Genomic DNA, 57112 nt, shown 5'->3' with positions numbered 1-57112 from the left:
CAACAGCAGCAATACGCAGAAATGAAACTGCGCAAGGGGCTCGGGCGGCGCATCAAGATGCTCCCGGCCATGAAGGCGAGAGAGGCCTTCGCGCTTGCGCGCACGGTCGTCATCCCCTCGCGTGCGGAATCGATGCCCTATATCGTGCTTGAGGCACTTGCCGCCGGCAAGCCCTGCATCGCGACACGGGTCGGCGGGATTCCGGAGGTTTTCGGCGCCGACAGCGGTGCGCTTGCCGAACCCAACGTCGCTTCGCTGGCAGCGATCATGGCCGCCACGATCGTCGAGCACGACTGGCCCGAAAGAACGATGCCGGATCCCAAGGCGTTTAAATCCCGCTTCGCCGCGTCGGTCATGACAAAGAACGTGATGCAGCTGTATCATGATCTGGCAGGCGATGCGGCCCGGGCGCGAGGACAGCTCGTTACAACGTAAGCGTTTCTTAGTGGCTTTCTGCTATCCGGGCGCAGGGACTTCACCGCCAGGAAGAGACCATGAACCACTACGAAAGGCCCGAGGCATTCAATCCGGAAGCGCTTCGCAAGAAGATCTCCGAGATCCGGACGGCCGCCCCCGAAGAGACGATCGGGGAAAAAGGCGCCACGGAGCTAAATCCGCTGGCACGACAGATCGCGCTTCAGTTCCGCGCCGACACCTATTCGCCCACCATGATCACGGGCCTGATCCGGCTGCTCGATTTCTGCGTTCTCTTCGCCATCGGCTATGGCATCAACGCCTACTATGTCCGGCCGGCCGTCGAACAACTGCCCGTCTATCTTGCAATTCTGGCCGGGGGCTCTGCACTTGCCGTCGCGGCCATCCAGATCGCCGATGGCTACCAGGTGCCGGCGCTGCGGGCATGGCTGCGAATGACGCCGCGCGTTCTGGGTGCCTGGGCGACCGCCTTCGGCGCTATTGCGCTTGCGCTTTTCTTTCTGAAATCCGGGCATCAATATTCCCGCGTCTGGATCGCGGGGTGGTTCATCGGCGGCGCGCTCTTCCTTATCGCTCAGCGCGCCTTCATCGCCTATTCGATCCGCCATTGGTCGCGCAACGGCACAATGGAACGTCGCGCGGTGATCGTCGGCGGTGGCCAGCCGGCCAAGGATCTGATCCGCACGATCGAACATCAGCCGGACAATGATATCCGTATCTGCGGCATCTTCGACGATCGCGACGAGCGGCGATCACCAAACATGATCGCCGGATACCCGAAATTGGGGACGGTCAACGAACTCGTCGAATTCGCCCGGCTTGCAAGAATCGACATGTTGATCATCTCGCTGCCGCTGACTGCTGAAAAACGCATCCTCGAACTGTTGAGGAAGCTCTGGATTCTCCCGGTCGACATACGGTTGGCTGCGCACGCCAACAACCTGCGCTTCCGGCCGCGCAGCTATTCCCATGTCGGACAGGTGCCTATGCTCGACATCTTCGACAAGCCGATCGCCGATTGGGACTCCGTGGCGAAGCGCTGTTTCGACATTTTCTTCAGCGTCGCCGCCCTTCTTTTCCTTTGGCCGGTGATGCTTGCCGCTGCTGTCGCCGTCAAGGTCACGTCTCCAGGGCCGGTCATCTTCAAGCAGGCCCGACACGGCTTCAACAACGAGACGATCGAGGTTTACAAGTTCCGCTCGATGTATGCGCATATGAGCGACCCGACCGCTCGCAGCGCCGTCACCAAGGGAGACCCGCGGGTGACCCCTGTCGGCCGTTTTCTGCGCAAGTCTTCGATCGACGAACTGCCGCAGATCTTCAACGTGTTGAAGGGCGAGCTTTCACTGGTCGGCCCGCGCCCACACGCCGTTCTGGCGCAAACGCGAAACCGCACCTATTCCGATGTCGTCGAGGGCTATTTTGCCCGCCATCGCGTCAAGCCCGGGGTGACCGGCTGGGCACAAATCAACGGTTGGCGCGGCGAGATCGACAATGACGAAAAGATCCGTTTCCGCACCGCATTCGATCTCTACTACATCGAAAACTGGTCGCTGCTCTTCGATCTGAAGATCCTTGTTCTGACGCCGTTCCGGTTGCTCAACACGGATAACGCCTATTGATCTCCGCGAGCGCATCCCCGCCAATTGTCCTCCGCCCCCAGCTTGCCGCGATTTCGCTGCTCGCTTCCGGCTTCGTGGCAATCGCGGTTTTTCTTTCCGGCTTCGTCATCGCCGAGCCGGCGCCTTACGAGCTCTTCATGGCGTGTCTCATCGGCCTGTGGGCGCTCTTCGGGTTGAGGATTTCCCGCTATGTAGCGCCGTTGCTATCGCTCCTCGTTCTCTTCATGGTTGGCGGCATCCTGTCGCTGACCACGATGTCGGACCTTGCCACCGGGCCCATGTACATGGCCGTCTCCGGCTTCCTCGCGCTCTCGGCTGTCTTCTTTGCGGCTATCATCGAAGATCGGCACCAACGACTGCGGCTGATCTTCAATGCCTGGGTTGCTGCTGCTGTCATCACGGCGCTCCTTGGCATTCTCGGCTATTTCGGTGCCATACCGGGCGGGGCCAACTTCACGCTCTATGACCGCGCGAAGGGAGCGTTCCAGGATCCGAACGTTTTTGGCCCCTTTCTCGCCGCGCCGGCGCTTTATCTCATCCATGGCCTACTTACCCAGCCGATCCACCGCGCTCCGCCTAAGATCGCCGGACTTCTCGTCCTGGCACTCGGCGTTTTCCTCTCGTTCTCGCGAGCGGCCTGGGCACTCAATCTCTTCTGCGTCGTCGCCTTTGTCTTCGTCATGCTGCTGAAGGAGCGGAGCGGCCTCTTCCGTCTGCGTATCCTGGTGCTGGCTTTGTGTGGCGCCCTCTTCATCGTCGCCGCGCTCGCCGCAGCCCTGCAGTCCGAGCAGGTCGCGACCCTTTTCTCAAACCGTTCCCAGCTTGTTCAGGAGTACGACGGCGGGCATCTTGGGCGGTTCGACCGGCACCGGATCGGCTTCCTGATGTCGATGGAAAAACCGCTCGGCATCGGCCCTCTGGTCTTCAGTACCATTTTCCCGGAGGATGAACACAATATCTGGCTGAAGTGCCTGACGTCCTACGGCTGGATCGGCTTGATCGCCTATGTGACGCTGATCGCATGGACGCTGTCGCTGGGCTTCCGCTTCCTCCTGCACGACCGGCCATGGCAGCCGTACCTGATGATTGCATGGGTCACGCTGATCGGCCATGTTGGTATCGGCAACGTCATCGACACCGACCATTGGCGCCATTTCTACATGCTGCTTGGCGTCATCTGGGGATGTGCCGCCCTCGAATATCGCTTTCAATGGCGCGCCCGCGCCGGAAGGCACCTATGACCATGGACACGTCCGCAACCGACGGATCGTCGGCTCAGCCGCTGCGCCTTCTCGAAGTGCTGGAGCCGAGCGGCGGCGGGTCCGGCCGGCATTTCCTCGATATCTGCCGCGGCATGCAGGCCCGCGGCCATCACGTCGAGGCGATCTATTCGCCGGTGCGAGCGGAAGACGGCTTCGTTCGTGAGCTCAAGGCAATCGATTTGCCCGCCCTTCACGCGGTCGCCATGGAGCGTGCGCCTGGACCGTCCGACCTGTCGGCCTTCCGCGCCATTCGGCGCATCAGCCGAACCGCGGGACCGTTCGACATCGTGCACGGCCACAGTTCCAAGGCCGGCGCCCTCACACGCCTGCGGCTGCCCGGGCGCCACGCGCCGCGCGTCTACACCCCGCATGCCTTCCGGACAATGGACCCGGCACTCGATCATGCCGGCCGATTGATCTACGGCGCCATCGAGTGGGCCTTGGCCTGGTTTTTCACCGATCACCTCATCGCCGTTTCCGATGACGAGCGCAGGCATGCACTGTCGCTCGGCATGCCCGAACAGCGAATATCCGTGATCGTCAACGGAGTTTCGCCCCCCTCGCCCGACATGGCGAAGACGGTTCGCGCGAGCTTCGGAATTCCCGCCGACGCATTCGTCTTCGGCTTCATCGGCCGTCTTTCCAGCCAGAAGGCGCCGGAGCGGCTGATAGATGCCTTCAAGGGCGCGGCATCGTCGGTCAAGAACAGCTACCTCGTGATGGTCGGCACCGGCGAACTGGAGGACGAGGTTCGCCGCGCGATCGCGGCAAGCGGGCTGCAAAGCCGCATTCACCTGACCTCCGCCTTTACCGGCCCTCAGGCTGTGGCCGCCTTTGATCTTCTCGTCATGCCGAGCCGCTACGAAGCGATGTCCTATGTCATGCTGGAAAGCGCGGCCGCGGGCAGACCGATCATCATCTCCGATGTCGGGGGCGCCAGAACGGTAATCGAGAATGGCGAGAATGGCTTCATCATCCCCAGCAGCGATGATGTATCGCAGCTCACGAAAACGATGATCGCGGCTGCAGATCCGGAAAGCTATCCTGCCCTCCTCCAGGCGGCCGAGGTCCGCAAGGATCGTTTCACGCTCGACGTAATGCTTGACCGGACGGAAGAACTCTACCGACGTCTAGCCATACGCCAGCGCGCTTGAGCGACAAGCGGTCGGTACGACACATCACGACGGCAGCGGTGTCGGGGCGAAACGAGATTGAGGGGTGTTCTTCACGAGAAGCGTCGGATGCTGGCGTGCCCGGCCCGGGAGGCCCGGCATCCGACCGTGTTGGTCTATTCTTCCGCTTGTCGCTCTTCCTGCTGCTGTTTCTGCTGCAGAAGGATCTCTTCCGCTGGCGTCGACTGTTCGGCCTTGGTGACGCTGGCCGTGGTTATTTCCTTGTCTACAGATGCAGTGGTCTTGGAGTGCCCCACGCACTCGGCGGAGGCTACCGTTGTCGATAAAGCGAATGCGGCTGCAAATACGAGGATGGTCTTCATAAGGCTTCTCCTGGTTGTTGCAGGCGCAGTCTATCCGGCGCTCACGCCGCGACCAAATCACAAAACCGTTCTCCGGTTCGATCGTGATCGGCGGCAGTAGCGCCGCGAGAAGGAGAGTACGCACCCCCACGTACCGGAGCGTGCCCGTTGCACGACGCGGACGTTTATCGCGAACTTAGGAAGTTTTGCCTGGACTTGGGGAGTTTGCCGCAACGGCGCCTTGGCCGTATGGTGTTCGCGAAGGACGTTGCCACGTGATTAAATGGTCGGAGCGACTGGACTTGAACCAGCGACCCCTTGACCCCCAGTCAAGTGCGCTACCGGGCTGCGCTACGCTCCGAACCGAGAAAACCCCTATAGTCTCAACGCTGGGAGCGCAAGCCCGAAATTGATCTGTATGTTGAAAAGAGAACAATCCGTGTGGAAATGACGAGATCGGCGCCTGCGCTAAAATCCGGCCGCGTTAAAGCAATATTTACCACGGTGGGCCGCGCCTCAATTCTCCCTGCATTTTGCCCCGTTCTGCGCGCATTTAACCCACCAAAATGCGAGATGGATAAAGCAGGCCTCACATTTTCGGCGCTTATTCTCGTGCTCATCGCCCTCATTATGAGCATCCTCGCGGTCGATCGAAGAGTGGTGGATGTGGCGCCGGACAGGCCGGCACTGGTGATCACCAACCAGGCTCATCCGTGAAGGAAGCGACCGTTCGCGCTTGAGCATCACGGTGTCCGGGAGAATTGCTAGCCGTCGCAACGAACCTGGGAAGCCCGCATGCGCTTTGCCAGACCTCCGTGAAACGTGCCTTCGCCCAACACCCGCCCTTGTTCTGCCATTCCGAAGCCCGCCGATGGGAACAAAAGCTTAACCGAGCCGTTCGACCTCCATCGACGCAGTGTCACCGAACAAACTTGGGCGAAACTCCGGAAGGGAAGCCAAAAAAGGTGAAAATTCCAGATGCCCCGAAAAATAGACGCAGATAAGCTCCAGAAACTGGCGCTCCTGCTTGGTCAAACCGTCGCCGCCTTGCGAGTGAATGAAATCATGATGTGCCGCCTCCTCGAATGGGCCGCTTCACAGAGCGATGACCCGCAAGGCTTTGTCCGGGAGACGGTGGAGAAGACAAGAGAGGACTTGCAGAAGGCGGGCCAGGCAGACGGGAGAATGCTGACGGTCTTAGCCGCCCATGAGGCGCTGGAATATCTCGACGAGCTCTCAGCGAGGATGCAAGGCGCACCTACCACCAAGCCTCCGGCAAGAGGTTTTGCATTCCTTGAACATCTCCCTTTCCCCGCGTTCGTCTTCACCCCCGACCAACATACGAACGGCACTTCGAAGGCGCACGAACCAAACAGCCCGCAGCGCCGCGCGTCTAGTTAGGTCGCTATAGAACTTCTAGAAGCGGTTAGCCGATCAATGGCCCCCTCGCTGGCCGCGATCACCGCACCTGATCGAGCAGCCGTTTGCATTCCAGAAGATCGTAAAGCGCTTCCTGCAAAAGCGCCCTGTCTTCCTTGCTTACGGAAGCCTTGCCGATCGATATCTCTGCGTCGTCGCCACCGCCGCCGCCGAAAGAGAAAAACCGCCGGCCTGCCGGTGCCTTCGCGCGGCCGACGATCTGGTCTTCTTCCGCGACACCGACTTTTGGCGGTTGCGGCTCCTCGTTGCTGGACGCCGCAAGTGCTTCGACAGTTGCGAGATCGCCGCTTGCGATCGCCGCGACGAACTTGTTGCCGTTGGCCTTCAAGAGCTTTTGCACGCCCTTGATCGTGTAGCCATGATCGTAGAGGAGATGGCGAATGCCCTTAAGGAGATCGACGTCCTCCGGGCGGTAGTATCGCCGACCGCCGCCCCGCTTCATCGGCTTGATCTGCTGGAAGCGTGTCTCCCAGAAACGCAAGACGTGCTGCGGCAGATCGAGCTCGTCTGCGACCTCGCTGATTGTGCGGAAGGCGTCCGGGCTTTTGTCCATATCATCCCCATTTACAGATCACGCGGCGCACCGCAATGGACGGATCACCGCGCGATGATCGCACGAGTCGCGCCCATTTCAATGGGTTATGGACGGGTTTTCAACCACATTTGTGGTTTTGAGCAAGGGGTCAGGAGGCGGGAGAGGCCGGCCTCTGCTTGGTCTTGCGGCTCAAATGCGCCTTCAGCACGCGTTGCTTCAGCACGTTCGACGCCTTGAAGGTCATCACCCGGCGCGGAGAAATCGGCACTTCCTCGCCGGTTTTCGGATTGCGCCCGATGCGCTCATTCTTGTCGCGCACCTGGAAAGTCGCAAAGGAAGACAGCTTCACGCTCTCGCCACGCACGATTGCGTTGCATATTTCATCAATGACCGTTTCCACGAGTTCGGCCGACTCTGTGCGAGATAGGCCCACCTTGCGAAAAACCGATTCAGCCAAATCCGCCCGTGTTACTGTTTTTCCGCTCATCTTCCCCCACCGATGTCTGGCATGCCGAGCGAAGGAAGACTATTGCCCTTGCCTTTTCCGGTCAAGCGCCTGCGGTGCTTCATTATTTTCTTTACCACCGGATGAGAACAGAGCCCCAGGTGAAGCCGCCGCCCATGGCCTCGAGCATGACGAGGTCGCCCTTTTTTATCCGCCCGTCGGCGGCCGCGGTATCAAGAGCGAGCGGAATGGAGGCGGCCGAGGTATTGCCATGGACGTCGACCGTCACCACAACCTTATCGAGCGGGATGCCCAGCTTCTTTGCAGAGCCATCGATGATGCGCCGGTTGGCCTGGTGCGGAACCAGCCAGTCGACGTCGTCCGCCGTCGTCCCGGTTGCCTCGAAGGCTGCCTCGATCACATCCGTGATCATGCCAACGGCATGTTTGAACACCTCGCGCCCTTCCATCCTGAGATGGCCCACGGTGCCCGTTGTCGACGGGCCGCCGTCGACGTAGAGTTTGTCACCATGAATTCCGTCGGAGCGTAGCTGCGCCGTCAGCACGCCGCGGTCGGCGTTCGTGCCTGCGCCTTCCTGGGCTTCGAGGATGATCGCGCCGGCGCCGTCGCCGAAGAGTACACAGGTCGTTCGATCGGACCAGTCGAGGATGCGGGAGAAGGTCTCGGCCCCGATCACCAGAGCACGCTTGGCGAGGCCGCCGCGGATGTAGGCGTCCGCTGTCGTCACCGCATAGACGAAGCCGGAACAGACCGCCTGCAGGTCGAAGGCGGCGCCATGCCGCATGCCGAGGCGGTTCTGGATATTCACGGCCGTCGCCGGAAAGGTGTTATCGGGCGTCGATGTCGCAACGATGATCAGGTCCAGATCGTCGGCGGTCAGATCGGCCCTCGCAAGCGCGGCACGCGCAGCGCTTTCGCCGAGCGAGGCCGTCGTCTCGCCCTCGCCCGCGATGTAACGCTGGCGAATCCCGGTCCGCTGCACAATCCATTCGTCGGATGTGTCGACCTTCGATTCCATCTCCTTGTTGGTCATCACTCGCTTCGGCAGCGCTGCCCCGAAGCCGCGAACGACGGAACGGATCATTTACTCAAACCTCATCATTCATGCCGGCGGGAGGGACTCAGACGGCTGGGCGCCGTGATATTTCGCCAGATCGCTCTCTATCTTGGCCTTGAGGCCGTTCTTGACCATGTCGTACCCGACATCGATCGCGGCCGCGAAACCCTCAGCATCGGTGCCGCCATGGCTCTTGATGACGACGCCGTTGAGGCCGAGGAACACGCCGCCGTTGACCTTCCGCGGGTCCATCTTTTCGCGCAGCCGATCGAAGGCACCCTTGGCGAACACGTATCCGATCTTCGCGAGCAATGTGCGCGACATCGCCGCGCGCAGATATTCGGCTATCTGGCGAGCCGTTCCCTCGGCCGCCTTCAGGGCGATGTTGCCTGAGAAGCCTTCAGTAACGACGACGTCGACGGTCCCGCGGCCGATATCGTCGCCTTCGACGAAACCGTAGTAGTCGATGCCCTCAATGTTGGCTCCGCGGATGAGCCGCCCGGCCTCCTTGACCTCTTCCTGGCCCTTGATTTCTTCCACTCCGACATTGAGCAAGCCGACCGAGGGATGTTCGACCTCGAACAAGGCCCGCGCCATCGCGCCGCCCATCAAAGCGAAATCCATGAGCTGCTGCGCGTCAGCGCCGATCGTCGCGCCTACGTCGAGCACGATGCTCTCCCCTTTCAGCGTCGGCCAAATGGCGGCAATCGCGGGACGCTGGATCCCCTGCATCGTCCTGAGACAGAAGACGGACATCGCCATCAGCGCGCCGGTATTACCTGCGGAGACGACCACGTCGGCCTCGCCAGCATTGATCGCGTCGATTGCCTTCCACATGCTCGATTTGCCGCGTCCGCGCCGGAGCGCCTGGCTGGGTTTTTCGTCCATGCCTACGGCGATTTCACAATCGTTGAAGGTGCTCGCCGCATTCAGCTTCGGATATTTGGCCAGAAGCTCAGCGCATCGCGCTTCCTGACCGAACAAGACGAATCTTATGTCCGGGTGACGTTCGAGCGCTCTTGCTGCGCCCGGGATGACGACTTCAGGACCATAGTCGCCCCCCATCACGTCAAGTGAAATTCTGACCACGCGTGTCTTATCCTTTTTTCCTGCCCAGGCAACGCGTCTCACCCTGCGCATCTCTTTTCACGCGGGGCGATCCTTGTTCCTTCTGACGCTTGAGCCAACATGCGACGTCTCGGCGCATCGGCCCCCATCGGCTGGAGTCGGGCCAAAATACTGCTTTTCGTCTGCGTGACAACCGAATTGTAAGCGCGGCTTTCGCCGTTTCAATCCTTTTTCCAGTCCTTCAGCGCCGCAAACGGGTTCGGCCGCTTGTCATCCGCGGCAGTGCTTTCGATGCGCTCACCGAAGACCGCGCCTTCCTTGCGCGGATAGGGATCGATGGCAAGCGCGACATGTTCGCTGACCACGACGCCCGCATCGATGGTATCGCCGGCAAAGGTGTCGGGAATGTCCGGACCATCCGGATCGAGCACCATCTCGCCGCCATCATTGTGCGCCTCTCGTGCAAGCCGCGATCCTTCCGGCACGAAAATCGCCTCGACAGGCTCGTTTATCTCCGCCTCGACCGGTTCGAGCGTCACCACGCAGGACTGGACAATACGAGCAGCGACATCGCCCTTGATCTTCACGCCGTCCTTCTTCCAGCGCGCGATCTGGAGGTCGGCGGCGAGCGAGAGCACTTCTTCGACATTCCAGAGCTTGGCAAGCGCCCGGCGCTCGGCTTCGTTTGCCGAAAGATGGACGCTGACGGCGTTTGCCGAGATGTGCCCCACCTTCACCGGGTAGGAGAACGCCGGTTTGCTATCGTCTTTCATGGCAAGCTCCTTCCTCGCGGCATCGGAGCACGGTGCCGCGCATACAACCGCCGAGCGCTATCGTCGCGCGGCATTGATATCGATCTATTACGCACCAGCCGGCGGTATGCGCAACTGGCCCGCTTCGACCACCTCTTCCGGCGTTTCTGACAGGGCGGCCTCGACCGCCAGAAGATAGGCGGCCAGTCCATCCATCGACGGCCCTTCGCGGGAATCGGGATGAAAGTTGCGAAGGAGCGCAGCGGCCAGGGCCTGGCCGTCCCTTTGCTCGAGCGCGGCCGCGTAGGACTCGAGGCGGCCGTAGAACATGCCGGCAAACTTTTTCATCTTCTTCGGAACGCCCGCGTCGCCGACACCGAGTTCGCGGATGGAGTGGTCTACGTCTTCGAAAAAGGCATCTACGATTTCCTGCGCGATCTCCTGTCCGGTGCGCGCGGAGGCGCGTGTCCGCCGAAAATAGAGAATCAGGATTGCCGACAACATCTCGAAACGGCCCATGACGGTATCGGGCACAGCAAGGTCGGTGTACAGAAACGGCTGGCGTGCGGCGGCTGTCAGCAACGCATACTGACGCTCCACAATCGCAATATTGCCGCTTTTTCTCTTGAACAGTCCAAAAATCATCACAAAGCCCAGTTCTGGCTTTCTCGAAATGTGGGCGGCGCCCACGACGTTATTGCATGATAGCCGAAGCTGGTTTACCGAAGCAGGCACGAATTGCAATGGCGGACCTGCCATCGTTACTCCAGGGGAACAGTCCTTGTCGAAGCGGTATCTGATATCAAACCTGAATGTTCTGAGCCGTGCCGTGCTCGTGGCTTCCCTTTGCACCACTACGCTTGCCGCCTGCACGACAGCGAATATGGGCGAGGTCCTGCATCAGGGCTATGTCGTCGATCAGGAAACGCTGAACCTCGTTCCGGTCGGATCGAGCCGCGAGCAGGTGCTGCTCTCTCTGGGCACACCTTCGACCACCGCCACCTTCGACAACGAAGTCTTCTATTACATCTCGCAGACACGCAGGCGGCCTGTCGCATTCATGAAGCCGAAGCTCGTCGACCAATCGATCCTTGCCGTCTATTTCGACAAGGAAGGCGTCGTCAGCCAGCTGGCGCATTATACCATGAAGGACGGCAAGGTCTTCGACATGCTGTCGCGCACGACGCCGACCGGCGGCAAGGAAACCAGCTTCCTGGGGCAGCTCCTGAGCGGTCCGGGCGCCGGACAGGCAGCGGCGCGAAACCTCTTCAAGGACTTTGGCAAAGGTCCGTAAGCCGCGACATAGTAAGGTACAATCCACAAAGAAGCCCGCGAACAAGGTTCGCGGGCTTCTTGGTTTTTACGCAACCGCGGTCAGGCGAGAACAGCCAGCAACAGCAGTGCCACGATATTGGTGATCTTGATCGCCGGATTGACCGCCGGGCCGGCCGTGTCCTTGTAGGGATCGCCGACCGTATCTCCGGTGACCGAAGCCTTGTGGGCATCGGAACCCTTCATGTGACGCGTGCCGTTCTTGTCGACGAACCCGTCCTCGAAGCTCTTCTTCGCATTGTCCCATGCCCCGCCGCCGGAGGTCATCGATATGGCGACGAAAAGACCATTGACGATGACACCGAGGAGGGACGCCCCGAGCGCGGCGAAGGCCGAGGCCTTCGAGCCGGAAAGCAGCAATACCCCGAAATAGACGACGATCGGTGCCAGCACCGGCAGCAGCGAGGGAATGATCATCTCGCGGATCGCTGCCTTGGTCAGCATGTCGACGGCGCGGCCGTAGTCGGGCCGGTCCTTGCCTTCCATGATGCCCGGTTTTTCCTTGAACTGCCGGCGCACTTCCTCGACGACGGCGCCGCCTGCGCGGCCGACCGCCGTCATGGCGATGCCGCCGAAAAGATAGGGGATCAGACCGCCGAAGATCAGGCCGGCGACGACATAGGGGTTGGACAGATCAAACGAGATCGCACCCACGTCGGCGAAGTAAGGATGCTTGTCGCCATTGGCGGCGAAGTAGGTAAGGTCGTTCGAATAGGCGGCGAAAAGCACGAGAGCGCCAAGCCCTGCGGAACCGATCGCATAGCCCTTGGTCACCGCCTTGGTCGTGTTGCCGACGGCATCGAGCGCGTCGGTCGACTTGCGAACCTCGGGCGGCAGGTGCGACATCTCGGCAATGCCGCCGGCATTGTCCGTGACCGGACCGAAGGCATCGAGCGCCACGATCATGCCGGCGAGGCCGAGCATGGCGGTGACCGCAATGGCGGTGCCGAAGAGGCCGGCGAGCTGATAGGTGGCGATGATGCCGCCGACGATGACGATCGCCGGCAGTGCGGTCGACTCCAGCGAGACGGCGAGGCCCTGGATCACGTTGGTGCCGTGACCGGTAACCGAGGCCTGAGCAATCGAATTCACCGGCCGTTTGTTGGTCCCGGTGTAGTACTCGGTGATCACGACGATCAATGCGGTGACGACAAGACCCAGGATGCCGCAGATGAACAGACCCCAGCCGGTGACGTCCTTGCCGGCGACTGTCCCGATCGAACCCCAGCCGATCGTCAGCGACGTGGCGGCGCCAAGGCCGATGATCGACAGGGCACCGGTGACGATCAGGCCGCGATAAAGCGCGCCCATGATCGAGCCGTTGGTGCCGAGCTTGACGAAGAAGGTGCCGATGATCGAGGTGATGATGCAGGCGGCGCAGATCGCCAGCGGATAGACCATCACGGTCGCGAGCAGCGGCGTACCCGCGAAGAAGATCGATGCAAGCACCATGGTCGCGACGACCGAAACCGCGTATGTCTCGAACAGGTCCGCTGCCATCCCCGCGCAGTCGCCGACATTATCGCCGACGTTGTCCGCAATGGTCGCGGGGTTGCGCGGATCGTCCTCCGGAATGCCAGCCTCCACCTTGCCGACGAGGTCGCCGCCGACGTCGGCGCCTTTTGTGAAGATGCCACCGCCGAGACGGGCGAAGATCGAAATCAGCGATGCCCCGAAGCCGAGCGCCACGAGCGCATCGATAACCTCGCGCGAGGCAGGGTCGTGCCCGAAGCCCGCGGTCAGGATGAGGTAGTATACGGAGACGCCGAGCAGGGCCAGGCCAGCTACCAGCAGGCCGGTGATCGCGCCCGACTTGAAGGCGATATCGAGACCGGAGGCAAGGCTGACCGATGCGGCCTGGGCCGTGCGGACGTTGGCCCTGACAGAAACATGCATGCCGATGAACCCGGCCGCGCCCGACAACACCGCACCGATCAGGAAGCCGATCGCGGCTGCACCGGAGAGAAGAAACCACGCGGCGATGAAGACAACGACACCGACGATGGCAATGGTCCTATATTGACGTGTGAGGTAGGCCTGCGCCCCCTCTCTGATAAAGCCTGCGATCTCCTGCATGCGGGCATTCCCCTGGTCGGCGGCAAGCACCGACTGCGTTGCCCAGATGGCATAGGCCACCGCGAGCAACCCGCATGCGATAACGCCTAAAAGTAAGGTCATTTCGCATTATCCTCCGTTTCAACCTGCAGGTTCACTCCCTCCCGCAGGCCCCTCATTCCGCGAATCGCGCGCCGCATCCTCAAGCGGCACCCCTCGCGGCGCGGCCAGAGTGCGGGCGCGAATGGGGATCGTCAAGCCCCTGAAACTACCGGCGTGATCGCGTTTGGGGGAGTTGGAAGATTTTGCTGAGGCCGAAGTACCGGCGGTCAGGCGGGACCGCGCTTGTTCCGCCGCATCAGCGCGAAAAGGAGGACGAGGCAGATGCCAGCGACCGGCCAGACAACGGCGTTGAGCACGTCCCATCCATAGGCGGAGAGCACCTCGCCGGAGGCGAAGGACGCGCTGGCGACCGTCGAAAACAGCATGATATCGTGGAAGCCCTGAACCTTGTCCGCTTCATGCGGCCGATAGCTTTGCGCCACAATTGCGGTCGAGCCGATAAACGCGAAATTCCAGCCGAGCCCGAGGAGAACGAGCGCACCCCAGAAATTCCAAAGCGCCACGCCCATATGAGCGATCGCCGCGCAAACCAGAAACAGCACAAAGCCGCAGGCCACGATACGCTCCGCGCCGAAGCGGGCGATGAGCCAGCCCGTTGCAAAGCTCGGACCGAACATCGCGAGCACGTGCCATTGTATTCCCAGCGTCGCAAGATCAGTCGAGAAACCGCATCCGACAACCATGGCGACCGGTGCGCCTGTCATCATGAAGGTCATAAGCGCATAGGCGGAGATGCCGCAGATCATGCCTGTCAGGAACCGCTGGTTGCCGACGATCTCGCGAAGCGGCCGAACTGGTGCAGTGGCGTGCAGGCCCGTAGCGCTTTTGAGATCCGGCAGGCGAAGGGGCACAAAAAAGAAGATCGCGGCAAGGCAGACCGGCAGGAGGGCCACGAACGCACCGGCAAACCATACCGGCGCGAAGTAGTCGCCGGCGAAAATGACGATCTGCGGCCCGAGTATCGCCGAGATGATGCCGCCGCCCAAGATCCAGGAAATTGCCTTCGGCTTGTAGAAGGAGGGCGATGCGTCGGCTGCCGCGAAGCGAAGTTTTTGCGTGAAGCCGCTGGAGGAGCCGAGAACGGCCAGGCCGAAGGTGAACAGCCAGAAATTGTCACCGAAAAGCGCCGCGGCGGCGATCAGCCCGCCCAATGCGGCGATAACGGCGCCGCCAATGAAGGCGAAGCGCCTGCCGACCAACCGAGACAGCGTCGCGGCGAGAACGACGCCGAGCGCCAAGCCGACGTTAAAGCCGGTAAGCGGTGCCGTCGCCAGCGACTTGTCTTCGCCGAGAAGCTGGTGACCGGCGACACCGCCGACCGCGAAGCTGATCGGCCCGACCACGCCGAGCAGCGCTTGTGCAAACGTCAACAGAAAGACGTTACGGCGTGCCTCGCGGAGAACCGCCCCCATGTCGTCCGCAGTCGCTGCCACCATTTTGCTATTTCCGCTGGCCGCGGACCTGTTTGGCGATCCGGTCGAGGACTGCGTTGACGAGCTTGGGCTCCTCGTCCTCGAAGAACGCCTTGGCGATCTCGACATATTCGGTGACGATTACCGGAACCGGGACATCCTTGCGCTCGAGCATCTCGAAGGTGCCGGCGCGCAGGATCGCACGGACGGTGGAATCGAGCCTGGACAGTGCCCAATCGTCCTGGAGGGCGGCGCCGATCAGCGGGTCAAGCGTGCGCTGGTCGCGCACGACGCCCGACACGATCGACCGGAACCACGAGGCGTCCGCCTTGAGGTAGGTCTCTCCGTCCAATTCCCGGCCCAGCCGGTGCTCTTCGTATTCGGCGACGATCTCCAGCACGCCGGTGCCGCCGATATCCATCTGATAAAGCGCCTGGACGGCAGCGAGGCGCGCGGCACCACGCTGGTTGACCTGTTTCAGCGGCTGATCCGAGGGAGTCTTCGTCACTTTTCTGCGCCCAACTTCTTCTTCAGTTCGATCATGGTCAGCGCCGCGCGCGCGGCGAAACCACCCTTGTCGCCCTCCGACCGGCGGGCGCGTGCCCATGCCTGGTCATCATTCTCGACCGTCAGAATGCCGTTGCCGAGCGCAAGGCTTTCGCTGACGGCGAGATCCATAAGGGCACGCGCGGATTCGTTCGCGACGATGTCGAAATGGTAGGTCTCGCCGCGGATAACCATGCCGAGCGCGACGAAACCGTCATATTCCGTGCCGCCCTCGTCGGCGCCGTCGAGCGCCATGGCAATCGCCGCGGGAATTTCCAACGCCCCCGGAACTGTCACAATATCATAAGTCGCGCCGGCTGCATCGAGCGCGTGCTTTGCACCGTCGAGCAAGGCGTCGGCCATATCATCATAGAAGCGCGCTTCCACAATCAGGATGTGGGCGGACGTGGTCTTCGCCATGGATCACCTGTCTTTGAAAATTTTGGGGCCGGACCTGACCGGCGCAGGCGGCGGTAAAAACACGCCCGGCGCAGAATGGCAAGCAAATTCCGCCAGCCGGAGGCCATTTGCCGCGCCGACGCCCCTGTGGCGCGGGGGGCCGACAGCTCTTCCGTCTCCGGGCGACGAAAAAAACAACAGCGGCCGAAGCGGGCGCTGCAGCACTTGGCCCTGCGGACTTGCTACAAGGGTGGGCTGCCGGACGTATTCGCTTGCAACAGCTTTGATTGCACCTAAACCTTAGGTGCAGTAGCGTCGATTCTGCAAGGCGGGGCTGTCCCTCACTTCAACGATGAACGTGGCGACATTGGCGTCGCGAAGATTAGGAGGAAGACGATGACGAATTCGCGAAAGCCTATCGTCAACCTGAAGAACCTCAAACTCGAGCACTGGCAGCGCGGCTCGTTTTTCGAGTCGAGCGACGCTTCTTTCGGCGCTCTCCTCGGCCTCAAGGATCTGGGCATCGGCTACGGCGAGGTGCCGCCGGGCAAATCCGGCTGCCCCTTTCACAACCACCATGTCGAGGAAGAGCTGTTCATCATCCTTGAGGGAGAAGGAACCTATCGCTTCGGCAGCGAACGTCACGAAGTCGGTCCCGGCGACGTGTTGGGCGCGCCAGCCGGCGGCCCCGAAACTGCGCATCATCTGATCAATACGGGCACCACGGCGCTCAAATACCTTTCCATCTCAACGATGGCGGCTACGGAGATCTGCGAATATCCCGACTCTGGCAAATTCCTGGCAAAGACACGGCGCCCCGGTTCGCCAAACGCTTCCTTCCGTTTTATCGGCCGCGCCGCGTCCACAACCGACTACTGGGACGGCGAACCGGGCGCCTGATATAACTCGCAAGAATCTGGACCTAAAACATGCACAGCGTTCCCACAATCGAAACCGAACGACTTCTGCTGCGCCCCTACCGGCGCGACGACTTTCCCGCCTATACCGCCTTGTTCGCGGACGAGGAGGTCACGCGCTACATCGGCGGCATACCCTATTCGCGCGAGCAGTCCTGGACACGCTTCCTGCGCCAGGTCGGCATGTGGCATTATTTCGGCTTCGGCTTCTTTGCGATCCAGGAGAAGGCAACCGGCACCTTTATCGGCGAGGCCGGTTTCCACGACGCACATCGTCTTATCACGCCCTCCCTCGAAGGTACGATGGAAATGGGCTGGGCGCTTTCCCCCAGAACACATGGCCAGGGGCTGGCCACAGAGGCGGTAACCGCGGCGCTCGCCTGGGCCGATCGGCACTTTTCGACCCTGAAGAAGACCTGTGTCATCGACATCGGCAATCAGGCATCGATCCGGGTGGCCGCCAAGCATGGCTTTGCGGAGTTCTGGCGCACGACCTATCACGGCAACCACGTCATCCTGTTCGAACGGCACCGGAAGTCCGCAGCCTAGACGGCCCCGCCGGACCTCGAATATGAACATTTTTTAATTATTTTTCAGGTCGTTATGCCCTCGAAAGAGCCACATTCCGGCTCATTTTGCCATCGTTGAAACGACGTAACTCCCGGTCGCGCGACGGGGGCGCCGCCTCAACCAGTCGAAACAGTCGAGCGCCTTTTCGCTGTGGGTGACTTCACCCGCAAAGGATTGGTGCTGGCCCCTGCGGGACGCATCGGCTTGTTGAATAAGCCACAGCCCCGCGGGCAACCAAAGGAGCATGACAATGAACCGCTTTGCGAAAATCTCCGTCATCGCCACCCTGTCCGCCTTGAGTTTCGGCGGCATCTCCTACGCGGCCGGTGTCGAAATGAACTGGCCGGACCAGATTGACCGGACCGTTCGCAACTTCAAGGGCGATAACTTCAGGATCGTCGATGTCGACACGCTGAGCCGCATGAACGAGACCCGCGCCAGGATCGACGCAGAAACGCCGCAACAGCTAGCGGCACTCCATACCGCTGTCGACGGTAACAGGGCGCTCGCCGCCAAGCTCAAGGCACGCAATGTCGAGATGAACAACATCGCGGGCGCATCGCAGGCGGCCGACGGCGGCCTCACGCTCTATGTGCGCTGAAACCCTGCCCGAACAACGGTGTCCGCCCCCGCTTGTGGGGGCGGATCCATTTCTGCCACCGCTATTCCGCCTTGGGTGCGGGAAATTCTGCCAGCCGCGCCGCATAACGCGCCATCGTGTCAACCTCGAAGTTGACGAGATCGCCGGCGCGCCGCTCGCCCCACGTGGTGACTTCGAGCGAGTGACGGATCAGGAGCACGTCGAACTCGACACCATCCACCTTGTTGACGGTGAGCGAGGTTCCGTCGAGGGCGACCGAGCCCTTGGGTGCGACGAACCTGGCAAGATGCTCCGGCGCGCGCAACCGGAAGCGCACCGCGTCGCCTTCGGGCTCCACGGAGAGGATTTCGGCCTTGTCGTCCACATGACCGGACACGAGGTGACCACCAAGCTCGTCACCGATCTTTAAGGAACGCTCGAGATTGATGCGTGTGCCCTTTCGCCATCCGGCGATCGTCGTCAGCCGAAGCGCCTCCTCCCATGCCTCGACCTCGAACCAGCGCTCGTTGCTGCCTGCCTCCGGCAGTGCCGTGACGGTCAGGCACACGCCGGCATGGGCGATCGAGGCGCCCATATCGATCGTCTTCGGATCGTAATTCGTGGCAATGCGAAGCTTGATGCCTTCCCTCAACGGTGTGACAGCCTCAACGGTGCCGATATCGGTGACAATGCCTGTGAACATCAGATGTTTCTCTCGTAATCCTCGAAAATATCGTCGCCGTAACGCGCCGTCCGACGAAGCACGAAACCGGCCGGAATGGACTGCCGATCAAATGGGGATCGGATCCCATCTTCGCCAATGGTGATCGGACCGGTGAAAAGCAGGATGCGATCGACGAGGCCGGCATCGAGGAACGCGCGAGCCGCCCGCGCGCCGCCTTCGACCAGCAGCGAGGAAATGCCGCGCGAGGCAAGCGCCGTCAAAAGGTCGGGGATGGCGTCGACATTCAGGACCTCGGCGCCTGCAGCTTCGAGCGCGGCGCGGCGGGTGGCAGCATCCTCATCGAGGCTTGCGTCTGCCACAACAATCACCGGAACCTCTTGCGCCGAACGGACGAGTTTCGAGCGGACTGGCAGATCGAGGCGTCGGTCGAGAACGATGCGGATTGGAGACCGGTCTTCGAGGCCGTGCAAGCGCACGGTTAGGTCCGGGTCATCGGCAGCCGCAGTACCTATTCCGACCAATATCGCATCGGTCTCCGCGCGCAGCACCTGCACCTGCGCACGCGAAATCGCTCCCGTAATCCGAACCTGGCCTTCCCCCGTGCGGCCGATCATCCCGTCCTGGGAAACCGCAAGCTTCAGAGCCACATGCGGGCGTTTCATGCGCTGACGCATGAGGTAGGCTTCAAGCGCCTGCTCTCCACCGGCATGGAGCGCGCCGATGTCGACGGCGATGCCGGCGCCGCGCAGCATCACCACGCCGCGTCCAGCAACACGCTCGTCCGGGTCGAGGATAGAAATGACGACGCGGGCGACGCCGGAGGCGATCAGAGCGTCGGCACAGGGTGGCGTCTTGCCGTGATGCGAGCAGGGCTCGAGGGTGACATAGGCGGTTGCTCCCCTCGCCTTCTCTCCGGCTTCCGCGAGCGCCTGCGTCTCGGCATGCGGGCGTCCCCCCGGCGCCGTTACCGCCCGGCCCACGATCGTTCCGTCCTTGACGATGATGCAGGCGACCGAAGGGTTCGTCGACGTCAGGCCGAGATTGCGGCGGGCGAGGCGCAGCGCCGCCGCCATGAACCTTTCGTCCTCGCGCGCCGGCGCTGTCATGCTTCGCTCCGCTTGGGCCTATTCGCCGGGATCGCGCGCGATCTTGGCGCTGATTTCCGCGATGACTTTCTCGAAATCTTCCGCATGCGAGAAATCTCGATAGACCGACGCGTAGCGGACGAAAGCGACATCGTCGAGGCTCTTCAGGGCCTCGAGCACCTGCAGACCGATTTCTTCGGAGGGGATTTCCGTCTCCCCCGAGCTTTCGAGCCGGCGGACGATACCCGACACCGCGCGCTCGATGCGATCCCGATCGACTGGGCGTTTCCTGAGAGCAATCTCGAATGAACGGAGCAGCTTGTCCCGGTCGAAAGGCACCTTCCGGCCGGTTTTCTTGATAATCATCAGCTCACGCAGTTGCACCCGCTCGAAGGTCGTGAAGCGACCGCCGCAATCCGGGCAGATGCGGCGGCGGCGAATGGCATTCCCGTCCTCTGCCGGACGGGAATCCTTCACCTGGCTGTCTTCGGAACCACAATAGGGGCAGCGCATGCAGCCGTCCGATCACATGTAGCTGTACATCGGGAACCGGTCGGTGAGCTTGACCACCTTCTCGCGCACGCCAGCTTCCACGGCGGCGTTGCCCTCGTCGGAATTGGCGACCTTCAGGCCGTCAAGCACCTCGACGATCAACTCGCCGATTTCCTTGAATTCCGCTTCCTTGAAGCCGCGCGTCGTGCCAGCCGGCGCACCGAGGCGGACGCCCGAGGTGACGAAGGGCTTTTCCGGGTCGAAGGGAATGCCGTTCTTGTTGCAGGTGATGTAGGCGCGGCCGAGAGCGGCTTCCGCACGCTTGCCGGTCGCGTTCTTCTTGCGCAGGTCGACGAGCATCAGGTGGTTGTCCGTACCGCCCGAAACGATGTCGAGGCCGTTCGCCTTCAGCGTTTCGGCGAGGGTGCGGGCATTCTTGACGATCTGGGCCGCATATTCCTTGAAGGAGGGCTGCAGGGCCTCGCCGAGGGCCACGGCCTTGGCCGCGATCACGTGCATCAGCGGGCCGCCCTGGAGGCCGGGGAAGACGGCCGAGTTGATCTTCTTGGCTACCTCTTCGTCATTCGTGAGCACCATGCCGCCGCGCGGACCGCGCAGCGACTTGTGCGTCGTCGTCGTCGCGACATGGCAATGCGGGAACGGAGAAGGATGCTGGCCGCCAGCAACGAGACCGGCGATATGGGCCATGTCGACCATCAGCCACGCACCGACTTCATCGGCGATTTCGCGGAAGCGCTTCCAGTCCCAGATGCGCGAATAGGCGGTGCCGCCGGCGATAATGAGCTTCGGCTTGTGCTTGCGGGCCTTTTCGGCGACGTCGTCCATGTCGAGCAGGTGATCGTCCGCGCGGACCCCGTAGGAAACGACGTTGAACCACTTACCGGACATGTTCACCGGCGAGCCGTGGGTCAGGTGACCACCGGAGTTGAGATCGAGGCCCATGAAGGTGTCACCGGGCTGCAGGAGCGCCAGGAACACCGCCTGGTTCATCTGCGAACCGGAATTCGGCTGGACGTTGGCAAAGTTGACGCCGAAGAGCTTCTTGGCGCGTTCGATCGCCAGTTCCTCGGCAATATCGACGAACTGGCAGCCGCCGTAGTAGCGCTTGCCCGGGTAGCCCTCGGCATATTTGTTCGTCATGATCGAGCCTTGGGCTTCGAGCACGGCCCGCGAAACGATGTTCTCGGAGGCGATCAGCTCGATCTCGTGGCGCTGGCGCCCCAGCTCCTTCTCGATCGCACCGAAGATCTCCGGATCACTTTCCGCGAGAGAGCGGGTGAAGAATGCGTCATTGGTCTGTGCAAGCATCGGCTCGAGGCTCCTCTCAAAGGTGGTCGTTCTTTAGCTTCCTCGCACGCGGAGAGCAATATCCGCTGTGCGGTTTGCGCCATTTCCACCATCCGCCGCGCCGAACGACAGAGCGAGCATGCCAAGAAAAAGGCCGCGCTCGTTGAGATGCGCGGCCCTTATCTGTGAAGACGGGAGTTTGCTTATTGCGGCAAAGCGTCCTGGTCGATGGCGCCTGCCGACTGTTCGATTCCCGTTGTCGTCTGGAGCGCGAGCTCGGCAGCGCCGTCGCGCTGATAGATATCGTCGCGGAACTGCACGACCCGGTCCTTTGCCGACCAGGCGGTGACATAGGTGAAGTAAACCGGCACTTCCTCTGCGAGCGTGATCGGCGTGTTGACGCCGGACTTGATCGTCGCCTCGATCTGCTGACGCGACCAGCCGGGCGTTTCCTTCAGCAGCCAGGTCGAGAGGTCGCGAACGTTCTGCACGCGCACGCAACCGGAGGATTCGAAACGCATCAGCTTGTTGAACAGGCCCTGCTGCGGCGTGTCATGCATATAGACCTGGTGTTCGTTGTGGAAGTTGATCTTCGTCGAGGACATAGCGTTGATCTTGCCCGGGTCCTGACGGAACATCAGGTTCGGCGCCTTTTCCGCGTTCCAGTCCACGGTCTCGGGGGAGACTTCATTGCCGCTGCCGTCGAAGAGACGGATAGCATTGCGCTCGAGGTAGGTGGGATCTTTGCGCATCAGGGGCATGATGTCCTTCTGGACGATCGAGCGCGGCGCGGTCCAATAAGGATTGAGGATGACCTCGTAGATCTTCGAGTTGAGGATCGGTGACTGGCGGTCGATCTTGCCGACGATCGCGGTGTGGCGCAGCGCCACCCGACCATTCTCGACAGCCTCGATATAGGCGGCCGGAATGTTGACCATCACATAGCGGCGACCGAGATCCCCGGACATCGACTGGAGGCGGACAAGGTTGGTTTCAAGCTGGCCGAGGCGGGTCGTGGCATCGACGTTCAATGCCTTCAGCGTGTATTCGCCGATGACGCCGTCAGCCGGCAGGCCGTGACGCGCCTGGAAGCGCTTCACCGCACCGTCGACGTAGGAGTCGAAGGAAGAGGAGATACCGGCCGAACGCGGCAGGTCGCCGGAAACCATTAGGCGCTGGCGCAGCTGCTGAACGGAGGGATCGGTAACGCCCAGCTCGAGCCTCACCGAGGTCGTGACCGTCGGCCAACCACCGGCGGCAACGATCTGCTGATAGTCATAGATCGCCTGCTGGAGATGGCCGATCGTTTCGGGCCCGAAGACCGGCGTGTTGGAAAGGACCGCCGTCGCCGTGCGCGATGCCTTGGCGTCGAACTGGTCGTCCCAGGAGCCGCGGCGCGGTGAATTGATGAGCTCGTTCAGAGCGTCCTGCGCGCTGGCGGCGCCTGCCCATGCGGCAGCACTGAGCGTTGCGGCCGAGCGCAGAAATGCACGGCGCGAGAAAGCATCAATTCCGTTCTTTTTCGACATAGTCCCACCATCTCAATGCGCGCAAGACGCGCGCTGCCCGAGCCCTAACACGACATGGTTAACAAAGGTAAACCCGCGTGCCACCCGGCTCTCCCATTGCCTTCACGATAATGCGAGCGAGAGCCCTCTCCCGGCAGGCCGATGGCGAAACGAATCATCGTCTTCGGCGCAAGCGCACCTGCCGCATGCAAGCGTCGCTGTCATAGCAATATGGCCAATTCGTGTCTCGGGCCGGCCGGGCGGATAGCACGAGAAGAGTCTGACAACAACCGTATCTGGCAAAAAACGGCAAGGGTCGGACACGCAGGGATTGCGCCCGACCCTTGAACTGGAGGTGTGCGATTTGCTCAGAGGCGATAGAGGATCTGATCGTTCCAGAAGCGGTCGAGACGCTGCAGGAGCTTGTTCATCTGGGTGAATTCGTCGGAACCGATGCCGCCAACCTTCTGGATCGAGCCGATGTGGCGCTCGTAGAGCTTTGCGACGGTTTCGGCGATTTCCTGGCCCTCTTCGGTCAGGCTGATGCGGACCGAGCGGCGGTCAACGCGGGAGCGCTGATGGTTGATGAGACCCAGATCGACCAGCTTCTTGACGTTGTAGGAAACGTTCGAGCCGAGATAATAACCACGCGAGCGGAGTTCGCCGGCGGTCAGTTCGGAGTTGCCGATGTTGAACAGCAACAGCGCCTGGACGGCATTGACATCGCTGCGGCCCTGACGGTCGAACTCGTCCTTGATGACGTCGAGCAGGCGGCGATGCAGACGCTCGACGAGGTGAAGGGATTCCATGTAGAGACCACGGATCGTTTCTTCCTGCGGGTCTCGGGGCGCAACTGCCTGCGGCTTCATTTTCGTGTTCATTTGACTGCCTCACTGTTTTGTTTGGCGGTGTCTGTTTGTCTTCCCGCCTTGAGTGAGACCCTATCGAATACGTATAAAATTCTACTTAAACCGCAGCCTTAACATGAACTTACCGTCGGGCGAGCCTGTCTCAGGGTGAATCAACCCTTACCTTGCGCACTTGCCGCAATCGCTGCACGAAAAGCGCAACACGGAAAAGAACGAAGGTCACGGCGACAGCCCCGTGGAGCACGAAGAGCAAAGGCCGCGCGCCGAACATGCCGGGGTAGAATTCGTGGACGGCGATCTCGATCGCCGCGGCGAGGACCCAGACGACCGGCCCCCAGGAAACCAGAAGCCACAGGCCGATAGCGGCGACCGGGTAGACAACGGCAAGGGCGGTCGCCGCGGCGCGCCATTCCGGCGGCAGCAGATCGAACCGCCCGGCACCATTATGGGAGAAGCCGATGAGCAGCGCCCAATAGTTCAGGGCGAACCAGAAGCAGGACGCCGACACCAGGCGCAGGAACCAGCCGAAGAGCACTTCGGTCAGCGACGGCTTCGGCACATGAGCAGAATCGTGAAGCATGCGCGGCAACATAGGCCGAGTGCCTCGTCAGATCCACCGGCAAGAACTGGCGGCTGCCCCCGGTCTTAGGGAGAGCCGGGAGCAAATGCCGCATGCGGGGGCGACGCTGTTTGGTTTTCAACCGACGGCGGTACATGGTAAAGCGCGTTCACAGTGCAGACGAAAGAAGGAAGCGGCGTGATGAACGACAAGACGAATCTTGTGGACAGGATAACCGGACACCGCCGCATGCGCCGCAACCGCAAGGCGGACTGGACGCGGCGGCTGGTGCAGGAGAACCGCTTGACCGTCGACGACCTGATCTGGCCGATCTTCATCGTGCCGGGCAGCGGCATCGTCCAGCCGATCGACGCCATGCCGGGCGTGAACCGCATGAGCGTCGACAAGGCGGTCGAAGCGGTGAAAGAAGCGGCCGACCTCGGTATCCCGGCGGTTGCCACATTTCCGAATATCGACATGGCGCTGCGCGACGAGACCGGCTCCAACAGCCTCGCCGCTGACAACCTCATCAATGAGGCGACGCGGGCGATCAAGAAGGCGGTGCCGAACATCGGCGTCATCACCGACGTCGCGCTCGACCCCTTCACCAGCCACGGTCATGACGGGATCCTCCGTGACGGCGAGATCGTGAACGACGAGACCGTGGAGGTCGTCGCCAGGGCCGCGGTGACGCAGGCCGATGCCGGATCGGACATCATCGCCCCGTCCGAGATGATGGACGGGCGCGTCGGCGCGATCCGGGAGGCGCTCGACGCCGCCGGCCACCAGAATGTCGGCATCATGTCCTACGCGACGAAATTCGCCTCCGCCTTCTACGGCCCCTATCGTGAGGCAATCGGCACCGGCGGTCTGCTCAAGGGCGACAAGAAGACCTACTACATCGATCCGGCCAACGGTACCGAGGCAATCCGCGATGCCGCGCTCGATGTCGAGGAAGGTGCCGACATGCTCATGGTGAAGCCCGGCCTCCCCTATCTCGACATCTGCTGGCGGATGAAAGAGGCCTTTGGCCTGCCGGTTTTCGCCTATCAGGTGTCCGGCGAGTATGCGCAGGTGAAGGCAGCCGCGGCCAATGGCTGGATCGATGGCGAACGGGTCATGCTGGAGACGCTGCTTGCCTTCAAGCGGGCAGGCTGCGACGGGATCTTGAGCTATTTTTCGGTCGAAGTGGCGCGCATCCTGGCAAAACGCTGACTGACAGGCTGCATTTCAGCCATGCATTGTTTTGTCGAGGCTCATTCCCCATATCTGATCGGCAACAATATGAGGCACGCGGATGAGCATGCACAACGAACAAGTGAGATTCCCGAGCGATGACTGGCGCGCCTACCGGGGCGTGCTGTCGCGGCGAGTATTTGCCTTCATCATCGACTATGTGATCATCGCCCTGCTCTGGATTCCGGCCGCGGTCGTCGTGTTTTTCCTGGGCATTCTGACGCTCGGCCTCGGGTTCCTCCTCTATCCCGTGCTCTTCGCGCTTGTGGCTATGCTCTATTTCGGGCTGACGGTCGGCGGCCGCGATCAAGCCTCGCCAGGCATGAGAATCATGGGCGTGGCGATCGCCCGCACGGACGGGCGGCCGATGGATTTTCTGACGGCCATCGTCCATCTGGTGATCTTCTGGATCGGCAACGCGCTGCTGACGCCGCTCATCCTGCTGATCGGCCTCTTCACCGACCGCGGCCGGCTCTTGCACGACCTTCTGATCGGCACGGTCACGGTCCGCAGTGACGCCTATTAATGCCTGCGGGCTAGCTCCGTGCTTTGCAACGCCAATCCGTGAGGAATGCCTAAACGAGTGAGTTGACGTTTTTCATTCTTAGGCCATGCTATTGCGATGAGTAACCGCACGAAGAGTGGCCTCCACATTCGATGAACACGCAGACCGCACCGTCTCCACAATTCTACCTGACTGCGCCGGCACCCTGCCCGTACCTGCCGAACGAGATGGAGCGAAAGGTCTTCACCCACATGGTGGGTGAGCGCGCCCCTGAACTGAACGATCTCCTCACGCAGGGCGGCTTCCGCCGCTCCCAGAATATCGCCTACCGGCCGGCCTGCGAAACTTGTCGTGCCTGCATCTCCGTCCGCATCCTTACGAACGAATTTGCGCCGACGCGTTCGATGCGGCGGGTGCTCGCCACCAATCGCGACGTGATCTCGGCCGAATACCCCGCGGAACCTTCGAGCGAACAATACAACCTCTTCCGCCGCTATCTCGATCGCCGGCATCAGAAGGGCGGGATGTCCGACATGTCGGTACTCGACTACGCCATGATGGTCGAGGACACGCATGTGCACACGAAGATCATCGAATATCGGTTGCGGATCGAAGGCGACGGCATCAACGAAAAGGCCAAGGGCCCGTTGATCGCAACGGCGCTGACCGACCGAATGAGCGACGGCCTGTCGATGGTCTATTCCTTCTTCGATCCCGCACTCTCGGAGCGCTCGCTCGGCACCTACATGATCCTCGATCATATTCGCCGTGCGAAGGAGCGCGGTCTGCCCCACGTCTATCTGGGCTATTGGGTCAAGGGCTCGCGCAAAATGGGGTATAAAACAAAGTTTTTGCCGCAGGAGCACCTTATGGCCCGCGGTTGGGAGCGCTATTGTGGTGACGATGACGCATCCACCGAAACGGACTGAGAATTGACCCCTTCCTTTGATGCCGCCCGGCACCGGCGCGGTCTTGCCATCACCGGCCTCGGCGGCCTCGCCCTTTCCTTCGACATTCCGCTCATCCGTTCGGCGAACGGCGAAGTCTGGTCGATTCTCGCGCTCCGCAGCCTTTCGACCTTCATCGTCGCACTGGTTGCCTGGTTTGTGCTCAATCGCGTCCTCGGCCGTCGCGTTTCCTTGATCCCCGGCAAAGCGGGCCTGGTCGCCGGTCTCTTCTACGCCATCAACTCCTTCACCTTCCTGCTCGCCGTGTTCAACACCTCGACGGCGAACGTCGTCTTCGTGCTGGCCTTCACATCCATGTTCGCGGCGATCCTTTCCTGGATTTTCCTCAAGGAACGGCCCTCCAACGCCACGCTGCTGACAATGGCGGTTATGGTTTTCGGCGTCGGGATCATCGTACAGGACGGGCTGGAGAGCGGACACCTCTTCGGTGATGCGATGGCCGCCTGCTCGGCTTGCCTGCTGGCGGGCGCAATCACCATCGCCCGCAAGAGCGGCCGGGACATGGCGCTGGTGCCGCTGACGACCGCGATCTTCCCGGCCATCGCCGCCGTCCTGCTCCTTCCGCCGAGCGGCATTTCGATTGCAGAACCCGGCTACATTCTCTTCAACGGCCTGGTGATGATCCCCCTCGCCTTCTTCTGTCTGGCGACAGGCCCGCGGTATCTTTCCGCGCCGGAGGTCGGCATGTTCTATCTGCTGGAGACGATCCTCGCTCCGATCTGGGTGTGGATCGTCTTTTCGGAAACGCCTACAACGCAGACGCTCCTTGGAGGAGCCATCCTGGTCCTTGCCCTCATCGGCCATTCGTTCTGGCAAATGCGCAACAAGGCGATGAAGGCGCACAAAGCGCAGATTCAATGTGCGGAGCTAGGATAGGCACACCTCCGGCGCGCCGCGCAATCACTGCGCCTCGCCGGGTGCGGGCTCGACGGAAACACTCTGCATCTGCGAGCGCATTGTCCAGAGTTCGCGATTGGTATTGATCCACTCGGCCGCGATATCGAGCGGCGCCGGATCGGCCGTGATTGTCCCGCCATCCTGACCTTGCCGGACGACCAGTCCGGCAGCTTCCATGGTGGCAAGATGCTCGCAAAGGTCGTCCCCCTTCACGCCCACGGCATCAGCGATCTCGGCCACGCGCGTCGCGCCTGCAAGCAAGACCTCGAATATGCGGCGGCGCGTCGGATCGGCAAGAGCCAGCAAGGTTGCGTCAAGAGCGGTGGCCATGACATTGACCTCCCTGGAGAGGAACTTGAACTTGGCACGCGGTCACGCCGGCGGCGCCTTGACGGCGTGTTTTCTTAGCCGATTTAACGACAAAATATGTGGCAATTCAAAGTGCGGCAGCGACCTTTGTGCGCCTGAAGGAGGCACGGCGACGAAAATCAGCCGTTGAACTTGCCGCTCCGCGGGAAGCCCTTCGGCACGACCCTGCCGGCTGCAGCACGGTCGCCGAGCCACTCGATCAGTTCGTCCTTCATCTTGGTGAAAACCCGGCCGGCACTGTCTTCCCAGGTGAGACCCTCCGCGATCGTAAAGCACCGAATGTCGGAAATGCCGCCATCCTTGTAGCGCTGCAGCCGGACGCCCTTGCCGCGCGCCATTTCGGGGATCTGCACCAATGGGAAGACAAGCATCTTGCGGTTTTCGCCGACGACGGCGACGTGATCGCCCTTGACGGGAACAACGAGTTTCGCCTCGTCCGGCATGCCGACATTCATCACCTGCTTGCCCTTGCGGGTATTGGCGACGATATCGCTTTCGGTCACGACAAAACCGTTTCCTGCAGCGGACGAAATGATGAGCTTGCGTGCCGGATCATGGACAAGGGCAGTCAGGACGTCCTGATCGTTTTCCATGTCGACCATGATGCGCAAGGGTTCGCCATGGCCGCGCCCGCCGGGCAGCTTGTCGCCGCCGAGCGTGTAGACCTTGCCGCCCGTCGTGAAGACGAGAATCTTGTCCGTCGTCTGCGCCGGAAACGCCACTTTCAGCGCATCGCCTTCCTTGAACTGGAGCGACGACGTGTCGGAGATGTGCCCCTTCAGGGCGCGGATCCAGCCTTTCTCCGAAATGACGACGGTGATCGGTTCCTTTTCGATCATCGCCTGCTGAATGGCCTCGACGTCAGCCTCCGGCGCGTCGGCAAAAGTGCTGCGGCGCTTGCCAATCTCGGTCGCCTTGGCGAACTTCTTCTTGACCTCGCCGATTTCCCAGGCAACCGCCTGCCACTGCTTCTCATCCGAGGCGAGCAGCGCCTCGATCTCCGCCTTTTCCTTCGACAGCGCGTCGAATTCCGTGCGGATCTCGAATTCTTCGAGCTTGCGCAAGGAGCGCAGGCGCATGTTGAGGATCGATTCGGCCTGGAGGTCGGTGAGCGTGAAGCGCTCCATCATCACCGCCTTCGGCTCGTCCTCCTCGCGGATGATGCGGATCACCTCGTCGATATTGAGATAGGCGACAAGATAACCGCCAAGAATCTCCAGCCGGCGGTCGATTGCGGCCAGCCGATGGCGCGAGCGCCGCTGCAAGACTTCGCGGCGGTGAGCCAGCCACTCCGTCAGCACCTCGTTCAGCGCCATGACGCGCGGCACGCGGCCCATCGAGAGCACGTTCATGTTGAGCGGGATGCGGCTTTCGAGCTCGGTCAGCTTGAACAGCGATTCCATCAGGATGCCGGCATCGACCGAACGGCTCTTCGGCACGAGCACGATGCGCACGTCTTCGGCCGATTCGTCGCGAATGTCCTCGAGCAGCGGCAATTTGCGGGCGACGAGCAGCTCGGCGATCTTCTCGATCAGCCGCGACTTTTGGACCTGATAGGGAATCTCTGTGACGACGATCTGATAGCCGCCGCGGCCCAAATCCTCCGAGACCCAGCGCGCGCGGACCCGGAAGCCGCCACGACCCGTCCGGTAGGATTCGATCATGCTTGCCCGGCTTTCGACGATCACGCCGCCTGTCGGCAAGTCCGGACCCTCGATGCCCCCCTTCTGGGGGTTGGCGGGATCGAACAGCAGGTCCTCGACCGTCGCATTCGGGTGGCGGATGAGATGGAGGGCCGCGTCGCAAAGTTCATGGGCGTTGTGCGGCGGAATGGACGTCGCCATGCCGACGGCAATGCCCGAGGCGCCGTTCGCGAGTAGATTGGGGAAAGCGCCGGGGAGCACGACCGGCTCCTGGTCTTCCTCGTTGTAGGTCGGGCGGAAATCGACAGCGTCCTGATCGATGCCTTCAAGGAGAAGGGCCGCGACCTCCGTCATCTTCGCTTCGGTGTAACGGTAGGCGGCGGCATTGTCGCCGTCGATATTGCCGAAATTGCCCTGCCCGTCGACGACCGGGTAACGCTGGGAAAAGTCCTGCGCGAGACGCACAAGCGCATCATAGACGGACTGGTCGCCATGCGGATGGAACTTACCGATGACATCGCCGACGATGCGCGCGCATTTCTTGAACGAGGAATTGGGCCTCAGCCCCATCTCGCTCATGGCATGGATGATGCGGCGGTGGACGGGTTTCAGACCGTCACGGACGTCCGGCAGCGCGCGATGCATGATGGTTGACAGCGCATAGGCGAGATAGCGCTCTTCCAGCGCCGCCTTGAGGTCAACCGGCTGAATGTTGTCGTCCCCGCCCGAAGGCGGCAAAAGGCTTTGTCCCATGCCCTCTTGCTACCGCAAGCGGCCGCCAACAGCAAGAATTTCAGGGGCACTGCGTTGTGGAGAACGCCGCCTCCGGAACGTGTACGACAGCCGACGGCAGTAAGGTTCCGGAAAGTATGATCCGCGGGGAACAAGCGCCATCCAATCAGACGAATATAATTTTGCCCTGTTTCGTACTAGCTTCGGGGGTGCTGATTTGGCCGATTTGAAATTGAGGATTCGAGTGAGGGTATCCGCGTTCGAGGCATCAGGCTGCAAGGGGCAGCCGACCGTCGCAGGGATTGTTCAGGCTCCGTCGGGGGCGAGTTGACGGATCCCGCAGAGATCACTCAGATTAGCGATAACCGATCCCACCAACAGCTTCGCATCAAACATTTTTGATAAGGAACTCGATAATGACGCATACGCGCAAGATCCGCCTGATGATGGCGAGCGCCGCCCTTCTCATCCTTACCGGCCCCGCCTTCGCCCTGGACGGCGCGGACATGATGAAGAAGCTTGATGCGGCGCTGTCCGCCAACGGCTCCTCGATCCGCTTCGACAAGGCCGACGTGAATGGCGACGTCGTCACGGTGACCGGCGTCAAGCTGCAGACGGCGGCGAACCCCGGAGAGGCGCTCAATATCGGCGTCGTCACTTTCGAAGGTGTCGAAGAGAATGAGAATGGCGGCTACTACTCCGAGACGGTTACCTTCCCGGATATAAATGTCAGCCAAGACGGCTCCAGCTTCTCCGCAAGGAACCTGTCGATCGGCGGGCTTTCGATCCCGGGCAATGCGTCCGGGGACACGATCAACGACATCCTGCTCTACGAAACGGCAGGAACCGGACCGATCGTAGTCAATGTCAAGGGCAAGGATGTCTTCACCACCGAGAGCACGGACGCCAATCTGACGCGGCAGGAAAATGATGCCGGCTTCGACTTCGACGCGACGCTTGCCGGCCTCAAGGCGGATCTCTCGGACGTCGAGGACCCCAAAGCCAAGGAAGCGATCGAAAAGCTGGGGCTGACCACACTCGACGGCGAAGTCACCATGAAGGGCAGTTGGGAACTGAAGAGCGGCAACGTCGCGCTTAATGAATACGCCCTCGACTTCAAGAATGTCGGCCGGCTGAACATTGCCATGGACTTTTCCGGATACACACTGCAGTTCATGAAGGCGCTGCAGGAGGCGACAAAGGCCGCTGAGGCCAATCCGAACAAGGAGGAGGCCAACCAGGCAATGGGGCTCGCGATTATGGGCCTCATGCAGCAGCTCACGTTCAACAGCGCCTCGATCCGTTTCGACGACGCTTCGATCACCAAGAAGGCGCTCGACTACGCCGGCAGCCAACAGGGCGTCTCGGGCGATCAACTGGCGCAATCGCTGAAGGGGCTGGTGCCGATCATGATGGCGCAGCTCAACATACCGGAGTTGCAGAACCAGGTGACGGCTGCCGTCAACGCCTATCTCGACGGGCCGAAGAGCCTGACGATCAGCGCCAAGCCCGAAAAGCCGGTTCCCTTCCCGATGATCGTGGGTGCCGCCATGGGCGCGCCGAACACGATTCCCTCGGTTCTCGGCGTGAAAGTGACGGCGAACGACTAACCGCTCCTGCATGTATCCTTAAATCGTAGTCGATTTAAGGATAAAAACATGCAGCAATTCGAAGTGCTACAGCGTCCTTTGCGCGTCTCATAAGACGCGGCGCTCTAGGCGCTCGCCAAGCGAGCGTTCGGTTCTGATCGAGCCCGGCAACGCACCGCCGGGCTTTTTCTATCCCGATTGATTAATGATATCATCCACTGCTTGATGCTCCGAAGCGATCGCCTATCTATTTTTGCGTATGATTGCCGACAATTGCGCATTCCCGACCGATGAAACGGAAGGAGGACGCCATGGGACTGAAGCATTCGGATATCACCGCCATCCTGGGCCCGGTCGACGAAACGCTGATGGCCGAGCTGCTTGCGACGGGCGCGACAGCGAGCGAACTCGCGGAGGCGATTGCTTGGGTCAACAATGACGAGGCCCTGATCGGCGAAGGTCGCCATCTTCCGGCCGGCCGTGTCGCAGCATTGATCGACATCCTGACCCCGGAGGAAGGCGACGAGGAATTATAGTAGCAGCCCGGCTTTTCAGGGTGCCTGTGAGCCGGAGGACTGAAGGACGTGGATGACGTGATGACCGCGGTGATCCGCTAGCCTGTTGCGGGGGCAATCAGCGATCACCTTACAGTTTCCGTGTTGAGGGAGGAGCACATGGCTGCCAAGGAAGTCAAATTCAATACCGATGCCCGAGACCGCATGCTGCGCGGCGTCGACATCATGGCCAATGCCGTTCGGGTCACCTTGGGCCCCAAGGGCAGGAATGTGGTCATCGACAGATCCTTTGGAGCGCCGCGGATCACCAAGGACGGGGTCTCGGTCGCCAAGGAAATCGAACTCGAGGACAAGTTCGAAAACATGGGCGCTCAGATGCTGCGCGAAGTGGCTTCGCGCACGAGCGACGTCGCCGGCGACGGCACGACCACCGCGACCGTGCTTGCCCAGGCGATCGTCAGGGAAGGCGCCAAGGCCGTCGCCTCGGGGATGAACCCGATGGATCTGAAGCGCGGCATCGACCTTGCCGTCGAGGCCATCGTCAAGGAACTCAAGACCCACGCCCGCAAGGTTTCAAAGAATGCTGAAATCGCCCAGGTGGCCACGATATCGGCCAATGGTGATGCGGAAATCGGGCGTTACCTGGCAGAGGCGATGGAGAAGGTCGGCAACGAGGGCGTGATCACTGTCGAAGAGGCAAAAACCGCCGAGATCGAACTCGAAGTCGTCGAAGGCATGCAGTTCGACAGAGGTTATCTTTCCCCCTATTTCATTACCAATCAGGACAAGATGCGGGTCGAGTTCGAAGATCCCTACATCCTGATCCATGAAAAGAAACTCTCCAACCTCCAGGCCATGATCCCGATCCTCGAATCGGTGATCCAGTCCGGGAAGCCGCTTTTGATCATCGCCGAGGATGTCGAGGGTGAAGCCTTGGCAACGCTGGTCGTCAACAAGCTGCGCGGCGGCCTGAAGATCGTTGCCGTCAAGGCGCCCGGCTTCGGCGACCGTCGTAAGGCCATGCTCGAGGATATCGCAATCCTCACCGGTGGCACGGTGGTTTCCGAGGATCTCGGCATCAAGCTCGAGAATGTGACGATCGATACGCTCGGGCGAGCCAAGCGGGTGATCGTCGAAAAGGAGACGACGACCATCGTCGATGGCGCGGGCGAGAAAGCGGATATCGCCGGACGGATCAGCCAGATCAAGGCACAGATCGAGGAAACGACGTCGGACTACGACCGAGAAAAGCTGCAGGAGCGGCTCGCCAAGCTTGCCGGCGGCGTCGCGGTCATACGCGTCGGTGGCTCGACCGAAGTGGAGGTCAAGGAAAAGAAAGACCGCGTCGACGACGCCCTGCATGCGACGCGGGCCGCGGTCGAGGAAGGCATCCTCCCCGGCGGCGGCGTTGCCCTGCTGCGCGTCGTCAAGACGCTCGACAACGTGCCTACCGCCAATGACGACCAGCGCGTGGGCGTCGAGATTGTCCGTCGTGCCATCGAGGCACCGGTGCGCCAGATCGCCGAGAACGCGGGTGCCGAAGGTTCGATCGTCGTGGGCAAACTGCGCGAGAAACCGGATTTCGCCTACGGCTGGAACGCGCAGACCGGAGAATTCGGAGACCTATTCGACATGGGCGTGATCGATCCGGCCAAGGTCGTGCGCGCGGCACTGCAGGACGCCGCCTCGGTGGCCGGCCTGCTGGTGACGACGGAAGCGATGATCGCCGAAAAGCCGAAGAAGGAAGCGCCGCCTCCGATGCCTAGCGCGCCCGGAATGGATTTCTGAGGCAGGCCGGCTATCGCTTCTCGATGGCGCACACAAAAACCCGGCGAGGCCATCGCCGGGTTCGATGATCGATTCGAGATCGCGGTCTACCCCTGACCCGGCCCACTTCCCGCAAGCGGGGCGCGGGGTTTCGGGCCATCATGTGCCCTTCTCCCGTCAAAACGGGGATAAGGTGCCGGCGGTCGGACGGGGGGGGCGGCGACTGAACCAAGCGGTTCACGCGGGCTCTGTATCGATGCCCGCGTCGACCAGTTCCTTGAAGCCGCCGATGTTGAATACTGCAGTGTAGCCCATGTCCTGCAGCGTCTTGCCGGCAAGGGCCGAACGGCCGCCGGACGCACAATGCAAAAGGACCGTCTTGTCCTTTTGGAAGGCTGGATTGTGGTATTGACTTTCCGGATCTGCGCGAAATTCCAGCATTCCCCGCGAGACGTTCACGGCGCCCTTGATCTTGCCGGTCTGCTGAACCTCTGTCGGATCGCGGACATCCACGATGAGCACATCGCCGGAGCGCATCTTCTCGGCCGCCTCGGTGGGCGACAATTTCGGAACAGCACTATTTGCTTCCGCCAGTAGGTCCTTGACGTTCTTCGCCATCGTTCACTCCACCCAAAACGCTGCCATGGCGCAGCGAAGAAAGGAAACGCTTCGGCGGAAATCCTGTCAAGGCGAGCAACGGGATGGCAACTTTCGGGTGGCGGCAGCAGCAAGCACGCTCGACCACAAAAAACCCGGCGGTAGAGCCGCCGGGCCGTTCTTGCGCGTTTAAGAATCTTAGTCCTTCTTCTGCGGAATCGGGCGGATCGCCAGTTCGCGCAGCTGCGTCGGCGTCGCCGGCGACGGCGCGCCCATCAGGAGATCCTGGGCCTGCTGGTTCATCGGGAACAGCGAAATCTCACGCAGGTTCTTGGCGCCGACGAGCAGCATGACGATGCGGTCGATGCCGAAAGCCATGCCGCCATGCGGCGGCGCGCCGTACTGGAAGGCGCGGTAGAGCCCGCCGAACTGCTCCTCGACTTCCTGCCGCGACTTGCCCGTCAACTCGAAAGCCTTGACCATCAGCTCCGGCAGCTGGTTACGGATGGAGCCGGACGCGATCTCGAAGCCGTTGCAGACCATGTCGTACTGGTAGGCCTTGATGGAGAGCGGGTCGTCGCCGTTCAACGCCTCAAGGCCACCCTGCGGCATCGAGAACGGGTTGTGGGCGAAATCGATCCTCTTTTCTTCTTCCAGCCATTCGTAGAATGGGAAGTCGACAATCCAGCACAGTTCGAAGCGTTCGCGGTCGACGAGGTTCAGTTCCTCACCTGCCTTCGTGCGGGCTTCGCCGGCAAATTTGTAGAACTTCGCCGGTTCGCCGGCGACAAAGAAGCAGGCGTCTCCATCCTCGAGACCGAGCTGCGTGCGAATTGCGTCGGTGCGTTCTTCGCCGATGTTCTTGGCAAGCGGGCCGGCGCCCTCAAGCTTCTCGCCCTCCTTGCGCCAGAAGATATAGCCGAGACCCGGCTGGCCCTGGCTCTGGGCCCAGGCGTTCATGCGGTCGCAGAACGCTCTGGAGCCGCCGGTCTTGGCCGGAATCGCCCAGACCTCGACCCGCGGGTTGGACGCGATCATGTTGGCGAAGACCTTGAAGCCTGAACCGGCGAAGTGCTCAGTCACGCCCTGCATCTCGATCGGGTTGCGAAGGTCCGGCTTGTCGGAACCATACTTGCGGATCGCCGTGTCATAGGGAATGCGCGGGAACTTTTCGGTCACCGGCTTGCCGCCGGCGAAATCCGCGAAGATCGAGCGGATCATCGGCTCCATCGTGTCCCAGACGTCTTCCTGTTCGACGAAGCTCATTTCGAGGTCGAGCTGGTAGAATTCGCCCGGCAGACGGTCCGCGCGCGGATCCTCGTCGCGGAAGCAGGGAGCGATCTGGAAATAGCGGTCGAAGCCCGCGACCATCAGAAGCTGCTTGTACTGCTGCGGTGCCTGCGGCAGCGCGTAGAAGGTGCCGGGATGAATGCGGCTCGGCACGAGGAAGTCGCGCGCGCCTTCCGGCGAGGAGGCCGTCAGGATCGGCGTCGTATATTCAGTAAAGCCGATCTCGCTCATGCCCCGGCGCATGGCCGAAATGATCTCGGTGCGCTTGACGATATTGCGGTGCAGCGTCTCGCGGCGGAGATCCAGGAAACGGTATTTGAGGCGGACATCTTCCGGATAGTCCGGCTCGCCGAAGACCGGCAGCGGCAATTCCTTGGCCGCAGACAGAACCTCGATCTCGCGAGCATAGAGCTCGATCTCGCCCGTCGGCATGTTCTTGTTGACGGTTTCGTCCGTGCGCGCCTTCACCGTTCCGTCGATGCGGAGGACCCATTCGCCGCGCACCGTCTCCGCTGTCTTGAACGCCGGGGAATCCGGGTCGGCGACGACCTGCGTCATGCCATAATGATCGCGCAGGTCGATGAAGAGCACGCCGCCATGGTCGCGGACGCGGTGAACCCAGCCGGAGAGGCGAACGGTGGAGCCAACATCCGACTTGCGGAGGGCGGCACAGGTGTGGCTGCGGTAACGGTGCATCGTCTAATCCTGGAATTGCAGAAAACCGCGCAGGCTCGCATGACGGCGCGCGGCATGATCAAAATCGGGCGGAAAAGCGCATGATGCGCCGGTTTTGTCAAGGCCGCGGCTTGTTCCGGCCGGAAGAGTGATCGACCGGCGCGCCGCTCTCGCCCACTGTCATTGCGGGCAAGTGGCGCAAAAAGAAAGGGAAAGGCCACAAATCACGACTGTCGCCGACGGTGGCCCACCGCTAAACAAGAAGCAGGCCCGTTTTCCCTTTCGAGTCGCGGCCATTATCCGGATGCTTCTGCCCCCATGTCCCAGATCCGCCCGCTCATCCCGCTTCTCGTCACCGCAGGCATCCTCATCGGCGGCAACGGCTTGCAGGGAACGTTCATTTCCTTGCGAGCGCTCGATGAGGGGTTTTCGACCTCGCTGATCGGGCTCGTTGGCGCCGGCTACAATATCGGCTTTGCCATCGGCTGCGTCTACGTCACCCGCATCCTTAGGGCGATCGGCCACATCCGCACCTTCTCGGCGATGGCCGCGATCGCGTCAGCAGCGGCCCTTGCGATGGTGCTGCTCATCGACCCTTGGTTCTGGTTCCTGATGCGGCTTGTTGCCGGCATCTGTTTCGCGAGCCTCTTTGCGACTGTCGAGAGCTGGCTGAACGCCAGCGTCACCAACGCCAACCGGGCGCGCACGCTTTCCATCTACCGCCTCGTCGATCTCGGTTCCGTCACCGCCGCGCAGTATGTGATTCCGGGTGTCGGCATAGGCGGGTTCGAGCTTTTCGCGATCATCTCGATGGCGCTGACGCTCTCGCTGGTGCCGATCTCCTTCGCCGACCGGTCAAGTCCCGTCGCGCCGGAAGCGATCCGCTTCGACGTCAAGGCGCTGTGGAACATCTCGCCGCTTGCGACGGTCGGCTGCATTGTCGTCGGCCTCACCAACGCCGCCTTCCGTTCGCTGGGACCGATCTATGGCCAGGGCATCGGTCTGTCTGTCACAGCAATCGCGACCTTCATGAGCGCGGGCATCATCGGCGGCGTGGTGCTGCAATATCCGCTCGGGCACTATTCCGACCAGATCGACCGGCGGCTGATCATCCTGATCGCGACGCTCGGCTCGCTTCTGGCGGGGCTCTTCCTCGCTTTCGGCGCGGGCAGTGACGAGTGGCTGAATTTTGCCGGCATCTTCGCCTTCGGCGCCTTCGCGATGCCGCTCTACTCGCTCTGTTCGGCCCATGCCAATGACCATGCGGCCGAGGGGCAGCATGCGCTGGTCTCGGCCGGCATGCTGTTCTTCTGGTCGCTCGGCGCGATCATCGGCCCGCTCTTCGCCTCCTTCATGCTCGAGCTCTACGGACCGCAGGCACTCTTCATCTATACCGCAGTGATCCTCGCCCTGTTCATGCTCTACACGCTCCGGCGCATGACGGCGCGTGCACCGGTTCCGACGGAAGAGCGTGCGATGCCGTTTCGCAATCTCCTTCGCACATCGTCCTTCTTCAACAAGCTTGCCGGCGGCCACCCGCGAGAGGACGCATGACCGGGCAATCTGCGGCAAGATGACCGGCGGGGCGAATTGCTGATCATGAAAATCAGGTTTAGAAACGGCCCGGTCGCTTATCCGCACCACGGGACGTCATGATGCCGATGTTGAACCGCCGAACGTTTCTCCAGGGCTCGGCTGCGCTTGGAGGCGCTTTCGCGCTGGGCGCCGGCTTTGCCGCGCGCGCCGGCGCCTCTCCCGATCCGCAAGTCCTGACGGCCCAGTTCGCGGATGCGAAGATCGCAGCCGACGGCGTGACGCCCAAAGTCATGACCTACGGGCTCGGCGAGGCCGCTCATGCCAGCATGCCTCCTGTCTTGAGAATGCGCAAAGGCGAGGCCTATGCGGCAAGACTGGTAAACCGGCTGGACGAACCGACGACGGTCCATTGGCACGGCCTGCGGATCGCCAACGCGATGGATGGCGTGCCGGAAATCACCCAGCCCTACGTCTATCCCGGCGACAGCTTCGATTATGTCTTCACTCCGCCCGATGCCGGTACCTTCTGGTACCACCCGCACTGCAACACGCTGACGCAGATCGGCCGCGGGCTTGCGGGTGTGATCGTCGTCGAGAATCCCGAGGACCCGGTCTTCGACGCCGAAATCGTCCTTACCCTCCGCGATTGGCGGCTCGGGGCAGGCGGCAAGTTCATCGACCCATTCAGGCCCCGCGATGCCGCCCGGGGCGGCACCTATGGCACTGTCAGGACGACGAACTGGCAGCGCGAGCCAGTGTTCGAGGCGCCCGCCGGCGGTCTCGTTCGGGTGAGGATTGCCGCCATGGACGTAACGCGTATCTACACGATGGCGCTCGACGGCGCGGCTGCGAAAGTCGTCGCCATGGACGGAAATCCGGTCGACACCCCCTTCCTGCTCGATCGCCTTGATGTGGGGCCGGGGCAGCGCCTGGATATCGTCATGCGGATGCCGGAGAGTGAAGGCCAGACAGCAAAGCTTAGCAACGACCGCGGCTCGCGGCCCTGGACCATCGCCACTTTTCGGGCGGTTGGAACCTCGCTGAAGCGCGACCTGCGGGACGTTGGCCCCCTGCCCGGCAATCCGATCGCCGAAGCAGACGTCTCCATCGCCAAGCGGATTCCGATCGAACTGACAGCAACGGCCGAGCACAAGCCGACACCTTCGATCTGCGGCTCGCTCGGCTACACGTTCTGGGCGATCAATAAGGTCCCTTGGCCTGGCGATACGCCCGACCCGATCGCGCCGATCGAGGAATTGAAGCTCGGAAGAAGCTATGTGCTGCAGATCTCCAATCGCACGCCGCACGCGCACCCCATCCACCTGCATGGCCTGAGCTTCCGCATTCTGAATTCCAACAAGCGGACCTTCCTGCCGCCGCCGACGGACACCATCCTGCTTCTGCCGGACGAACAGGCGGAAGTGGCGCTGGTTGCGGACAACCCCGGCGACTGGGTGATCCACTGCCACATCATCGAACATCAAAAGACCGGGATGACGGGTTATTTGAAGGTGGTCTGACAATTTCGATTGTGACCGCCGCCGCGAAACGATACACGGAAGGGCAAGCCGCATTTTTGCCACAGTGATTAAAAACCCGATGATCCAAACGACAGTAGATCTAGAGGCCGCCTGCAAACGGTTGGCCCAATCAAACTATATTACGATCGATACCGAATTCCTGCGCGAAACGACGTTCTGGCCGGAGCTCTGCCTGATCCAGATGGCGAGCCCCGATCTGGCCGTTATCGTCGACCCGATGGCGCCCGGAATCGACCTCGCACCGTTCTTTGCGCTGATGGGCAATCCGGACGTCGTCAAGGTCTTTCACGCCGCGCGCCAGGACATCGAGATCATCCATCACCTCGGCAACCTTATCCCGCATCCGCTCTTCGACACGCAGGTCGCGGCGATGGTCTGCGGCTTCGGCGACAGCGTTTCCTATGACCAACTGGTCAACCGCATCAAGAACGAGCAAATCGACAAGTCGTCGCGCTTTACCGATTGGAGCCGCAGACCGCTCACGGACAAGCAGCTCGACTATGCACTCGCCGACGTCACGCATCTGCGAGAGATCTACCAGTATCTGACCGCAGAACTCGCCCGCGAGGGACGCTCGTCGTGGCTGGTCGAAGAGATGGCGATCCTGGAAAGCCCGGAAACCTATGACCTGCACCCGGACAACGCTTGGCAGCGGCTGAAGATGCGCGTCAAGAAGCCGATAGAGCTCGCCGTGCTGCAGAAGGTCGCGGCCTGGCGCGAGCGCGAGGCGCGCACGCGCAACGTCCCGCGCGGACGGATACTCAAGGATGATGCGATCTACGAAATCGCCCAGCAGCAGCCCAAGGACGCCGAGGCGCTTGGGCGGCTCAGAACCATCCCCAAAGGGTGGGAACGTTCCAGCGCAGGCACGGCCGTCGTCGAGGCCGTGAACGAGGCGCTTGCCATTCCGAAGGCAGAGCTGCCGCGCCTGCCACGCCAGAATCATGCGCCCGAAGGTGCGGCGGCGGCGGGCGAGATGCTGAAGGTGCTCCTGAAGCTCATCGCCGAAAAGGAAGGTGTCGCCGCCAAGATCATTGCCAACAGCGAGGACCTCGACCGGATCGCAGCCGAAGGCGAAAAGGCCAATGTGGACGCGCTCAAGGGCTGGCGGCGGGAGCTTTTTGGCGAAACGGCCCTGAAGCTCATCAACGGAGAAGTCGCGCTGCGCTTCGTCGGCAAGCGGATCGAGGCAATGGAAATCCGCGGTTGAATGCCGCAGGCGGGCAGACAACTTTCCGCCTGAATCCATGAATAGCGAGGACAAATCGAGAGGGCTGATCCAAGCCGAGCGGCATTGGAGAGCTACCTGAATGCGTTGCGGACCGTTGTCCGTTCCGCAATTGTCCTATTTGTTTTCCGGTTCCGGGGCTTTGGCGCATGCGCTGGAGATTTTCCACGCTTGAGTTCATCCTGTTGCTGCTCGTCGTCGCGGGCAGCGGCGTCGCCTATGCCTGGGTGGTCTACGGCGATGGCGGACTGATCGGCGCGGTCTATGCGCTGTTCGTCTGCATGCCGATCCTCGCCTTCGAACGGCGCATCGTATTCCGGCGCCTCTACAGAAAGATCCACGGCCTTTCGACGCCAGGCTTTCTGCTATCTTCCGTTGCGGTCTATGTCGCGCTCGTCTATGCCGGCTTTGCAATCGCCGGGTCCCTTCTGCGTCTGGTGGGCCACCCCGGCGAGATGATGCCATCGCTGAACGTACTCCTCATCGCACTGGCAATCTCCGGGCCGATCATCTTTGTCCTGAGAGTGCGCGAACTGCTTGGCCGCGACGTTTTCCTCAGCCTGCTGACCGGGCGCTACCGCAAGCCGGTGCAAGAGGAGCGTGTGTTCCTCTTTATCGACCTCGCCGGCTCCACCTCCTTCGCCGAGCGCTTCGGCGATCTGCGTACCCAGGAATACCTCGGGAGAGTGTTCGCAAGCATGGCCGATCCGGTCTTACGCCACGGCGGCTCCATCGATGACTATGTCGGCGACGCGGCGGTCATTACCTGGCCCTTCGATCGTGCCATCGCCGACGCCGCCTGCATTCGCTGCGCCTTCGATATTCTCGACCGGATCGACACGGATGCTCAACGCTGGCGCAAGGATTACGGAGAGGTCCCTCGCCTTCGTGCCGCGCTGCACGGCGGAACAATCGTTGCCGCCGAAATCGGCGTCGACAGGCACAAGATCACCTACTTCGGCGACACGGTGAACACGACGGCGCGCCTCGAAGGCCTGTGCCGAACGCTCGATCGGCAGATCCTGATTTCCGCCGATCTCCTGCGGCGCATGCGCCTGCCAGCCTCCGTCAGAAGCGAGGATCTCGGCGAACACGAGGTCAAGGGCCGCGGCCAGAAGCTTGGCGTCTCCTCTCTTCGGGCCGCAAGCCTCTTTCAGGGCAGCTCGAATTGTGCGGCCGATCCTGAGAGTTAGCGCGGGATGCGGGCGGAAAACCGCGCACACTTTTCCTCATCCCGCGCTAGCCGTGCAGCTTTGCCCCCTTCGTGATCTTGTCCACGAGCTTTTTCTCCGCATGGATCGCAATCCCTGCAACCCGGGCGTTCTCGGGTGCCGATCTGGAAAAGACTTCCCGGTTGGCGGCGTCATGGCCGGTCGAGAACATTTCGTCTATATAGATGGACGTGCGAACATCTTTCGCCAAAGCCCGCCGCTGGATATCGCCGAGCGCGGTCCCGCCTGCCGACAGGACGATGATCGGTTGCATGCTTAATGCGTTGTAAAGATTGCCGGCGGCATCACGATACGCCTCCCCGATAATCTCCGGCTTCTGCCCGACTATGCCGGTGGCAAGGAAAGCTGTGACATTCAGCTTCTGCCACATCGCGAGGTCGTCCCTGAGGACAATTGCAAATTTCGTCTCGAACATCGTGACCAATTTCTCTCCGTATTCTTCCAGGCAATACTAACGCTCGAAGTGGCGGCGGATCTTGAACGTTCGAGCAAGCTATCGCCTGTCACCAAAGCTTCACGGGGCTGTCAGACAAGCATCAATCAACCGTCATCAAAGACGCCTATCGGGGACCGGTCTCAGACCTCCAACCCAGGGTGAACTTCATGACGAAAGCACTTTTCGCCTCCGCGGCGCTGGCGCTTGTAATGACAACAACGGCGCTCGCCGAGGACAAGGTCTTTCCGGCGACGCTGAAGGCACATGCCATCCTGCCGGCCAACACGATCATCGCGGCGCCGGCCGACGCGGCGGATTATCTCAAGACCTCCGGGAAATTCACGACGGCCGACCGGAAGCGTGCCGTGGAACTCGCCAGCGTGCCCGGCAAGGACGGCGTTCGCCCGACCGGACTGTCGCTGCCTTTCAATGGCCAACCAATGCAGGGCTTTTCCGGGATCAAGGCAATGTCCGACGGCACCTTCTGGAGCCTTTCAGACAATGGATTCGGCAGCAAGCTGAACTCGACCGACGCGATGCTGATGCTCCACCATCTCAAGATTGACTGGGAAGCCGGCAAGGTCGAGGCGCTGCAGACCATCTTCCTGTCCGATCCGGACCGCAAAGCGCCCTTCCCGATCGTCATGGAAGGCTCGGCCAACCGCTATCTCACCGGCGCCGATTTCGACGTGGAATCGATCCAGCCGGTCGCCGATGGCTTCTGGGTCGGTGAAGAGTTCGGTCCCTACATCCTGAAATTCGACACAGCCGGCAAACTGACTGATGTCGTTCCGACCGTCGTCAACGACAAGCCGGTCATGTCGCCCGATAATCCCACGCTGACGCTGCAGGCGGACTCCTCCAAGAAAATGCCGGCCTTCAACCTGAAGCGTTCCGGCGGCTATGAGGGCATGGCGATGTCCAAGGACGGCAGCAAGCTCTATGGCCTGCTCGAAGGGCCGATCTGGATCGATAATGAATCGGTCGAGCAGGCCGACGGTCGCCCGGCGCTTCGTATCATCGAACTCGATGTCGCGAGCAAAGCCTGGACGGGCCGCAGCTGGCTCTATCCGCTTGCCGAAGGCGGCGAGGCAATCGGCGACTTCAACATGCTCGACGAGAAGACCGCGCTGGTCATCGAGCGCGACAACGGGGCCGGCACTGTCGACAAGGCATGCGCGGATCCGAAGGATCCGAAGCCAGATTGCTTCGCGGTCGGCTCCAAGCTCAAGCGCATCTACAAGATCGAGATGACCGACGATAATGCCGGCAAGGCCGTGCGCAAGATCGGTTACATCGATCTCCTCAAGATCGCCGATCCGGAAAACAGGAAGCGCCAGGGCGGCGGTGACGGCTACTACGACATGCCGTTCGTCACCATCGAGAACGTCGACCGCGTCGACGAGACCCACATCGTCGTCGGCAACGACAACAACCTCCCCTTCTCCGCTGGCCGCGCCATCGACAAGGCGGACGACAACGAGTTCGTGCTGCTGGAAGTCGGCGAGTTCCTGAAGGCCGAGTAAACCTACTGCATGGTTCCTAAAGTGCTACAGCGTCCTTTGCGCGTCTAATAAGACGCGCGGCGCTGTAGAGCGGCTGCGCGAAAGTCGCGCAGCCGCATCTTTACCGGCGAATCGCGTAACCGGATCAGCTCTCGAAATGGAAGGCGACTCTCTTGCCTGTCAGTTTGCCGAGTTGCTGAAGGCGGCCATCCAGGCGCTCGCCCTCGAAGCTGGAATAGGCCGCCGGCACGATGAATTCGAGATCGACATCCGGCCGCGGCGACTGCCGCAAGCCGAGATGGCGCGTGACGCCCGGCATCGACGCCGAGAAAAGATAGGCAACGCGCAGCAGGCCGCCCAAAAGCTTGGCGAGTTCAAGCAGGCGCGGCGTCGTGATCCCCGCGAGTGCCTCGGTGGTACCGTCGTCGTTGAGCCCCTCGAAACGGTAATAGTTCGCAAGCGCGATATAGGCGCGGCCGGCATGCGTGATGCCCGAGAAAGACGAGTGCGCGATGATGTTGAGCGCCTGCAGACCGCGATAATCCGGATGGGCCCGCCAACTGATATCGGCGAGCAGGCAGGCGGCCTGACGGTACCTGCTCTCCTCTTCCGTCTCCTCCACGCCGAAGTGCGGCACCATGCGTCCTGTCCATTCCGCGAGTTCACGGGCGTGTTCCGGCGAGCGGGCACGCAGGATCGCGATCTCGTCGGCGGCCGTCAGCAACGGGTCCTGCAGGCGTTCGGCTTCGGAAAGCAGCGAGAACAGATAGCCCTCACGGACGCCGAGCGCGGAGAAAGAAATGCGCTCCGGCTTCATGATCGCAAGCGCTTCCTGCATCGTCACGGCCCCGAAGGGCAACAGGCTGCGGCGGCTCTTGGAAATCGTCGCGTAAGCCGAGGGTTTGATGTTCTTCGGCTCGATCACCTCGGGCAGGAGAGACATCGCCTCGTCATAGGAAATCTCGTAGCCCTGCATCATATGCAGCGGGTAGTTGCGCGTCTCCATATGAAGCTTGGCGATCGATCGCCATGTACCGCCGACGGCATAGAACGTGCGCCCCGCTCCGCCCTTGAGCACGGCCGCCCCTTTCATGAACTTGCGAACCCATGTCCGCGCCTTCGACAGCGAGCCGTTGCTGTGTTCAGAGAGACGGATGCCGCCGAGCGGCAGCGTAATGCCCTTGCCAATGCGCTTGCCATTCACATCGACGAGTTCGAGGGAACCGCCGCCAAGGTCACCGACGATCCCGTCGGGATCGTGATAACCACTGACGATGCCCATGGCCGAGAAATGGGCTTCCTGCTCGCCGGTGAGGATATGCACCTTGCAGCCCAGGATGGCTTCCGCCTTTTCGATGAAAGACGGACCGTTAGAGGCTTCGCGCGCGGCGGCCGTCGCCAGCGCGTACATCGTGGTGGCACGCGCCTGATCCGACAGCGCCCGAAAGCGCTGCAGCGCCTTCAGCGCCCGTTCGACGTTCTCATCCGCCATCCGGCCTGTCGCATCGATGCCCTTGCCGAGGCCGCACATAACCTTCTCGTTGAAAAGCATCGCCGGCGCGCGGCTGAGCCCTTCGTAGACGACAAGGCGAATAGAGTTGGAACCGATATCCACAACGGAAACCGGGCGGATGCCGGGCAGACGCCCCTGCGCTTCAGATTCTACCATGCAATTCCAGTTTACTTGTGCCAACCGCTTTTCCAGCCGGCAATCAGCTTTGGTGCACTGGACTTCAGGGCCTCACCCCGGCCGGAGAGGCTGGGGTTGGTCATGAAATAATGCTGCGCATTGAACGGCTCGGCGTCCTTGCCGACTTCCATGCGGCGCGACGTGCCGTCCGGAAGAATCTCGTAGCTTTGCTGGTTGTCGATGAGATTGCCCAGCATGATCTGCGAAAGAACCTGTTCGTGCACAGTCCGGTTGATGAGAGGCACTAGCGTCTCGACCCGCCGATCCAGATTGCGCGGCATCATATCCGCCGAGCCGATATAGACAAGTGCATTTTCGGACGGAAGGCCATGACCATTGCCGAAGCAGAATATGCGCGAATGCTCAAGGAAACGTCCGACAATCGATTTGACGCGGATATTGTCGGAAAGGCCAGGCACCTGCGGACGCAGGCAGCAGATGCCTCGCACGACGAGGTCGATTTCGACACCGGCACGGCTTGCCTCGTAAAGCGAGTCGATGATTTCCGGGTCGACAAGCGAATTCATCTTCATCCAGATCGCGGCAGGGCGGCCCGCCTTTGCATGCCCGATCTCTTCCTCGATATGCTTGAGGATCCGCGGCCGCAGCGTGTGCGGTGAGACCGCCAGCTTCATGCCCGCTTCCGGCTCGCCATAGCCGGTGATGAAATTGAAAATGTTCGCCATGTCGTGGGCGATCACCGGATTGCAGGTGAAGAACGACAGGTCGGTGTAGATCTTCGCGGTCACCGGGTGATAGTTACCGGTGCCGAGATGGCAATAGGTCCTGAGCTTGCCTTCCTCACGGCGCACGACCATCGACATCTTGGCGTGCGTCTTGAGTTCGATAAAGCCGAAGACGACCTGAACGCCAGCGCGCTCCAGATCGCGTGCCCAGCGGATGTTTGCCTCTTCGTCGAACCGCGCCTTGAGCTCGACAAGCGCCGTCACCGACTTGCCCGCGTCGGCGGCATCGATCAATGCGCGCACGATCGGGCTGTCGTTCGAGGTGCGGTAGAGCGTCTGCTTGATCGCAAGCACGTCCGGATCGCGCGCCGCCTGGAGGAGGAACTGCACGACGACGTCGAAGGATTCGTAAGGATGATGGACGACCATGTCCTTTTCGCGGATCGCCGCCAGGCAATCGCCGGCATGCTCGCGCACGCGCTCGGGGAAGCGCGGATTGTAAGGCTCGAAGCGCAGATCTTCGCGCGGGGCCTTGGTGATTTCCGAAAGCGTGTTGAGCGCAAGAAGGCCTGGCAGCACGGCGATGCGGTTATCGGGAACCCCGAGTTCCTGCACCACGAACTGGCGCAGTGATGCGGGCATTTCCGAATCCGTTTCGATGCGGATGACCGAACCGCGACGGCGGCGCTTGAGGGCCGTCTCGAAGAAGCGGACGAGATCTTCCGCTTCTTCCTCGACTTCGATATCGCTGTCACGAATGATGCGGAAAGTTCCAGAACCCTGCACCTCGTAGCCCGGGAACAGGCGGTCGATGAACTGGCTGACCACATCCTCGAGCGTGATGTAACGGATGACGTTCTTCACATCCGGCAGGCGGATAAATCGGTCGAGCGCCACCGGTAGGCGCAACAGTGCGGTCATCGGCTCGCGGCCGGTCTTGCTGACGAGCTGCAGCCCGATCGAAAAGCCGAGGTTGGGGATGAACGGGAAAGGATGCGCCGGATCAATCGACAGCGGCGTCAGCACCGGGAAGATCGACTGATCGAATTCGTTGGCGAGCCAGCTTCGGTCCTGAGCGGACAGCGAGGCGGGCCGGACAATGAGGATGTCTTCCTTCGCGAGATATTGCTGCAGCACGGCGAGCGATGCCTGCTGCTCCATCTGCAGATTGTCGATTTCCTTGAGGATATCGTCGAGCTGTTCGGCCGGCGTCTTGCCGTCGGGACTGCGAAGCGCGATCCCCTGACGCACCTGGCCTTCGATACCGGCAACGCGGACCATGAAGAACTCGTCAAGGTTGGCGGCCGAAATCGACAGGAAGCGGACGCGCTCCAGCAAGGGATGCGCCGTGTTCAGCGTCTCCTCGAGAACGCGGCGGTTGAACTGAAGCCAGGAGAATTCGCGATTGATGAAGCGCTCGGGGCTCGTCAGCAGGTCTATCTGCTCCGCAGACGTCTCTTGTTCGATGATTGCAGACGTCGCCTTATCCATGCCCATCAGACCCCATTACTCCAACCTTGCGACCTACCCCACTTTGACGACGGAACTGTGACAGTCAATCGGACAGGTGGGGATTTCCAAGCTCTGCCAGCACTTCCGCAGCGAGGGTGCGCGTCAGGCGCGTGCCCCGGGCGAGCGCCAGATGGTCCAGTCGCTCGACGATCGTCTGGGCCGCTTCCAGCGAGCGCTCCATGCGCGCCACGATATAGCCGACAAGACGTTCGTCGACGAAAAGCTGGCGGTCGGCGAAGAGCTTGACGAGCACCTGCGTCAAAAGCTCGTCATCCGGCTCGCCGATTTCGACGACCGTCGCAGCCTTCAGGCGCGAGCGGAGATCCGGAAGCGTCACCGGCCATGACATCGGCCACAGGCGCGTTGTCATCAGCAACGCGGTGCCGTGCTGGCGCACGCTGTTGATGACATGGAAGAGCGCCGTGTCGTCGAAGCCCTGGCGATCGGCATCCTCGAAGAGAACCGGCTTTCTCGCGGCAATGTCCGCGGCATCCGAGCCGGCGACCGGATGGATCGGCTCGGCCCGTGCCCTCTCCCGCCAGATGCTGGCAAGGTGCGATTTCCCGGACCCGACCGGTCCGGCGATGATAACGACGGGCGACGGCCAATCGGGCCAATGGTCGACGATGGCGATGGCAGCGCTCAGCCGGTCGGAAACGAGCAGATCCTCGCGACCGGTTGCCGGATCATGGCCGAATGCGAGCGGCAGTTGTTCGAACGGACGTCTTGTCATGCTGTACTCTGGACAATGGCGCGGCTCAGCCGGGCTCCTGACCTTCCGGCCGCTTCTCCGCTTCTGTCCTATGCCCGTGATAGAGATCACTATCAAGGTACCGCTGTATGCCGAAACGGACAAGGACGCCGATCGCGGCGGCGGCCGGCACAGCGACGAGAAGACCGACGAAGCCGAAGAGAGCACCGAAGGCGAGCAGGGCGAACATCAGCCAGACGGGGTGGAGGCCGACGCTCTTGCCCACCAGCTTCGGCTGCAGAATGTTGCCCTCGAGGAACTGGCCGCTGAAGAACACGGCCAACACCAGCGCGATCGTAAGATAATTCGGCCAGAACTGGACCAGCGCCACACCAACAGCCAGCACGAGCCCCACCATCGAGCCGACATAGGGGATGAAGCTGATCATGCCCGCGAAAAGACCGATCAGCAGCCCGAAATTGAGGCCGACGAGCGACAGGCCGATCGCATAGTAGAGGCCGAGGATGATGCATAGCGAACCCTGGCCGCGAACGAAGCCGGCGATGGTCGTGTTCATGTCGCGGGCGATCTGGCGGACGATGTCGACATAGTCGCGCGGCACCCAGCTATCGAGTTTGTCGACCATGCGGTCCCAGTCGAGCAGCAGATAGAAGGCCACGACCGGCGTGATGATAAAGAGCGAAAGAATGTCCAGCAGCGCCATGCCGGAGTTCCACAGTTGCTGGAACAGCGTGCCCAGGAAACTTGCGCCCTGTTCGAGCAGCTTGGCCGAATTCTGCTTGATCGCCGTCATCTGGTCCGCAAGCCAGTCCGGAAGCAGCGTTGTCTGGCTATCGGTGATGAAGGCCTGGAGGCTGGCGATATAGCCGGGCATCCTCTGGACGAAGTCAGCCGCTTGCGTGAAGATCAACGGGATGATGATCATCAGCGACAACGCCAGCACGACGACGAAGGCGACAAGAATGACGATGGTCGCCATCAACCGGCTGAGGCCCAAACGCTGCAGGCGGTCGGCGACCGGATCGAGGAAATAGGCGAGCGCCATGCCGGCGAGAAACGGCAGCAGGATCGAGCTGAAGAGCGTCAGGAAGACGATGAAGCCGGCGAGCACCAGCAGCCAGAAGACGACCTGGCGCTTAAGACTGACACCGCTGACCTGACTGCCCATTGCGCTCCCCGTCCCGCGTCCGGCGCAAGCGCCTCGCGTTCCATCCATTCGGACGAGATAGGGCGCGGTCCGCATGCTGGTCAAGCCCGGCGCCTTCATGCGGAGGCAAATCAGGCCCTTACCGGGCGAAACGCGGTGGGATGCGGGTAAAATGGCAAAAAAAGCCGGCAAGCGCCGGCAGTTGGCTTGCACTCCTTGTCCTGCCGTGCCAATCGCTTCCGCAAAATTCGACGAGCCTTGGAGAACGAGCATGAGCCAGTCGGGCAAGAATGGTCTCACCTATAGCGACGCAGGCGTCGACATCGATGCCGGCAATCTGATGGTGGAGAAGATCAAACCCCATGTGCGCTCCACACGACGTCCGGGTGCCGATGGCGAGATCGGTGGCTTCGGCGGCCTCTTCGATCTCAAGGCTGCCGGCTTCACCGATCCGGTGCTGGTTGCCGCGAACGACGGTGTCGGTACCAAGCTCAAGATCGCCATCGACGCGAACAAGCACGACACAGTCGGCATCGATCTCGTCGCCATGTGCGTCAACGATCTTGTCGTGCAGGGTGCGGAGCCGCTGTTCTTCCTCGACTATTTCGCGACCGGCAAGCTCGACCCGGACCAGGGTGCTGCGATCGTCGCCGGTATTGCCGCCGGCTGCCGCGATGCGGGCTGTGCGCTGATCGGCGGGGAAACGGCCGAGATGCCTGGCATGTATTCCGGCGGCGACTACGATCTCGCCGGCTTTGCCGTCGGTGCCGCCGAGCGCGGCCAGTTGCTGCCGGCAGGCGACATTGCCGAAGGTGACGTCATCCTCGGCCTCGCCTCCTCCGGTGTGCACTCGAACGGCTACTCGCTGGTGCGCAAGATCGTTGGGCTGTCGGGACTGGCCTGGGACGCGCCCGCGCCCTTCGGCGAAGGCACGCTCGCCGATCTCCTGCTGACACCGACGCGCATCTACGTGAAGCCGCTTCTGAAGGCTATCCGCGAGACGGGAGCGATCAAGGCGCTTGCACATATCACCGGCGGCGGTTTTCCCGAGAACATTCCGCGCGTCCTGCCAAAACACCTTGCCGCCGAGATCGACCTCGATGCGATCAAACCGCCGGCGGTCTTCTCCTGGCTTGCCAAGACCGGCGGCGTCGCCGCCAATGAAATGCTGCGCACCTTCAACTGCGGCGTCGGCATGATCGTCGTCGTTCCCGCGGCAGAGGCTGAAAAGGTAGCGGCGATACTCAACGGCGAAGGTGAGATGGTCTTCACTCTCGGCCGCATGGTCGCGCGTGCCGAAGGCGCCGCGGGCACGATCTACAGGGGCAGCCTCTCCCTATGAGCGCGACTACTGCTAAAAAACGGGTCGTCGTCTTCATTTCCGGCGGCGGCTCGAACATGCTTTCGTTGGCGAAGGCAGCAGCGGAACCGGACTTCCCTGCCGAAGTCGTTGCCGTGATCGCTGACAAGGCGGAAGCCGGTGGCCTGGCCAAAGCAGCCGCCCTCGGCATCCCGACCTTTTCGTTCGTCCGAAAGGATTTCGACAGCAAGGAAGCGCACGAAGCGGCGATCCTGACGGAACTGGACCGGCTCCAGCCGGACATCATCTGCCTTGCCGGCTACATGCGGTTGCTGTCGGCAGCCTTCATCCAGCGCCATGAGGGCCGCATCCTCAATATTCATCCGTCACTTCTGCCGTTGTTTCCGGGGCTCCACACCCATCAGCGGGCGATCGATGCCGGCATGAGGCTCGCCGGCTGCACGGTTCATTTTGTCACCGAAGGCATGGACGACGGCCCGATCATCGCCCAGGCCGCGGTTCCGGTTCTGGCCGGCGACACGGCGGAAACACTTGCCGCGCGCGTTCTGACGGTTGAACACAAGACCTATCCGATGGCGCTGAGGCTCGTCGCCGAGGGCAAGGTCGAAATGCAGGATGGCCGGGCCGCAAGCCATGCGGTCGGCGAGGCATCGGGCACGCTCATCTCCCCCGCAATGTGATCGCAACCGTCCCTTCCAACCGGAGGGCGGACGGAATCGCAGCTCACTTTGCCGCCGCGAGCCTCCGGTCCAGCGCGTCAAGCACACGGCGCGTCAAGGCGGGATAGTCCTCATCGAAATGGTGGCCGCCCTCGATGGCGACCACATCCACGCCTGAAGATTTCAGATCCGGGCACGCGTCGCCGTCTTCGTCGGTGCCGTAGACACACTGGACGAGCGCGGGATCAATCGCCTTGAGATCGTCGACCGGGTCACCCCCCTCGCCCTCCGCACCCAGCCAGCCAAGAACCGAGATCTTGTAGTCGGCATGATGCGAGAGCGCCAAGAGCGTGAGCTGGCGCACGCGCGCACGATCCGCTGGCGGGAGCAGGTTGTAGGTGCGCGGCAGGATGTCCGCGCCGAAGGAATAACCGATCAGGAGGACGTTTCGGACATTCCATCGTTTTCGATAGTAGGTGATGATCCGCGCAAGATCGTCGGCAGTCGCTTGCGGCTGGCGTTCTGACCAGAAATAGCGCAGTGAATCCACCCCCACGACCGGAACACCCTGCTGCTGCAGGACATTGCCGACCTCTTTGTCGATATCCCGCCAGCCGCCGTCACCCGAATAGATCACAGCCATCGTGTCACGCGTGGGCTTCGCATCGAGAACCGTCAGCGGAAGGCCGAAAGGGTTTTCGGCTTCGTCGCCCTCGGCGAGCGCCCCGGAAAGCGCATCCGAAAGCGCGGTGTAGGCGTCGTCCCCGGTATCGTGCGTTTCAATGTCCGAATGCTTGGCAACAAGCGCGGCCACGTGGTCCTTCCCCTCGGCGGAGGCAGCGGGCGAAAACGCAACGGTCACGGGATCGGGCAACGGTCCGTCGGTCAAACCATAGACCATGCGGTCGCCCTTCCGAATCTTCTCGGCCGGCGTACAAAGCTGCTTCGTCAATGCGATGCCCTCTTCGGGATCGACCGCAAGCGTCTGACCGATGGTCGCGGCGGGGGACTGCGCGGCGATCGCCAGCGCCATCGCCCCGCCGGCGCCGACGCCCGCGACGATCGGCGGTCGATAGGCGCTGCTCTTTGCAGCGCGCTGGACCTGCTGGCTCAGCGATTCGATATCCGAGACCGTGTAGATGCAGTCGCCGTCATCCTTGGCAAGCGAAGCGAGATAGGCCTTGAGGTCGATGCCGATGACGAGCGCCTTGTCGTTTGCAAGCGCACGCGCGACCCCGTCTTCCTTCGCTGTCCATCCGGCAGCATCCGAAAGGAGAACGACAATTGCGGACGCCTCTTCCTTGGGGAAAAGGACATGCGGTGACGGGATCGTGCCGGTGTCGAATTGCGGCGTGTCGTCGGCCCGGGCATGCAGCAAAGCTACCGCAATCAGCGCGGCGGAAAGGGCGAGCTTCCAGATCTTTCGCGTGCCGGTCATTTCCTTATCACTCCCTTGAGACCGCCGCCGATGAGGAACGTTGCGTCCATCAAAGCCAGGATCGGGTTGAGGCCGCCGCTCGCAACAAGGTAGCGCGGTTGCCAACGCGGGTGGAACTTGGACTTGAAGGCGCGCAGGCCCTTGAAATTGTAGAAGCGTTCGCCGTGCTCGAAGAATGCCCGGCCCGCTCGGTCCCACACAGGCGCTATCTGCCGGGAGGACATCCCGGAAAGCGGCGCCATGCCAAGATTGAAGCGCCTATAACCCTGCGCCTTGAGATATTCCATCAGCTGTACGAACAGGAAGTCCATCGAACCTTTCGGCGCGTCGGGCGAGAAGCGCATCAGGTCGACGGAGCCCTCCTCCTTAGTCGCAGTCTTGAGGATGTTGGCAAAGGCAACGATGCGTCCGCCGCATTTAAGAACAGCAACCGGCTGAGCCGTAATGTACTGGGGATCGAAGGCTCCGAGGGAGAAACCCTTCTCCCGTGCGCTGTGATGTGCGAGCCAGGCATCCGAAACTGCCGCAAGCTCCGGCAGGATTGCCGGCACGGCCTCGGGCTCAACTATGGCGAATTCGAGCCCATCGCGCTGGCCACGACTGACCTGCTGGCGCAGGTTTGCCCATTTTCCACCCTTCAGTTCGAACCGCGTCAGATCGACCTCGGCAAGCTCGCCCAGCCGGAACGCCCGCAAGCCGGCGTCGGCGTAATAGGCGAGCCCCACCGGCGAAACCTGGTAGAAGACCGCCCGGCAGCCGTTAGCGCGGGCGGTCTCTATGAATTGCCAGATAAGATCCGGCCAAGCTTGCAACGGACCGACCGGATCAAAGAGGGCGATCCAGGAACGCGCACGGCGACCATACATGATGAAGGCACTGCCGTCGGCAGAGAACATGACGCTCTTGTCGCCCATCCGCACGAGGTTGGCATCCGACATGTCCTGGGCATCGACAATGGCGATCGCCCGCTCCAACGCCTCGTCCGATGCCGGCTCCACCGTTGTTGTGGCGGGACGCATCAGGCTCCAGATGGCGATGGCACTCGCCCCGATCGTGACCCCGAGGAAGGCGCGAAGTCCACGCGGCGCCTCGGCCGCAAACTCGAACTGCCACCAGAGCTCACGGCTATATTCGATATCGCGATAGACAAAGAGCAGGACGACCAACGCCCCCAGGCAAATGACGCCGATCGCCGTGAGCCACGGCGGCGTCAGGGCCTGACCGAACAGCGACGCAGGGCGAACGAAAAGCCGGCGGCTGGCGAGCAGTCCGACGACGAAGAATGCGAGCATACCAGCTTCCGCCAACGCCACCGCTTTCAGCAACGATAGCAGCAGCGCAGCCGCCGCGATCACGATCGACGCCCACCAAGCACCATCGAGGCGCAGCGCCAGCCCCCGCGCGACGATGACCAGCGCCAGGCCGAGCAGGCTCGCGAGGAAGTGCGCGCCTTCGACCAGCGGCAGCGGAACATAGCTTTCAAGAAATGCCAGGTTCTCGTCGGGCGTCGGCGTCACGCTCGACAGCACCAGCATTATGGCGAGTACAAGCGCCAGCGTGGCGAGGAGCAATGGGGCCATGCGGCCGCCTATGCGGCGGACGCTTGATGCCGCAGGGTGGCCGGCGAACTGACGAATCTCCACGCCGATAATCATCACAATCGCGATCAGCAGCGGCAACACGTGATAGATGACGCGGTAGAGAACCAACGCTCCAAGGATCGTATCGACGTCGACCGCGCGGCCGAGCGTTGCGATCATCACCGCTTCGAAGACGCCGAGCCCCGCAGGCACATGGCTGAGCACGCCGACGCCCACCGCGAACGAATAGACTGCCAGGAAGGCGGGCCAGCCGATCGTTCCCGATGGCAACAGGACGTAGAGAACGCTTGCGGATGCCGCAAGATCGAGCGCTGTTACCAGGAACTGGCGGGAGGCGGTCCTCGAGTCGGGCAGACGCAGGGTCAAGCGTCCAATGCGGACTTCGCGGCCCTCTCCGGCCAGGATGAAGGTAGTCAACAAACCGCCGAGCACAATGACGGCGATCGTCCGCAGCCAGAACGGCTCAAGTCCCGTCAGCGGAGCGACATATTCGCCGACCGTCAGCAAGCTGAGGCAAGTGACCGTGGCAAGGCCGAGGCCAAAGGCGAGCGTCACGAAGGCAATGACGCGGGCTATCTCTTCTGGCTGCAAGCCGAGGCGGGAGTAGGACCGGTAGCGGATCGCCCCGCCGCTCAAGGCCCCGAAACCGGCCGTATTGCCGACGGCATAGGCGCAGGCGGCCGTAAGCGCTACGTCGGCGTAAGGCAGCTTGCGCTTGATGTAGTCGAGGGCGGCGACATCGTAGAAGGTGAGCGCGAGGAAACTCAGGCCGGTGAACAGGACCGCGGCAGCGATCGACTGCCAACTCGTGTCCGCCAATGCCGCGACGACCTCGTCATAATGCACCTCGGCGGTCAGATGAAAGATGGCCGCTCCGAACAGCGCGATCACGAGAAGCGTGCCGATAGCGGAAAGATAGCGCTGATTGCGCCTCAGAAACGGTCTCCACCCCGCTTCGTTCCTTTGCTCTTCATCGACTTCAGGCTCTGAGGCAGAGGGGAACGTCATGGCTCGCCCATGTCATTATTGACGACAACAAGCGCTTTAGCCCACAGGAACGCAATCAGAAAGTGAAATATCGGTAATGTATAATGTGCCGATTTATCAGAGGCCTGCTATGAAATAGAGGCGCGGTTGAGCATAGCCCATTGAAGCAGCATGATGGTCTTGGCGTCGCAGATCTCGCCAGTGCCAACCATTGCCACCGCCTCTTCGAAGGGAATTTCGAGAACCTCGAGGTCTTCGCCCTCGTGGGCGAGCCCGCCGCCTGCAGCCACTTTCTTCGAGGCATCAATGCAGCCAAAGAAGAAGCTCGTTCGTTCCGTCAACGAACCCGGACTCATGTAGGCATCGAAGAGGTGGGTGGCGCTTTCGATGTTGTAGCCGGTTTCTTCCATCGCTTCGCGGCAAATCGCCACTGCCGGCTCTTCGCCGTCGAGAAGGCCGGCCGGCGCTTCGATAAGATATCCCGGCTCGCCCTGCAGAAATACGGGAATGCGAAGCTGGCGGACGAGGACCACCAACTGCCGCTCCG

54 protein-coding genes and 1 tRNA gene (2 of these 55 cut by a window edge) are annotated in these 57112 nt (G+C 61.7%); 24 read left to right on the top strand and 31 right to left on the bottom strand.

Translation table 11 applies throughout. The features are described 5' to 3' along the window. The 4 genes in view from QA637_RS04300 to QA637_RS04285 are tightly spaced (at most 59 nt apart) and all read left to right on the top strand, a layout consistent with a single transcriptional unit that may run on beyond the window. Positions 1-435: the 3' portion of a glycosyltransferase family 4 protein gene (locus QA637_RS04300; RefSeq protein ID WP_283063848.1), read on the top strand. 735 nt of this gene lie to the left of the window's left edge; only the last 435 of its 1170 coding nucleotides appear in the window; its start codon lies beyond the left edge, outside the window; its stop codon occupies positions 433-435. Between the two features lie 59 nt (positions 436-494). Further along, the gene (locus tag QA637_RS04295; protein WP_283063846.1) at positions 495-2057 is read left to right on the top strand and encodes an undecaprenyl-phosphate glucose phosphotransferase; all 1563 of its coding nucleotides are present in this window, start codon (positions 495-497) and stop codon (positions 2055-2057) included. Beyond that, positions 2054-3298: an O-antigen ligase family protein gene (locus QA637_RS04290; RefSeq protein ID WP_153436908.1), complete on the top strand. Its 1245-nt coding sequence runs from the start codon at positions 2054-2056 to the stop codon at positions 3296-3298. Before QA637_RS04295 ends, QA637_RS04290 begins: the two co-directional genes overlap by 4 nt. 2 nt (positions 3299-3300) lie before the next feature. Beyond that, entirely contained in the window at positions 3301-4473 is a 1173-nt protein-coding gene (locus QA637_RS04285; RefSeq protein ID WP_346283765.1) for a glycosyltransferase family 4 protein, read from the top strand. Positions 4474-4607: 134 nt separating this feature from the next. Here QA637_RS04285 and QA637_RS04280 read toward each other — a convergent pair whose 3' ends face one another. Together QA637_RS04280 and QA637_RS04275 are read right to left on the bottom strand one after the other, a co-directional pair. Continuing rightward, positions 4608-4814 (bottom strand): hypothetical protein, encoded by a 207-nt coding sequence (locus tag QA637_RS04280; protein ID WP_153436907.1) that lies wholly within the window; start codon positions 4812-4814, stop codon positions 4608-4610. A 263-nt stretch (positions 4815-5077) separates the two neighbouring features. After that, positions 5078-5154 (bottom strand) — tRNA-Pro (locus QA637_RS04275). Between the two features lie 80 nt (positions 5155-5234). Between QA637_RS04275 and QA637_RS04270 the strand changes: the two genes are divergently transcribed. Both QA637_RS04270 and QA637_RS04265 read left to right on the top strand, forming a co-directional pair. Beyond that, positions 5235-5510: a hypothetical protein gene (locus QA637_RS04270; RefSeq protein ID WP_283065053.1), complete on the top strand. Its 276-nt coding sequence runs from the start codon at positions 5235-5237 to the stop codon at positions 5508-5510. A 261-nt stretch (positions 5511-5771) separates the two neighbouring features. Next, positions 5772-6194, top strand: coding sequence for a hypothetical protein (locus tag QA637_RS04265; RefSeq protein WP_283063842.1), 423 nt, complete (start codon positions 5772-5774; stop codon positions 6192-6194). 58 nt (positions 6195-6252) lie between these two features. Here QA637_RS04265 and QA637_RS04260 read toward each other — a convergent pair whose 3' ends face one another. From QA637_RS04260 to QA637_RS04235, 6 genes are all read right to left on the bottom strand, one after another. Continuing rightward, on the bottom strand, positions 6253-6786 hold the full coding sequence (locus QA637_RS04260; RefSeq protein ID WP_136504239.1) for a MerR family transcriptional regulator: 534 nt from the start codon (positions 6784-6786) through the stop codon (positions 6253-6255). 130 nt (positions 6787-6916) lie between these two features. Continuing rightward, positions 6917-7255 (bottom strand): integration host factor subunit alpha, encoded by a 339-nt coding sequence (locus QA637_RS04255; protein ID WP_153436904.1) that lies wholly within the window; start codon positions 7253-7255, stop codon positions 6917-6919. Positions 7256-7346: 91 nt separating this feature from the next. Continuing rightward, positions 7347-8318 (bottom strand): beta-ketoacyl-ACP synthase III, encoded by a 972-nt coding sequence (locus QA637_RS04250; RefSeq protein WP_283063839.1) that lies wholly within the window; start codon positions 8316-8318, stop codon positions 7347-7349. An 18-nt stretch (positions 8319-8336) separates the two neighbouring features. Then, a complete protein-coding gene (plsX, locus tag QA637_RS04245; protein WP_283063837.1) occupies positions 8337-9380 on the bottom strand; it encodes a phosphate acyltransferase PlsX in 1044 nt (347 codons plus the stop codon). 200 nt (positions 9381-9580) lie between these two features. Then, positions 9581-10132, bottom strand: a complete 552-nt coding sequence (locus tag QA637_RS04240) for a YceD family protein (protein ID WP_283063835.1) — start codon at positions 10130-10132, stop codon at positions 9581-9583. 87 nt (positions 10133-10219) lie between these two features. Next, positions 10220-10756 (bottom strand): ubiquinol-cytochrome C chaperone family protein, encoded by a 537-nt coding sequence (locus QA637_RS04235; RefSeq protein WP_153436936.1) that lies wholly within the window; start codon positions 10754-10756, stop codon positions 10220-10222. A gap of 136 nt (positions 10757-10892) precedes the next feature. Here QA637_RS04235 and QA637_RS04230 point away from each other — a divergent pair, with 136 nt between their 5' ends. Then, positions 10893-11405, top strand: a complete 513-nt coding sequence (locus QA637_RS04230; RefSeq protein ID WP_153436900.1) for an outer membrane protein assembly factor BamE — start codon at positions 10893-10895, stop codon at positions 11403-11405. Positions 11406-11485: 80 nt separating this feature from the next. Here QA637_RS04230 and QA637_RS04225 read toward each other — a convergent pair whose 3' ends face one another. The 4 genes from QA637_RS04225 to ribH all read right to left on the bottom strand — a co-directional run bounded on the left by QA637_RS04225 (position 11486) and on the right by ribH (position 15999). Continuing rightward, on the bottom strand, positions 11486-13621 hold the full coding sequence (locus QA637_RS04225; protein ID WP_153436899.1) for a sodium-translocating pyrophosphatase: 2136 nt from the start codon (positions 13619-13621) through the stop codon (positions 11486-11488). 206 nt (positions 13622-13827) lie between these two features. Then, the gene (locus QA637_RS04220) at positions 13828-15033 is read right to left on the bottom strand and encodes an MFS transporter (RefSeq protein ID WP_428843127.1); all 1206 of its coding nucleotides are present in this window, start codon (positions 15031-15033) and stop codon (positions 13828-13830) included. 28 nt (positions 15034-15061) lie between these two features. Continuing rightward, the gene (nusB, locus tag QA637_RS04215; protein ID WP_184108527.1) at positions 15062-15541 is read right to left on the bottom strand and encodes a transcription antitermination factor NusB; all 480 of its coding nucleotides are present in this window, start codon (positions 15539-15541) and stop codon (positions 15062-15064) included. Then, complete coding sequence (ribH, locus tag QA637_RS04210) at positions 15538-15999, bottom strand: 6,7-dimethyl-8-ribityllumazine synthase (RefSeq protein ID WP_283063830.1); 462 nt, start codon at positions 15997-15999, stop codon at positions 15538-15540. The genes nusB and ribH overlap by 4 nt, the downstream gene beginning before the upstream one ends. Before the next feature lie 375 nt (positions 16000-16374). On the opposite strand from ribH, the gene QA637_RS04205 reads away from it, so the two are divergent. From QA637_RS04205 to QA637_RS04195, 3 genes are all read left to right on the top strand, one after another. Beyond that, positions 16375-16878, top strand: a complete 504-nt coding sequence (locus QA637_RS04205; RefSeq protein ID WP_153436896.1) for a cupin domain-containing protein — start codon at positions 16375-16377, stop codon at positions 16876-16878. 29 nt (positions 16879-16907) lie between these two features. Continuing rightward, positions 16908-17444 carry a GNAT family N-acetyltransferase gene (locus QA637_RS04200; RefSeq protein WP_283063828.1) on the top strand — a complete coding sequence of 179 codons (537 nt, stop codon included), beginning with the start codon at positions 16908-16910 and terminating at the stop codon, positions 17442-17444. A gap of 271 nt (positions 17445-17715) precedes the next feature. After that, complete coding sequence (locus QA637_RS04195; protein WP_153436894.1) at positions 17716-18066, top strand: hypothetical protein; 351 nt, start codon at positions 17716-17718, stop codon at positions 18064-18066. Between the two features lie 61 nt (positions 18067-18127). On the opposite strand, the gene QA637_RS04190 is transcribed toward QA637_RS04195, so the two are convergent. From QA637_RS04190 to QA637_RS04160, 7 genes are all read right to left on the bottom strand, one after another. Next, positions 18128-18748: a riboflavin synthase gene (locus QA637_RS04190; protein ID WP_153436893.1), complete on the bottom strand. Its 621-nt coding sequence runs from the start codon at positions 18746-18748 to the stop codon at positions 18128-18130. Further along, complete coding sequence (gene ribD / locus QA637_RS04185; RefSeq protein ID WP_283063826.1) at positions 18748-19836, bottom strand: bifunctional diaminohydroxyphosphoribosylaminopyrimidine deaminase/5-amino-6-(5-phosphoribosylamino)uracil reductase RibD; 1089 nt, start codon at positions 19834-19836, stop codon at positions 18748-18750. The genes QA637_RS04190 and ribD overlap by 1 nt, the downstream gene beginning before the upstream one ends. 18 nt (positions 19837-19854) lie before the next feature. Continuing rightward, positions 19855-20328: a transcriptional regulator NrdR gene (gene nrdR / locus QA637_RS04180; RefSeq protein WP_003529310.1), complete on the bottom strand. Its 474-nt coding sequence runs from the start codon at positions 20326-20328 to the stop codon at positions 19855-19857. A 12-nt stretch (positions 20329-20340) separates the two neighbouring features. Next, on the bottom strand, positions 20341-21636 hold the full coding sequence (gene glyA, locus QA637_RS04175) for a serine hydroxymethyltransferase (protein WP_153436891.1): 1296 nt from the start codon (positions 21634-21636) through the stop codon (positions 20341-20343). A 182-nt stretch (positions 21637-21818) separates the two neighbouring features. Beyond that, positions 21819-23144: a L,D-transpeptidase family protein gene (locus tag QA637_RS04170; RefSeq protein ID WP_283063773.1), complete on the bottom strand. Its 1326-nt coding sequence runs from the start codon at positions 23142-23144 to the stop codon at positions 21819-21821. A 347-nt stretch (positions 23145-23491) separates the two neighbouring features. Further along, positions 23492-24004 carry a transcriptional regulator LdtR gene (gene ldtR / locus QA637_RS04165; RefSeq protein ID WP_136504221.1) on the bottom strand — a complete coding sequence of 171 codons (513 nt, stop codon included), beginning with the start codon at positions 24002-24004 and terminating at the stop codon, positions 23492-23494. 130 nt (positions 24005-24134) lie between these two features. Then, the gene (locus QA637_RS04160; RefSeq protein WP_283063770.1) at positions 24135-24572 is read right to left on the bottom strand and encodes a DUF6163 family protein; all 438 of its coding nucleotides are present in this window, start codon (positions 24570-24572) and stop codon (positions 24135-24137) included. Between the two features lie 180 nt (positions 24573-24752). Here QA637_RS04160 and hemB point away from each other — a divergent pair, with 180 nt between their 5' ends. From hemB to QA637_RS04140, 4 genes are all read left to right on the top strand, one after another. Further along, complete coding sequence (gene hemB / locus QA637_RS04155) at positions 24753-25766, top strand: porphobilinogen synthase (RefSeq protein WP_283063768.1); 1014 nt, start codon at positions 24753-24755, stop codon at positions 25764-25766. A gap of 82 nt (positions 25767-25848) precedes the next feature. Further along, positions 25849-26313 (top strand): RDD family protein, encoded by a 465-nt coding sequence (locus tag QA637_RS04150; RefSeq protein ID WP_153436887.1) that lies wholly within the window; start codon positions 25849-25851, stop codon positions 26311-26313. A 131-nt stretch (positions 26314-26444) separates the two neighbouring features. Continuing rightward, the gene (locus tag QA637_RS04145; RefSeq protein ID WP_283063766.1) at positions 26445-27221 is read left to right on the top strand and encodes an arginyltransferase; all 777 of its coding nucleotides are present in this window, start codon (positions 26445-26447) and stop codon (positions 27219-27221) included. A gap of 3 nt (positions 27222-27224) precedes the next feature. Next, the gene (locus tag QA637_RS04140; RefSeq protein ID WP_283063764.1) at positions 27225-28136 is read left to right on the top strand and encodes a DMT family transporter; all 912 of its coding nucleotides are present in this window, start codon (positions 27225-27227) and stop codon (positions 28134-28136) included. Positions 28137-28160: 24 nt separating this feature from the next. Here QA637_RS04140 and QA637_RS04135 read toward each other — a convergent pair whose 3' ends face one another. Together QA637_RS04135 and parC are read right to left on the bottom strand one after the other, a co-directional pair. Continuing rightward, positions 28161-28487 carry a helix-turn-helix domain-containing protein gene (locus QA637_RS04135; RefSeq protein ID WP_283063763.1) on the bottom strand — a complete coding sequence of 109 codons (327 nt, stop codon included), beginning with the start codon at positions 28485-28487 and terminating at the stop codon, positions 28161-28163. A 158-nt stretch (positions 28488-28645) separates the two neighbouring features. Then, positions 28646-30922: a DNA topoisomerase IV subunit A gene (parC, locus tag QA637_RS04130; protein WP_283063761.1), complete on the bottom strand. Its 2277-nt coding sequence runs from the start codon at positions 30920-30922 to the stop codon at positions 28646-28648. A gap of 395 nt (positions 30923-31317) precedes the next feature. Here parC and QA637_RS04125 point away from each other — a divergent pair, with 395 nt between their 5' ends. The 3 genes from QA637_RS04125 (at position 31318) to groL (ending at position 34793) form a co-directional block, all read left to right on the top strand. Continuing rightward, on the top strand, positions 31318-32511 hold the full coding sequence (locus QA637_RS04125) for a hypothetical protein (RefSeq protein WP_283063759.1): 1194 nt from the start codon (positions 31318-31320) through the stop codon (positions 32509-32511). Positions 32512-32801: 290 nt separating this feature from the next. Further along, positions 32802-33026, top strand: coding sequence for a hypothetical protein (locus QA637_RS04120; RefSeq protein WP_283063757.1), 225 nt, complete (start codon positions 32802-32804; stop codon positions 33024-33026). 138 nt (positions 33027-33164) lie between these two features. Further along, the gene (gene groL / locus QA637_RS04115) at positions 33165-34793 is read left to right on the top strand and encodes a chaperonin GroEL (protein ID WP_283063755.1); all 1629 of its coding nucleotides are present in this window, start codon (positions 33165-33167) and stop codon (positions 34791-34793) included. A gap of 216 nt (positions 34794-35009) precedes the next feature. Here groL and QA637_RS04110 read toward each other — a convergent pair whose 3' ends face one another. Together QA637_RS04110 and aspS are read right to left on the bottom strand one after the other, a co-directional pair. Continuing rightward, positions 35010-35390, bottom strand: a complete 381-nt coding sequence (locus tag QA637_RS04110; protein WP_283063754.1) for a rhodanese-like domain-containing protein — start codon at positions 35388-35390, stop codon at positions 35010-35012. 177 nt (positions 35391-35567) lie between these two features. Continuing rightward, entirely contained in the window at positions 35568-37355 is a 1788-nt protein-coding gene (gene aspS, locus QA637_RS04105) for an aspartate--tRNA ligase (RefSeq protein WP_283063752.1), read from the bottom strand. A 297-nt stretch (positions 37356-37652) separates the two neighbouring features. On the opposite strand from aspS, the gene QA637_RS04100 reads away from it, so the two are divergent. The 4 genes from QA637_RS04100 to QA637_RS04085 all read left to right on the top strand — a co-directional run bounded on the left by QA637_RS04100 (position 37653) and on the right by QA637_RS04085 (position 42832). Then, complete coding sequence (locus tag QA637_RS04100) at positions 37653-38888, top strand: MFS transporter (RefSeq protein WP_283063750.1); 1236 nt, start codon at positions 37653-37655, stop codon at positions 38886-38888. A gap of 101 nt (positions 38889-38989) precedes the next feature. Further along, a complete protein-coding gene (locus tag QA637_RS04095; RefSeq protein WP_283063748.1) occupies positions 38990-40390 on the top strand; it encodes a multicopper oxidase family protein in 1401 nt (466 codons plus the stop codon). Positions 40391-40469: 79 nt separating this feature from the next. After that, entirely contained in the window at positions 40470-41621 is a 1152-nt protein-coding gene (gene rnd / locus QA637_RS04090) for a ribonuclease D (RefSeq protein ID WP_153436876.1), read from the top strand. A 167-nt stretch (positions 41622-41788) separates the two neighbouring features. Further along, positions 41789-42832: an adenylate/guanylate cyclase domain-containing protein gene (locus QA637_RS04085; RefSeq protein WP_283063746.1), complete on the top strand. Its 1044-nt coding sequence runs from the start codon at positions 41789-41791 to the stop codon at positions 42830-42832. Between the two features lie 46 nt (positions 42833-42878). Here QA637_RS04085 and QA637_RS04080 read toward each other — a convergent pair whose 3' ends face one another. Next, a complete protein-coding gene (locus tag QA637_RS04080; protein ID WP_283063744.1) occupies positions 42879-43286 on the bottom strand; it encodes a DUF2000 family protein in 408 nt (135 codons plus the stop codon). Positions 43287-43474: 188 nt separating this feature from the next. Between QA637_RS04080 and QA637_RS04075 the strand changes: the two genes are divergently transcribed. Beyond that, positions 43475-44833, top strand: coding sequence for an esterase-like activity of phytase family protein (locus tag QA637_RS04075; protein WP_283063742.1), 1359 nt, complete (start codon positions 43475-43477; stop codon positions 44831-44833). A gap of 124 nt (positions 44834-44957) precedes the next feature. On the opposite strand, the gene ppx is transcribed toward QA637_RS04075, so the two are convergent. The 4 genes from ppx to QA637_RS04055 all read right to left on the bottom strand — a co-directional run bounded on the left by ppx (position 44958) and on the right by QA637_RS04055 (position 50580). Beyond that, positions 44958-46481 (bottom strand): exopolyphosphatase, encoded by a 1524-nt coding sequence (ppx, locus tag QA637_RS04070; RefSeq protein ID WP_283063740.1) that lies wholly within the window; start codon positions 46479-46481, stop codon positions 44958-44960. An 11-nt stretch (positions 46482-46492) separates the two neighbouring features. Beyond that, positions 46493-48679: an RNA degradosome polyphosphate kinase gene (locus QA637_RS04065; protein ID WP_153441558.1), complete on the bottom strand. Its 2187-nt coding sequence runs from the start codon at positions 48677-48679 to the stop codon at positions 46493-46495. Positions 48680-48743: 64 nt separating this feature from the next. After that, positions 48744-49433 (bottom strand): DnaA regulatory inactivator HdaA, encoded by a 690-nt coding sequence (hdaA, locus tag QA637_RS04060; protein WP_283063738.1) that lies wholly within the window; start codon positions 49431-49433, stop codon positions 48744-48746. 25 nt (positions 49434-49458) lie between these two features. Next, the gene (locus tag QA637_RS04055) at positions 49459-50580 is read right to left on the bottom strand and encodes an AI-2E family transporter (RefSeq protein ID WP_153441458.1); all 1122 of its coding nucleotides are present in this window, start codon (positions 50578-50580) and stop codon (positions 49459-49461) included. A 250-nt stretch (positions 50581-50830) separates the two neighbouring features. Between QA637_RS04055 and purM the strand changes: the two genes are divergently transcribed. Beyond that, complete coding sequence (gene purM / locus QA637_RS04050) at positions 50831-51901, top strand: phosphoribosylformylglycinamidine cyclo-ligase (protein WP_153441459.1); 1071 nt, start codon at positions 50831-50833, stop codon at positions 51899-51901. Beyond that, on the top strand, positions 51898-52560 hold the full coding sequence (gene purN / locus QA637_RS04045; protein ID WP_283063736.1) for a phosphoribosylglycinamide formyltransferase: 663 nt from the start codon (positions 51898-51900) through the stop codon (positions 52558-52560). Before purM ends, purN begins: the two co-directional genes overlap by 4 nt. Before the next feature lie 43 nt (positions 52561-52603). On the opposite strand, the gene QA637_RS04040 is transcribed toward purN, so the two are convergent. The 3 genes from QA637_RS04040 to QA637_RS04030 form a co-directional block, all read right to left on the bottom strand. Then, positions 52604-53977, bottom strand: a complete 1374-nt coding sequence (locus QA637_RS04040; protein ID WP_283063734.1) for a virulence factor family protein — start codon at positions 53975-53977, stop codon at positions 52604-52606. After that, positions 53974-56586 carry a bifunctional lysylphosphatidylglycerol flippase/synthetase MprF gene (mprF, locus tag QA637_RS04035; RefSeq protein WP_283063732.1) on the bottom strand — a complete coding sequence of 871 codons (2613 nt, stop codon included), beginning with the start codon at positions 56584-56586 and terminating at the stop codon, positions 53974-53976. The genes QA637_RS04040 and mprF overlap by 4 nt, the downstream gene beginning before the upstream one ends. A gap of 107 nt (positions 56587-56693) precedes the next feature. Further along, positions 56694-57112, bottom strand: partial view of an NUDIX domain-containing protein gene (locus tag QA637_RS04030; RefSeq protein WP_153441463.1) — the 3' portion only. It continues 175 nt past the right edge of the window; the window shows 419 of its 594 coding nt (coding positions 176-594); its start codon lies beyond the right edge, outside the window — the gene reads right to left on this strand; the stop codon is at positions 56694-56696.

The sequence above is a fragment of the Sinorhizobium terangae genome (assembly GCF_029714365.1).
Taxonomy (GTDB): domain Bacteria; phylum Pseudomonadota; class Alphaproteobacteria; order Rhizobiales; family Rhizobiaceae; genus Sinorhizobium; species Sinorhizobium terangae.
This window is presented reverse-complemented; position numbering and strand designations above follow the sequence as displayed.

Bases quoted from the DNA above. Each gene is read 5' to 3' on its own strand.
- QA637_RS04110 (WP_283063754.1), bottom strand. From the start codon at position 35,390: ATGGCGAAGAACGTCAAGGACCTACTGGCGGAAGCAAATAGTGCTGTT.
- QA637_RS04220 (WP_428843127.1), bottom strand. From the start codon at position 15,033: ATGGGGGCGGTTCTCCGCGAGGCACGCCGTAACGTCTTTCTGTTGACG.
- ppx (WP_283063740.1), bottom strand. From the start codon at position 46,481: ATGGTAGAATCTGAAGCGCAGGGGCGTCTGCCCGGCATCCGCCCGGTT.
- QA637_RS04040 (WP_283063734.1), bottom strand. From the start codon at position 53,977: ATGACCGGCACGCGAAAGATCTGGAAGCTCGCCCTTTCCGCCGCGCTG.
- QA637_RS04085 (WP_283063746.1), top strand. From the start codon at position 41,789: ATGCGCTGGAGATTTTCCACGCTTGAGTTCATCCTGTTGCTGCTCGTC.
- QA637_RS04160 (WP_283063770.1), bottom strand. From the start codon at position 24,572: ATGCTTCACGATTCTGCTCATGTGCCGAAGCCGTCGCTGACCGAAGTG.
- QA637_RS04055 (WP_153441458.1), bottom strand. From the start codon at position 50,580: ATGGGCAGTCAGGTCAGCGGTGTCAGTCTTAAGCGCCAGGTCGTCTTC.
- aspS (WP_283063752.1), bottom strand. From the start codon at position 37,355: ATGCACCGTTACCGCAGCCACACCTGTGCCGCCCTCCGCAAGTCGGAT.
- QA637_RS04135 (WP_283063763.1), bottom strand. From the start codon at position 28,487: ATGGCCACCGCTCTTGACGCAACCTTGCTGGCTCTTGCCGATCCGACG.
- ribD (WP_283063826.1), bottom strand. From the start codon at position 19,836: ATGACAGCGCCGGCGCGCGAGGACGAAAGGTTCATGGCGGCGGCGCTG.
- QA637_RS04195 (WP_153436894.1), top strand. From the start codon at position 17,716: ATGAACCGCTTTGCGAAAATCTCCGTCATCGCCACCCTGTCCGCCTTG.
- QA637_RS04170 (WP_283063773.1), bottom strand. From the start codon at position 23,144: ATGTCGAAAAAGAACGGAATTGATGCTTTCTCGCGCCGTGCATTTCTG.
- QA637_RS04145 (WP_283063766.1), top strand. From the start codon at position 26,445: ATGAACACGCAGACCGCACCGTCTCCACAATTCTACCTGACTGCGCCG.
- QA637_RS04190 (WP_153436893.1), bottom strand. From the start codon at position 18,748: ATGTTCACAGGCATTGTCACCGATATCGGCACCGTTGAGGCTGTCACA.
- QA637_RS04295 (WP_283063846.1), top strand. From the start codon at position 495: ATGAACCACTACGAAAGGCCCGAGGCATTCAATCCGGAAGCGCTTCGC.
- QA637_RS04235 (WP_153436936.1), bottom strand. From the start codon at position 10,756: ATGATTTTTGGACTGTTCAAGAGAAAAAGCGGCAATATTGCGATTGTG.
- QA637_RS04225 (WP_153436899.1), bottom strand. From the start codon at position 13,621: ATGACCTTACTTTTAGGCGTTATCGCATGCGGGTTGCTCGCGGTGGCC.
- QA637_RS04095 (WP_283063748.1), top strand. From the start codon at position 38,990: ATGCCGATGTTGAACCGCCGAACGTTTCTCCAGGGCTCGGCTGCGCTT.
- QA637_RS04240 (WP_283063835.1), bottom strand. From the start codon at position 10,132: ATGAAAGACGATAGCAAACCGGCGTTCTCCTACCCGGTGAAGGTGGGG.
- QA637_RS04200 (WP_283063828.1), top strand. From the start codon at position 16,908: ATGCACAGCGTTCCCACAATCGAAACCGAACGACTTCTGCTGCGCCCC.
- mprF (WP_283063732.1), bottom strand. From the start codon at position 56,586: ATGACGTTCCCCTCTGCCTCAGAGCCTGAAGTCGATGAAGAGCAAAGG.
- QA637_RS04280 (WP_153436907.1), bottom strand. From the start codon at position 4,814: ATGAAGACCATCCTCGTATTTGCAGCCGCATTCGCTTTATCGACAACG.
- hdaA (WP_283063738.1), bottom strand. From the start codon at position 49,433: ATGACAAGACGTCCGTTCGAACAACTGCCGCTCGCATTCGGCCATGAT.
- QA637_RS04150 (WP_153436887.1), top strand. From the start codon at position 25,849: ATGAGCATGCACAACGAACAAGTGAGATTCCCGAGCGATGACTGGCGC.
- rnd (WP_153436876.1), top strand. From the start codon at position 40,470: ATGATCCAAACGACAGTAGATCTAGAGGCCGCCTGCAAACGGTTGGCC.
- hemB (WP_283063768.1), top strand. From the start codon at position 24,753: ATGAACGACAAGACGAATCTTGTGGACAGGATAACCGGACACCGCCGC.
- QA637_RS04250 (WP_283063839.1), bottom strand. From the start codon at position 8,318: ATGATCCGTTCCGTCGTTCGCGGCTTCGGGGCAGCGCTGCCGAAGCGA.
- QA637_RS04075 (WP_283063742.1), top strand. From the start codon at position 43,475: ATGACGAAAGCACTTTTCGCCTCCGCGGCGCTGGCGCTTGTAATGACA.
- parC (WP_283063761.1), bottom strand. From the start codon at position 30,922: ATGGGACAAAGCCTTTTGCCGCCTTCGGGCGGGGACGACAACATTCAG.
- QA637_RS04255 (WP_153436904.1), bottom strand. From the start codon at position 7,255: ATGAGCGGAAAAACAGTAACACGGGCGGATTTGGCTGAATCGGTTTTT.
- groL (WP_283063755.1), top strand. From the start codon at position 33,165: ATGGCTGCCAAGGAAGTCAAATTCAATACCGATGCCCGAGACCGCATG.
- QA637_RS04100 (WP_283063750.1), top strand. From the start codon at position 37,653: ATGTCCCAGATCCGCCCGCTCATCCCGCTTCTCGTCACCGCAGGCATC.
- glyA (WP_153436891.1), bottom strand. From the start codon at position 21,636: ATGCTTGCACAGACCAATGACGCATTCTTCACCCGCTCTCTCGCGGAA.
- QA637_RS04065 (WP_153441558.1), bottom strand. From the start codon at position 48,679: ATGGATAAGGCGACGTCTGCAATCATCGAACAAGAGACGTCTGCGGAG.
- purM (WP_153441459.1), top strand. From the start codon at position 50,831: ATGAGCCAGTCGGGCAAGAATGGTCTCACCTATAGCGACGCAGGCGTC.
- QA637_RS04265 (WP_283063842.1), top strand. From the start codon at position 5,772: ATGCCCCGAAAAATAGACGCAGATAAGCTCCAGAAACTGGCGCTCCTG.
- nrdR (WP_003529310.1), bottom strand. From the start codon at position 20,328: ATGCGCTGCCCCTATTGTGGTTCCGAAGACAGCCAGGTGAAGGATTCC.
- ribH (WP_283063830.1), bottom strand. From the start codon at position 15,999: ATGGCGAAGACCACGTCCGCCCACATCCTGATTGTGGAAGCGCGCTTC.
- QA637_RS04120 (WP_283063757.1), top strand. From the start codon at position 32,802: ATGGGACTGAAGCATTCGGATATCACCGCCATCCTGGGCCCGGTCGAC.
- purN (WP_283063736.1), top strand. From the start codon at position 51,898: ATGAGCGCGACTACTGCTAAAAAACGGGTCGTCGTCTTCATTTCCGGC.
- QA637_RS04125 (WP_283063759.1), top strand. From the start codon at position 31,318: ATGACGCATACGCGCAAGATCCGCCTGATGATGGCGAGCGCCGCCCTT.
- QA637_RS04285 (WP_346283765.1), top strand. From the start codon at position 3,301: ATGGACACGTCCGCAACCGACGGATCGTCGGCTCAGCCGCTGCGCCTT.
- QA637_RS04260 (WP_136504239.1), bottom strand. From the start codon at position 6,786: ATGGACAAAAGCCCGGACGCCTTCCGCACAATCAGCGAGGTCGCAGAC.
- QA637_RS04205 (WP_153436896.1), top strand. From the start codon at position 16,375: ATGACGAATTCGCGAAAGCCTATCGTCAACCTGAAGAACCTCAAACTC.
- QA637_RS04080 (WP_283063744.1), bottom strand. From the start codon at position 43,286: ATGTTCGAGACGAAATTTGCAATTGTCCTCAGGGACGACCTCGCGATG.
- ldtR (WP_136504221.1), bottom strand. From the start codon at position 24,004: ATGAACACGAAAATGAAGCCGCAGGCAGTTGCGCCCCGAGACCCGCAG.